This window comes from Shewanella sp. Scap07 (assembly GCF_013394145.1).
GTDB classification, from domain to species: domain Bacteria; phylum Pseudomonadota; class Gammaproteobacteria; order Enterobacterales; family Shewanellaceae; genus Shewanella; species Shewanella waksmanii.
Genome location: NZ_CP041329.1, coordinates 1,626,444 through 1,684,114, shown reverse-complemented (window position 1 = coordinate 1,684,114; position 57,671 = coordinate 1,626,444). Strand labels below are relative to the sequence as shown.

Genomic DNA, 57,671 nt, shown 5'->3' with positions numbered 1-57,671 from the left:
TGTCTGCCAGAACGCTCTAATCCACAGACTATTTAGTGTAAACTAGTCAGCCAACGCCTAACCATGCAGGGTAAAATCGGGAGCGATCGTGTCTGCGCCAACTACACCATTAAAGCTTGAACAACATCTTGATATTAGCCAGCCAGAGACTGACCCAGCCAGCTTATTAGCCGCCCAATGCCCGTTATCCAAACAACAGGTAAAACAAGCCATGGCCAAAGGTGCGGTATGGCTAACACGAGGTAAATATACTGCCAGATTAAGACGCGCGAAAAAGCCGTTAAAGCCCGGTGATACACTGCATATATACTACAATGAGGCGGTATTGGCCCAACAGATCGACGACGCGATATTACTGAGCGATCAACAACAGTTCAGTATCTGGTATAAACCCTATGGCATGCTTTGCCAAGGCTCCAAATGGAGCGACCATACCACCATTAATCGTTTTGCCGAGCTCAACCTCACGCCACAGCGCACGGCAAATATTATTCACCGTTTAGATCGCGCGGCAACGGGCTTGATCGTATTAGGCCATACTAAGTCGGCAACGGCAGCAATAGCCAAACAGTTTGAATTACGCCAAACGGAGAAAGTTTATCAAGTTATTGTTGAAGGACAATTTCCCGACACACCGCTAACCTTAACCACGGATGTCGACGGTAAACCGGCATGTTCCCATGCACGCGCGCTGCACTACGATTCAGAGCAGCAACGCACATTAGTTGAAGTAAAAATAGAAACCGGCCGTAAACACCAGATCCGTATTCATATGGCGAGCAGTGGCTATCCTGTGGTAGGCGACCGCCAACATGGTCATGCCAGCGGTGATGACGCTAACCTGCAACTGACAGCCTGCTTTCTTGCGTTTAATTCACCGACCGACGGTAAACGCATTGAATTTACCTTGCCCGAACAGTATCGACCACAATTGCAGGCCCTTAAAACAGCCTAGGGTTAGCATGACAACTAATTGTCACTCTCCCAAGGGGTTATGGCGCTCATGTCCGCCAAATCGTACGGTGTTAACTGGTAAACATAGTAATTAAGCCAGTTGCTGATCAATAGGCTGCCATGACTGTGCCAACGCGCAATAGGCTCAAGGCCCGGGTCATTATGTTTGAAATAGTTTTGTGGCACCTCAGGCTGTAACCCCTCAGCAAGATCACGATAATACTCATCTTTAAGAGTACTTTTTTGATATTCAGGGTGACCCATTACAAACAGGTTGCGATTGCTATTGCTTAACACCATATAAGCACCAGCCTCTTGGGACTGGGTCAACACATTCAGCTCTGGATGGGCTTCTAGCTCACTGACTTCCATTTCGGCAAAGCGAGAATGCGGCGCGTAGAACTCTTCATCAAAGCCGCGCAGCAACGGGTAATGCTTGCTACTGCGTTGATGACTAAATACCCCTGAGCGCTTAGTGGGCAGTAACTTACGCTCCAATCCATACAGGTGATATAAGGCCGCATGGGCTGCCCAGCAAAGAAACAGTACTGAGGTGACATGTTGCTGTGACCAGTCGATGATTTCGCGAATATGGTCCCAATAACTCACCTCTTCAAAGGCAATTTGCCCCAAAGGTGCGCCAGTAATAATTAAGCCATCATAGTTGTTATGTCTGACCGCCTCGAAATCACGATAAAAGTTATCCATGTGATCGATAGACGTATGTTTAGAGACTTTGTCATGAATGCGCAGTAGATCAACATGCACTTGCAGCGGCGTGTTACCCAATAATCGCAGCAACTGGGTTTCAGTTTCAATTTTGTTGGGCATCAGGTTGAGGATCAGCACCTTCATCGGTCTGATATCCTGATTGGCAGCACGCGTCTCTGACATGACGAAGATGTTTTCTGACTCTAAGATCCCGGCTGCGGGTAAATTGTCTGGAATTCTTACTGGCATTGAGCGCCCTTATACTCTTAGGTTAAAGGAAGCTCTTTCGAACTTCCTACTGTCTGTCGAGTGCGGCGCGATGACTATCGTCCTGCGCCCACCTTTTGTACCAATACTGATAGCGGTTCTTGGCTTGATAAATCAATATTGTAGGCTTGGGTATTAATGAACATAAGCTGGTCATCAAGCATGATCTTCGCCCCTATGGCATAGGTATGCCCAGACTCAAATTGATCCCGATTAATCACAAACTCAAATGGCGCTGGTGTCGTGACGCCACTGCGCTCTATCTCTGCAATCACCACTGCCGGTGCATCCATCAGCGATACATCTTTCACCTGAACAGTTAATACTGCTTGTGGTGGCAGTGCGATTCGTTCCTTGTACCAAACCTCTCCCTGTATCGCCACACTCGCATTTGGCGTTGCACAGCCACTTAATACACTGGCAGCCATCATTAATGGCAATACAGGTGTTAACCACTTTTTCATATTAATGCTCCTAATCATACATCAAGACCTCTAGATGTCCATACGTCTGTTATATAAAAATTTGTCCTAAGACCCAGATATTCATATCATAGGCTACCCATTTGATGTCGAATACCTTCATGACCAAAGCTACAGCTATTATTGTGGGCGCTAGCTCACTACTCAGCCAAGAAATTGCCAAAAAACTTGCCTCTCAAGGGGTAAAACTGGCGCTCTTTGCGCAAGACCCAAACTCTTTGTCAGATCTCGCCACTAGCTTGCCAACTGAAGTAAGCCTGCATCAATTAGATATCGCCGATCCCCAGAGTGTTATCGCCAGTTTAGAACAAGTTTGGCAGTCTTTAGGGGGCGCGCACTTAGTGTTAGTCAACACCGGACTGAACAGTTACGATGCCGCCTTACCTTGGCAGCCAGAACAGGACATTATTACCGTTAATGTGCAGGGCTTCTCCGCCGTATGCAATACCGCCTTTAAACTGTTTGCAGATCAAGGCTATGGCCAACTTGCTGCAATCAACTCAATTGCCGGTCTGCGTGGTGGTCCGAGTGTGGCTTATCATGCATCTAAAGCCTTTGCCAGCAACTACCTTGAAGGGCTGAGCATGCATGCGCAGCGCTTAAAACTGCCTATCACCATTACCGACATTCAGCTTGGTTTACTCGACAAAGCCGCCATGCAAAAAAGTCGCTTATGGCTATCTCCGCCGGCAGAAGTGGCAAATCAGGTGGTTAGCGCAATGGAAAAAGGTAAACGAAAAGTCTACGTCACTAAACGTTGGCGTCTAGTGGCTTGGTTAACTAAATTGCTACCCGAGTTCATTTATAACACTCGCCATTGGCGTACTAAAGCCGAGCGACAAGCCGAAAAAGCAGCCAAGAAACAACAGCAGTAATGGTTTGATTGAGCTTGTAACTGATAACAAAAAAGGCGCCTAAGGCGCCTTTTTCATGTTCAATAAGCTTAGAACTTGTAACCGACACTCACCATGTAAACCCATGGGTCAACATCAGTTTCAATGGTCACAGGATCAGCACCCAGATTGAAGCTAACATCAGTGGAAATTTGTGCGTACCATACAGATGCATTAACTAACCATTTATCATTCACTTGGTAATCAAGACCTACTTGTGCCGCTAGGCCCCAAGAGTTCGATAAGCTTAGGTCAGACAGTGCGCCACCTAGGTCATTGGTAAATTCGTTATCGAAAAAGTTGGTGAAGTTCACACCTGCACCTACGTATGGACGTAGTTTAGAATCTGAAGAACCGAAATAGTACTGGGCCACTAAGGTTGGTGGTAGGTGCTTAGTTTCAGCAATCTTAGTATGACCGTTGCCGTCCCCTAGGTTTAACGACACATCGTGACTGAAAGGCGTTGCTGCTAACAATTCAATACCAAAGTTGTCAGTTACCATATACGCAAAGTTCAAACCGACTTGGGTGTCGTCACTAATACCAAACTCACCAAACCCAGCCACATCTTGGCTAGATTCATTGGGTGATACCATGACAGCACCAGCACGGAAGATAAAATCACCGGCTTGGTGAGCGGCAACAGAAGAGGTAAAACCGGTAGCTAATAGGGCGGTGGCAATCAAACCAGATAGGATATTTTTTCTCATCATACTACTCCATTAATACAACATCATTGGTTGTTATTCTTAGCAAGTTCCTTACATTTGCGCGTATCCTGCCAGATAGCCAAGTGTGACAAATTGATCCAAATCAACAAAACCAAGTAATACCTATAAATAAGTAGCGATAGGCGATCAAAATCACGCTTTTTAAACAAACATTGATAATGCACGTTTAAAAAGGTCGATACAGATCACCATTGAGTGAAGTTTACCCACACAGAGTGCGCACTACCGCTTAAATAACGACCTGCGTAACACAACAATTTGGCAACATGAGAGATGGCGATTTTAGGGCGTGACGAGTTGTAGTTTTGGGTATCGTTGTAACCAATTTTTGCTGGCAAGACGCTGCTGAAAAATACGCTGATCGCGGCGAGAATTTGGCGTCAATAACAGCTGAAATAGAGAGCTTAATCCCCATGGAGTGAATAACTCAATCTTCTGATTATTGATACTGGCCGCCACTGCCGTTTCACGTTCGGGCCAGAAGCTCATGGCATCAACACAGCTTTGATATGGCTCATCACCGTTACGTAGGTGCATTCTTGCCTGATTTTTCACCGACCATGGCAAAGCAGGCTGCCATTGATGTAACTGCGCGCAGTAGGCTTGTTCAGCAGCAATACTGACATCGGATGCATCATAGTAAATGACATCAACGTCATTAAGGGGATAGTGGCATTGATGCAGTTTATCCCAAACTAAATTTCGGATAAAACCGGCGGCAACCATACCTTGTGGAAGATTCAGCTGCGCCACCATTTGCAGTGCTGCAAGCCGAATCTCGTCACTGTTTAACCAATGGGTTAACTGCTCAACATAGGGCTGCTCGCAAGGAGCAGGACTTAATCGATTAGGGGGACTCAAGTCTCTGTACTTTTGGTCTTTTGAACTCAATAGACTCATTGTAGCGGTTTTTGAGGACAACTTTCATGGTTAATGTTGCAGCCCAAATCTAGGGGCGGCTCAGATACTGAATGGGTAAATAGCTACATAGAGCCAAATGGTTACCAGCTAACATCACTGTACTAAACTGCAGACAAACTTAAGGCAGGTAACAAATCTAAGGGATTTAGCCGGGTAACAAAATCGCTGAAGTGATTAACACAAGGCCGACTGCCAATAGTGTTTTGGCCGATGCACTGATCTTGGCGGCTTGTGGCTCACCTTGGTCGGTATGAAATAGCTGATGACTTCCAAAAAATGACATAGATAATTCTCTCAAATACAGATATTTCAGAGTATTGAATTTAAAATTAACATTCAAGCAACATGACGTGAGAAATATTCATCTAGCGCACAAAGTTAACTGGCTTTGGTTGGTACAAAGGTAACTCGCACAAGGATTTAGCCACTCGATCAAAAAAGGAGCCATTGGCTCCTTTTTCTCTTAAATGCTCGCTAGAAAATGTCGACTATCGACCTTTCACGGCTTTCATCAGCACTTCGGTAGTGAATTTATTGTTGCTAATCACAGGAAAGCGATCATAGGTCTGGAAAATTATCTGACCTTGATACTGAATCATCGCCACTACACCATAGTTGATACTCTCATCAATGGTATCAGCCGGAAAAGTAAATTTAAACGGCACCGGTGCGCGGGCTATATCAAAGCTTTTCTGGGCAATGATGACTCCCGGTGTATCTAAATCAATCACCGCAATCGTAATCGCACTTCCCTGAGGTAAGGCAATTTTTTCCAAGTATCCCGCTGCACCATTGACGATCACCGGCGGCTCAGGCTCAACTGTCACACATCCCGCTAGCATTAATACCACTGCACCAACAACCAGCGCTTTTAATTTTGCCATCATAAACATAAACCTTCTATTACATATCAAATGAGGCTAGGACAACCTCATCAATCCTTCCTGGGTTGCAGAGGCCACCAGCTCCCCCTGCTGATTAAAAAATTCACCACGGACAAAGCCTCGGCCACCGCCAGCATTGGGGCTATCGACACTGTAAAGTAACCACTGGCTTAAATCCAATGGTCTATGGAACCACATCGCATGATCAATCGTCGCCATCTTCATACCGGGGGTAAGAAAAGAAACGCCATGGGGCTGAGCGGCCGTCACCAGAAAATTAAAATCTGATGCATAGGCGAGTAAATACTCGTGCACCGCGTGAGATGAAGGGACTTGGCCATTGGCACGTATCCATACATACCTTTTGGGTTCAGTGGCTTTAGGCGCTAGCGGGTTACTAGGATTAACCAGACGCATCTCAATTGGGGCATCAGCCATAAATTTTTCTAGCATTTTTGGCGGCACTTTATCCCGTAGCGTCATCGCCAACTCTTGCTGATTGAGTAGTCCTTCAGGTCCCGGAACATCGGGCATCTGTGCTTGATGACAAAACCCTTGCTCCACTACCTGAAATGAACAAGTCATAGTAAATATTGGTCGGCCTTTTTGAATCGCTTTGACTCGCCGTGCGCTAAAGCTGCCGCCATCGCGCATAATTTCCACGTCATATACGATAGGTAATTTTTCATCACCCGCACGTAAAAAATAAGCGTGAAATGAGTGCACTTGGCGGTCTATCGCCACGGTTTGCTTGGCGGCGCTGAGGGCTTGGCCCATCACCTGTCCACCAAACACATGACCAAAGCCTAAATCTTGGCTTTGACCACGAAAAAGCCCTTCTTCAATTTGTTCAAGTGATAATAGTGAGAGTAAATCATCTAATACTTGGCTCATGATTATATCTATCCGGTTACGTATTGATTAGGCTGTGCTAAACCTTAATCATGTAGCTTACCTTAGATACTCCTACATCGACCAGTACTTGTTTTACGCTTTGTTACTCGATGCGAATTTTTCGCTGTGATGCACCACGTTTGGCCCAAGCTAATACCTGCGCTTCGCCACTTTCGTGAAAGTGAACAGGCAATGCACGGTATAGCTGCGGCCACTGTTGGCTGATCATTTCCGGTTTACATTGTTCAGAGGTAAAATACAGTGGATCATATTCGGTAAATTGACCATGACTGACACTGCCCGCAGCCACCAATAAATGTTGACCCGTTGGCGCGTCATTGTGCGCTAAAAATAGCATTACGGCATTCACTGATGTTTTCGAAAACATGGGTTTTACTGCAGGCGCAAGGTGTTTTGCTGTCATGTTGGTTAACGCATGAGGAACTAATGTGTTGACGTGTACATTCATGTCACGTCCCTCATGACTGAGGCTGTTCACTAAGCCAATCAAGGCCATCTTGCTAGCACCATAAGCCGTTTCATGCATGTTGCCATATAAGCCACTCGACGCAGACACCATGATAATGCGGCCATAGCTTCGCTGTTTCATTAGCGGCCAAACCGCTTTGGTTAAGTAAAAACTACCGTTTACATTGACATCCATATGCTGATGCCACAGCGCACTGTCTAAAAGATCAAATGCACTCGACTGATGATGGCCAGCGTTATTAACGAGTATATCGATGCGCTGCCAAGTGGCATAAATCTGCTCAACCACTTCACTGACGGCATGCTCATCTGTCACATCAATTAAGAACATTGAAGCAGCAGCCCCCAAACGCTCTAGGGTTTGATGGCTTTGTTTCAGGCCCGTTCCACGGGGCTCACCCGACTGGGTATCCCCTTCACCATTATCTATCAATGCAACCCGAGCACCACGCTCCGCCAAAGCAATCGCGTAGGCACGACCCAGCCCACCACCTGCTCCAGTCACGATTGCGACTTGTTCATCAAAGCGCATAGTACCGTCCTACTGTATGTGGTTTACGACCCCAAAAATATTGAGCCAATCCTTAACAACACTGAGTTAAGTTAAACTTATATCATCACACTCTTGGCGGCTTTTCTTTGACTGTGGCTGCATATTCGCTTTTGCACTCAATCAAAAACGTGCGCCAGGTCAAAAATCTCAACGATGAAAACCTGCCAATCAAATATAGTTTTTAAGACCGTATTTACATTAGCTTTCACTTACATCCCCCGTCACCTGTAACAAAGTAGCATTTGACCTAGCTCATGCTTGGTAAATTGTTAAATCGCTAACCCTTCATCCATTAGGCTAATTTTGCTATGCTAGCGAATTAAATGACGATCTCAGCCAGTTTACTTGGCTGTTCACACACTAAAGACAACGAAATCAACCATGAACCCTTGGATCTTGGCCATCAGACCGCGCACTCTGCCCGCGGCAATCGGCCCACTTTTGGTGGGTAACATACTGGCATTACAGCTAGAGTCATTCAGTCTATTGATTGCCTTTGCATCAATGCTGTGCGCCATTTTGCTGCAAATTGCGGTTAATTTAGCCAACGACTACTTTGACTTTAAAAGCGGTGTCGATACTGAAGAGCGCCTTGGCCCCGTGCGAGTCACCCAAAGTGGCTTGTTAGCACCTAGCGCCGTCAAAAATGCCATGATTCTATGCTTAATCGCAGCGCTAGTGGTGGGCTCTATATTGATTTATCACGGTGGCTGGCCGATTGCGTTACTCGCAGTCGCCGCTATTTTAGGCGCGTTAGGATACAGCGGCGGCCCCTACCCGTTAGCTTCACATGGGTTAGGCGAAGTCGCTGCATTTGTATTTTTTGGCTTAGTTGCGGTGGTAGGTAGTTTTTATTTGCAAGCAGGCCACACCACTACTGCGGCATGGATACTTGGCAGTGCTATCGGTTTGTTTAATGCCGCGGTGATGCTAGTCAATAACACCCGAGACATTGATACCGATACCAAAGCGGGCAAAAACACCCTTGCCGTTCGTGTTGGTTTGTCTCAAGCTCGCGTGCTATACCAAGCTTTTATTTACATTCCATTTGCGTTAATTATCGGCGGTTTTCTTTTAGGCGTGTTGCCTGGCTGGCCAACCCTACTATCAGGATTAGCACTCATTCTGGCACGTAAACTTAATGGTGATTTCAGCCAAACATCCGGTGCTGAATTAAACCCTTTACTGGGTAGAACCGCAAAATTAACCATGATTTTCAGTACCCTATTTAGTGTTGGTTTTGTGGTCCAAGTCGCCAGTCACTAAAACGTTATTGTATTAGTTTCGCTATTCGCAATCACAAAAAAGCCGCGTCGACATGGTATGTCGGCGCGGCTTTGAATTTTAGCGATGGCTATTACAAGCTGTAATCACTGCCATCTTTTGCGGTAAACTGCTTATCGCCGCGACCAATCCCACCTTTAACTAGACTCGCCCAACTGTGTTGCCCTTGAGGTTGGTCAGTATTGACTATGGTCATTAGTGCGGCTTCTACTTGTACATCTTCAATGTTAGCGCAATCTCGGCTGCCATATTCACCACGTGGGTCTATCGATATCTCTATATGGAAACCATTGTTCTTCAGTACAATCGAGCTAGGCTCACATTTGTGACCACACAGTGCCACAAACTGCTTTGGTTGCGCTAAGCCACTTTGAGTGCCGTCATTGAAGAAAGCTAATAGCTGGTTGTAGTAAACAACGTAACTACGCACATCTTGATGCGAGCCTTGGCTTAATGGAAAGTAAGTATCTAGCACTTGCTTGGCATAACGCATAGAGGCCATGCGCTGCTGTTCGACGTCTAGCGCTGTATTGCCTAAGGCCTGCTCAGCGGCAGCCACTGGAAGCACTTGCTTAATGAAGTTGTAAATACTCTGATCAATTTGCTGGTGTTGTTCTGTTGACATATTCATAGCTGCTTCCTCTTATAGCGATTCATGGTTGTCAGCATCTTTAACACAGTCACTTGTTGCTTCTAATCTGACATTGTCTGTCACAGTATTCACAATAAAGCCTGTCCCGATTGCTTAATTTGTAGTCTAGCCAATTTTTCATTACAATTTCACAATAAAAATTTCACAGTGTGAATTTTACAAAATGAAAAACAACAGCAGCTTGATGAGAAAGTCACATTTCCTTGGTACAAAAATAAGAAACTTGCGTAAACGCAATAACTTAACCATGGAAGATCTGTCAGCACGGTGTATCAGAGTCGATGCGAACTCAGCACCTTCTGTGTCATACCTATCAATGATTGAGCGCGGTAAGCGTGTGCCAAGTGCTGCGATGCTAGCGGTCATCGCCGCAGTTTTTCAAAAAGAAGTTGACTGGTTTTTAGATGACGCCCCAGAAGAGCAAGCCATCACCCCAGTAAAAGGATCCCGTGGTGGCATTAGCGGTATGGCCTTGGAGCCAAGCTTTTTATTCTCTAACGAGATTTTACAAATCGCCATCCCTGAAATGCTGTCGCAAACCGGGATTACAGGCAGACAATTTGCTCATTTGCTGATCCGAGCCCACCAAGAGCATCACCAAAACCACTTTCCTGATTTAGAACGTGCAGCTGAAGAAGTTGGCCTCAAACGGATGCCACTTAGCCTTGATGATTTGCTGGATATCGTCGCCCAGTTAGGCATGAAAATACATTGGTTTGAGCGCTTGCCACAAGCGGTGATGGATGAACAGGGCATCAGCGAACAGCACATTGTTACCTCCTACTTTGAGCCTAAAAATCATATTTATCTTAATAAGTTACTTAAGTCACATAAGCACCGCCTTAAATACGACTTAGCAGTACATATTGGCCACTGCATTTTGCACAACAAAGATGGTATGCGCAGCGTGATGGTGGCGGGGCGCAGTCATGGCACCAGTTTAGCTGACGACAGTAGTACTCACCCCACCTCATCCACTGTTGATGCTCAAGATATTCTGCACGCCTGGCGCGACTTTGAAAGTAGCTTCTTTGCTGGCGCATTACTTTGCCCTAAAGTGCCCTACCGACAACTGTTAGATCGCCATGGCTACGAGATAGACATTAACCAAAAAGTAGGGGTCTCAGCCTCTGTGGCCATGCGCAGAATGACCGCAGTTTCCCCCTACTCCCATTGGCACTACTTTGATGCATACTCACCCGGCAAGCTTAAAGCGGTATACCGTGGCAATGGCATTCCATTGCCCTGGGGCAATATGCGTCAGGTGGAAGATCCCTGTCAGCATTGGGCAGTATTTAGAAAGCTCAGTGAAACCAATACCGGCAGCTCAGCACAAATATCGATTTTAGATGTCGCAGAGGAGCCAAAAATCTACGCCTGTGAGTCAATACGCGTGGCAGATTTAGCGGGCAACGATCATGTACTTTGCGCCGGAATTGACCTCAATCCCGCCATTGAAGCACAGGGACGCGACGCCAAAGGTATCGCCCAGGCCCTAAAGGCTGCCTGCGTTGATAATGGCGGCTCTTCAGCCATTCCTAAAGCCATTAAATCTGACCTTAAAAGCGTTGCCAAAATTCTGAATATTAATTGGGTAGAACGTGGCATAGAAACCGACGCTAAATTGATTTGTTCACGCGGTTCGGTATGCCCGCGTAAACCTAGCTGCTATGCCAGTGGTAAATGTGGAGGCTAAACAATAGCAGGGCTAATGCTTGATTAGCCCTGCTGTAATGGTGGATACGTCTAAAACATATTATTTAACGCAATACCTACACCAAGGCGAGTTTGGCTATGGTTATAATCAATCAAACTGTCACCATAGCCGTTAAACAACAGCACGTAACCATGTAATTTACCGTATAGCGGTGTGGTAAATTCCACTTCAATTGCGCCTTTGTTAGTGGAGAAATTTTGCCGCCCTCTCACTACCATTTCATAGTCGCCAAAATCATAGCCAAAGCCAAACTCAGCATGGCCCATGTAATCGGCTATATCCGGGTTATCATCGCCTTCAGGCAAGCTGGGATCTAACTTTTCATCTTCTTGAATACGGTACCAAGGTTTGAGGAAATACAACCAATCGCCGTTTTCATATAGCAATTCGGCATAGACTCTATTCCATGAACGCGACAAGGTACCGGAACGACCATTAGATTGATGCTCAACGCCAACAACTAAGCCAGTATTGCCATCAAACGGATGCCAGCCCAATGGCGTTACGTAAAAGAATTCCGGGCGATAATTGGTCTCTCTAAAGGGCGATGAAATATCATCGGCATACACTTGCCACCACGCTTCTAACGTGAAGGCACCATAAATTCGATCGCCTTCAAATAACAATGAACCATAGCTCAATGGAAACTTAAAACTAATTTGGAACTTAGCTTCAATATCTTTAAAGTTATCCGCATAAGCCTGATCTTCACCATAGGCGGTCGGGTTGATCTCACTGGTGGAATAGACCGGTAAAAAGTAGTTGGTGTGATGGGGGGTTAACACAAATTCTGACTGATCTGTTTGACGCTCTGCAATAATACGTTTAGACAGCACGCCACCCTTGATGGTCTTGCCGTCAATGTCAATGGTACCATCACGTTGCAGTTGGGTTTCGGCCTCACATAACTTACGCAGCTCCCCTATCGTCATCTCATCATTGGCCGTCGCCATCTGTTTAGCCATACAAGCTTCAAACTCACTTGCCAAGGCTTGATGTGATAATGCCAAACAAACGCCTGATAATACAAAGCTTCGTATACTTAGTGGCACTGTGGCCTCCTTGTGCATGCTAATGATGACAGGGGCACAATAATTAATTGCATCGCCGAGCCTCATTTTGTCCTACAAACGGCAAATTACTTACACTAGTTTAACGACTAAATGATTATTTTGCCTATTCTTTAATGCAGTTTAATGACGTTGCATTTTCTCAATCAGTTGCTGCCATTGAGGATACTGCTTCAAGCTCTGCTGCAAATCTCCCCAAGGTGCCATGATTTGGGCTTGGTTCACCTGCCGCGGCGTTAACTTGTCTAAGTAAAGATAATAAAAAGCCGAAGCACGATAATTAGCCGCGCAATGCACAAATACCGACTTAGTTTTGTTTTGCTCCATGGCGGCAAAAAACTGTTCTACATCACTCGACTTGGGCTGCTGCCAGTCGACTTCAATATTGATATAAGCCATGCCAGCATCTTGCACTAGTTGCTGCTCATTACCGATGGCATGAGGGTTATTCTTGGGGATCAAGTTAATGACGAGATCAACGCCCGCTTCACTTAGCGCGCTAATCTGTTCAGCCGTTGGCAATCCCGCAGTGATGACGTTGCCGTCATGAAACTGCACCGCTTTGATTTCCGATAAAGTGGATTGACTCGCCGCCAGTGCATCACTATTGCTCCAAGCAGGTGATGCCGCAAGCGCGAGAACGAAAGTGGTGAACATAACCAAGAGGGCTAGCAAATATTTCATCAACGATTCCTTCATTTAATGTAATTAGGGCATCTCTGGCAGTGCAACGTAACCATCCATTGCAAATTTCAACACCTAAAGCTGCAACACGATACGCCAAAGATACGACTGTTTACCAATAATTACACTGCAAAATCCGCTTTATTCCGCGAAGCATTCGGAATCTGCATAGGCGCGAATTTATTAACTGATAACATATTTTACAAATAAACCACAAACCAACCTAGAGGTGCAATCTTTCACTATGTACCTCACCAATGGAGTTCAGCCTGCCTGAATGGATTAAAACACAAGGAAAGCACCGTGAAAAAGTCTCTATTAGCCAGCTCTGTCGTGCTGATGGCTGCCTGCAGTCAGGCACCAAAGGCGACATTACCAACAGCGCAAACCAGTCAATTACCCACCGATGACCGCCCTAATATTCTCATTATTATTGCCGATGATATGGGCTTTAGTGATATTGGTGCCTTTGGCAGCGAAATCGACACCCCCAATATCAACCAACTGGCTCAACAGGGCATGAGCTTTACCAACTTTCATGTGGGAGCAACCTGCTCACCAACGCGTACCATGCTAATCAGTGGCGTAGACAATCATCTTGCAGGATTGGGCAACATGCATGAAATCATGGCCGACAACCAGTTTGGCAAGCCCGGCTATGAAGGCCACCTCAATACCAGTGTGGTTACGCTCGCAACAGTGTTGAGGGATTCGGGCTACCACACCTATATGGCGGGTAAATGGCATTTAGGTGGTACCAAGGATTCCATCCCCTATTATCGTGGGTTTGAGCAATCATTTGCACTGGCGGAAAGCGGCGCTGACAACTGGGTAGAAATGCCCTACGCCCCCATGTATGAACGGGTTCATTACTTTGAGAATGACAAAGAAGTCAAACTGCCAACCGAGAACTATTATTCCTCTGACTTTTACACCCAACGTATCATCGACAATATCGAGAGCAATCGTGAAGACGGTAAACCATTTCTCGCATGGTTAGGTTACCAAGCAGTGCACTACCCTCACCAAGCCCCTAAGGCGTTTATTGATAAATACAATGGTGTCTATGACGCTGGCTGGCACGAGTTGAGACGCCAACGATTGGCTCGTCAAAAGCAGCAAGGACTATTCCCAGATAGCGTCGAGCTAGATCCAAGTTTTGATAAAACCAGTTTTGAAGATTGGCAGCTGCCAGAATGGGATTCGTTATCTGAAGAACAAAAACGTTTCAATGCGCGCCGCATGCAAACTTACGCCGGCATGGTCGATAACATGGACCACAATATAGGTAAAATTTTTGACTACTTAAAATCAACCGGTGAGCTAGACAATACGCTAATCTTATTCTTGTCCGACAACGGCACTGACCCAAACCTGCTATCTAAGAATGAAACCTATCGACCTTGGTACGAGAAAAACTATCAATATACCTATATGGAAGACTACCAAGGCGACTATTCCACTATGGGACAAAAAGGATCTTACGCTGACTATGGACCCGGCTGGGCAGCTGCAGCCAACACACCTAATAGCTACTTTAAGACTTTCTCCACTGAAGGCGGGTTAAGGGTGCCGCTGATTGCCAAATTCCCGAAAGCGATTCCCGCCAATACTAAGGTCAATAGTTTTGCGTTTGTTAAAGATATCTATCCAACCTTGCTAGAGGTTGCACAGGTCAAAGTTCACGATGGTACTTACAACGGTAAAAAAGTGCATATACCCGACGGAACGAGCGCATGGTCAGTGATGACCGGGCAAGCTGAACAGGTCCATTTAGCATCTGAAGCCATTGGTTACGAACTCGCTGGCAGTAGCGCTGTATTCCAAGGTAAGTATAAATTATCGCTTAATCCACCACCAAAAGGCACCGGTGAATGGGAGCTTTATGACATCTCTGTCGACCCCTCAGAGCGAAATAATCTAGCAACATCTCAGCCTGAGCGCGTCAAACAGATGCGAGCGCAATATCAAGCCTATGCCAAAAAGAATGCGCTAGTACCGGTGCCTGAAGGCTACAACCCGTTGGAGCAAGTGATTAAGAACAGCAGTCGAGCTCATTAACTCAGTATGCTTAATCACGACATACGTTTCTGGGCTTGGTTTGTCTGCCAAGCTCAAAAGCAGTTCTCTACGACCCACTTTGCCTTTGTTACCGCGCTAGCCAGTTTTGGCTTAGGCCTTAGCCCCCCAACCTCGGCGCAGCTGTTAGATGCCGCGACGGCGCCAATCTATGTTGGTAGTCAAGCATGTCAACAGTGTCATCGCACAGCATACCTGGCATGGCAAAGCTCTGATCACTACCAATCTATGCAGGTTGCCACTGGCGTAAATGTGCTGGGTAACTTTGATGATCAACATCTAGATTATCAGCAACAGCGCAACCGCTTCTATCGTAAAGGCAAGCAATACTGGGTCAATCTAAAAGATGGCAATGGTGAATTTCGCGATTTTCAAGTGCGTTATACCTTTGGTCATTTCCCACTGCAGCAGTACATAGTGCAATTTGATGATGGCCGCCTGCAGTTAATCCCATTTGCATGGGATGCCAGAAGCAAGCAACAAGGTGGACAGCGCTGGTTTTACCTCTATCCAGAAGTCGATCCTAAAGATGAATTTTATTGGACCAATGTTGGCCAAAACTGGAATTACAATTGCGCAGATTGTCACTCGACCCACGTTGAAAAAAACTACCACAGTGACACCAATCAGTACGCTAGCCAATGGGCGGAAATTAACGTGGGTTGTGAAGCCTGCCACGGTCCAGCCTCTAGGCACATTCAATGGACTCAACAGCGCAACAACATTGACACCAATGCGACCGATGTGGACTACGGCTTTGACAGGCACCTTGGCAAACAGGTATTAAGTTGGCAAGCAAACGCCGGGCAAACCACTTTACAACCAACACAAGTTACCGCCACCGACCAACTAAACACCTGTGCGCAGTGTCATAGTCGCCGCATGCAACTTGCACCGCACTCATCATCGCAGCGAGATTTTGCCGACAGCTATCAATTGAGCCTATTAGACGCAGAGCTATATTATGCTGATGGCCAGGTTTATGATGAAAACTATGTTTATGGATCATTTCTACAATCCAAGATGGCAGCTAAAGGCGTCGTGTGTAGCAACTGCCACGATCCACACTCAGGTAAGTTGCAACTAAGCGGCAATCAAGTATGTTTGCAGTGCCACCAAACGCAACATTACCAAGCCAACAACCATAGTTTTCACCAAGCAGATAGCCCCGGCAATTTGTGTGTGAACTGCCATATGCCGACTACCACTTACATGCAAATCGACGCTCGTCGAGATCATGCTTGGCATATTCCTAACCCCAATCGCAGTGCCCAAAGCAACAGTCCCAATCCGTGCCTGAACTGTCATCAAAATAACAACCATCAATGGGCCCAAAGCCAAATAAGCGCTTGGTTTAGTGGTGATGCAAAAAATGTTACTGCAGATGATTCAGCGTCAAAGCTTGCTGATAAACCCTATTATCGGGCTTTTTTAGCCGATAACACCTCTCACCCGCAAGCAGAAAAAGCACTGGCTTATGTAGCTAGTCAAGCCTCCTATAGTGCCATCGTACGCGCATCAGCATTGCAACGGCTAGGACGCTATCAGGGCAAATATGCCACCTATGCACAGCAAACCAATGCCTACGATAGCAACGATCTAGTCCGCCGCGGCGTGATACTTGCTGCAAGCCATTTTAGCGTTAATGATAAATGGCAACAGATATCGCCTTATTTAACCGATAGCAAACTGGCTGTCAGATACGCAGCAATTGAGTCATTGGTGTTGGACTGGCAACAAATGACACCTAATCAGCAGCAACAACTCAGCCTCGCATTGCCTGAGTATATCGAGTCACAACACTACAATAGTGATCGAGCTTTTGCGTTAAACAACTTAGCAAATATATACCGAGCTCAGGGACAATTAGACACAGCAATACACTATTACGATAAAGCCATAAAAGTAGAGCCATTTTTTGACGCCAGTTATATCAACTTGGCCGATGTATATCGCCAGCGGTCCGAGTCCAAAAAAGTATACTCGACCTTAATTGCTGGTATTGAGCAATCCCCTGATTCCGCTGCACTGCGATTTAGTCTGGCGTTGCACTATATCCGTGAGCAACAGCTACTGCAAAGCATCAAATATCTGCAGCAAGCAGTGAAGCTTGCGCCGAACGAGGCTTACTACCACCAAGTATTACAACAAGTTCAGCGCCAACAACGCGGCGCACCATAGACGATGCAATCACAGAATGACTCAACGGCTATAACGCAGATTAAAACCGCTATAAAAATTGGTAAAATAAATCATCAACAACATAACAAGCCAAATAAAAAGCTGTTAAGTTATAAACATGCTGCATGGAGTAGCAAGAAATGAGCTTTACGCGATAAACAATAGGCAAAGTGAGTTTAAACAAGGATGAGTATGAGCATTAGGCCCAATGGTATACGCCAAATACATACCCAAGATGTTGAGCAGTTAGTTCATTTTAATCAAGATAAGCGTCGCACTTATACCCAACTCAAACCCGGCGAATTTAACGCCAACTATGTTGAGGTTAACCTTGGCGCGCTGATGCTTTTTCGTGAGCAACTCAATATCGCTACCCGTATTGAGGCGGCACCACCAAGCAGCTATGTGCCCTTCGCCTCCATCATTTCACCTGCCACCGAGGGCTACTACTACGGCAAATTGTCATCTAACCCTAAGCTTATTCAAGCCTCAGGCGGCGATTGGGGGATCAATGTGAATAACCACATTGACTATGTCGCCAGTATTTTCAATCGCCAAGCGTTATATCAGCACTTTCTGAGTTTGACTGGCCAAGATATCCCGCAAGCTTGGCTTTCAAATCAAGCGGTAACAACCGATAGCAATGCCTTAAATCGCTATACACTTGGTATACAGCAAGCCATTAAAGTTTTTGACCACCAGCCACAGTTGCTACACTCGCCGCTTATCTTGAAGTTGTATGCTGAATCGCTCACCAATCTGGCAATAGACGCGCTAATGCCCACCGCGCCCATTAAGCAACAGTTAGCAGCACACTCCCAACGCATCAGAGGAGTCCATCGAGTTATCGATTACTTACGTGACCATGTGCAACAACTGCCCACTATGGCAGAGCTTTGTGTCATTGCCGGGCTAAGTGAACGTAGTTTGCAATATGGCTTTAAAGAGTTAGTCGGGATATCCCCGACACGTTACGTCCGTATTCTCAGATTAAACCGGGTCAGATCTGCACTACGGCAAAGTGACCACAGTGACACAAAAGTCAGTGATATCGCCCTTGATTGGGGATTTCTGGAGCTTGGACGCTTTTCAGTAGAGTATCGGCAGTTTTTTAACGAACAGCCATCAATGACACTGCAAGCACAGCGAATCAGCTAAATTAACGTCGCTTATTCTTTACTGCAAAACTGATTAAAAGCTTGTTCAGTATTATCAAACCCTTCGCGATCCGCCACTTCCCATGGGCGCACACAACGCTGTAGTTTATCGCACCAGGCATAACCTGCCGACGCAATGCAGCCCTGCTCAGTGCGATCGGCCCCGACCATTGACTCTTTGGGTGCCGGCTGATCAGCAGTGCTATTGCACCCCATTAGCACGGCCATAGCTGCAACGAATAAGAACATCTTTTGACTTGGTTTATTTAGAGTGATTTGCGGCATAGTAACATCCTTGGTTTAAGCACCTGACCTAACAATATTCCTCAGTCTAGCGTAGTTGCCGTATAACAAGTATTCAACTACTCAGATCACTATTTTGGCCACTAAAAAAGGAGCCATAAGGCTCCTTTTCTCTAACAACGTCTCGTATTACAGCTTATCTAGTGTGCGTGTTTTTGCACTCCAGTTAAGGTGAAATTTTTCACCGTCTGGCGCATCGGTACGTTCAAAAGTATGCGCACCAAAAAAGTCTCGCTGGCCTTGTAATAGGTTGGCTGGCAGAGTTTCGCAGCGATAGCTGTCGTAGTAAGCCAAGGCAGAGCTGATACAAGGAGCAGGAATCCCTTTCAATACCGCTTGTGATACCGCTAAACGCCAATCTTGTTGTTTAGCCGAAAGGTGATTGCTAAAGGTATCGGCCATCAACAAATTGGCTAACTCTTGCTTTTGACGATTAGCTTGCTGATAAGCTTGGGTGATTGACTGCAAAAACGTTGCACGGATGATACAACCTGCACGCCAAATTTTAGCGATTTCAGCAAAATCGAGCTGCCACTGCTTTTCTTTTGCTGTCATGGCCATCAACTGAAAACCCTGGGCATAACTGGCGATCTTTGCGCAGTACAGCGCGTTTTCTAACTGGTCGATAAACTGCTGCTTAGCTTGCTCATCTACCTGTTGTGGCTGTGGGCCACTCAGTAGCTTAGACAGCTGCTTGCGCTGGCCTTTTTGAGTGCTCACAGCCCGAGCATATACGGCTTCGGCAATCGTGGGCGCTGGGCAACCAATCTGCAAACTGCTCACCGCGGTCCAAAGCCCGGTACCTTTTTGGCCGGCTTTATCTAAAATCATTTCCACCAAAGGACGGCCTGTGATCGGATCCGCTTGACGCAATACGTCAGCACTGATCTCCATCAAATAGCTATTAAGTATACCTTTATTCCATTTGGCAAACAGATCGCCAACTTCATATTGGCTCATACCAAAACCATCATGCAGTAATTGATAGGCTTCGCATATCAACTGCATATCAGCATATTCAATGCCGTTATGCACCATTTTGACATAATGCCCGGAACCAGCAGGGCCAATATAAGTGGTACAAGGCTCGCCTTCAGTTACTGGATTACCAGGCTCTTGACGCTCTATTGGCAATCCGGTTTCTGGGTCGACCTTGGCGGCAATGGCCTGCCAAATCGGTGCGATACGTTGCCAGGCCTTCTCGCTGCCACTTGGCATTAATGATGGACCAAACCTCGCCCCCATCTCACCGCCTGATACCGCACAACTGAAGAAAGTAAATTGATCCGCATATTGCTGCTCGCGGGCAACGGTATCTGTCCACAAGCTGTTACCGGTATCGATCACAATATCGTCTTGCTCGATACCGGCTTCGATTAGCGATTGGCACACACCATCTACTGGGGCGCCCGCAGGAACCGATAAGACTAAGATACGCGGCTTGCTGAGGCTGGATAACATTTCTGTAAGATTGCTACAGCCTAATACTCTTGGGCTGAGGCCCGCTTTACGCTCTTTCTGTTCTTGTTCAATAAGGTGCTGAACCTTATTAGCATCAAGGTCAAATGCGGCAACGTGATATTGATTATCAGCAATGTTTAGAGCAAGGTTTTTGCCCATGACACCTAAGCCAATCACGCCTATATCAAGGAGGTCTGTGTGGTTTTGCATTGGGTTTTCCAAGGGGAACAGAGAATACTTTAACCTATCGTTTATAGTTTTCTGCTCAATAGTAATGAAATCATAAACTTGCTAGCAACTGATTTCGACAATGCCATTAAGCATAGTTGATAGGCACGAATTGGTCGCGATTATACAAAAATTGGTAACTTAATTACTAGGAAAATGCCAACATCACTGAACCATATACAAAACAGTGTGTTTCATATGTATAACAAAAGGGTTTTTCTAAGCTAAATGATTGGCGCAATAGGCTTTACCCTACCAACAACAACCTAGCGCTAGCCATTAGCGATTGAGATCTTCAGTCAGCACCAAACATAAGTCCCGTAACTCATCGAGCTTAGCTTCTGATACCGAGACTTTACTTAACAACACCTGCTTAAGCGCCAGTGCTTGCTGTTTAAGTTCTGCTCCCTTGGCGGTTATCACGATGAGTTTTTTGCGCTCATCATGCTCATCAACATGGCGAGCGAGTAGCTGTTTGCTCTCTAAGCGCTTAACAATTGGCGTCAAGGTTCCCAAATCAAGCTTGGTTGCCCGTGACAGATCAGTCAAACTGGCGCCATCTTGCAACCACAATGCCTGCATCACCAAGTATTGTGGGTAGGTCAAATCGCACTGCTGCAGTAGTGGTCGGTACGCACGCACCAAAGCATTGGCTGCGGTATATAACGCAAAACAAACATTGTCAGATAATGACAATGTTTCCGCTGTTGAATCTACATGCTGGTTATCGCTCAAAATCTACCTTTCATCGTTAAAATGTCACCGCGGCTAATTGGCTAACAACAGCTCCCGCAACCATTTGCAGGCACATAGTAGCCATCATTATTCGCTAAGCCAAGTTAAGTTGTTCTACATTGAGTCTAGTGTACGCTATTTTAGTTTGCGCACAAAGCATTTGCTTTGCGCACAAATTAAATGTAGATTAACCAACAATTAGTTTGCACGCAAAGTAAAAAGAGGAATTATGAAAGCTCAGCAAATCGTATTAGCATCACGCCCTGAAGGGTTGCCCACGGCAGCACATTTCAAACAAAATAGTGTCGAACTACCCGCAATTCAAGCAGGTCAATTTTTGGTTAAAAACCTGTGGATGTCGGTTGATCCTTATATGCGCGGCCGCATGATTGATAGAAAAAGCTACATTGCGCCTTTTGTGATTGGCGAAGCCTTGGAAGGTGGGGCGATTGGTGAAGTTATCGAATCTCAGCACCCAGATTTTCCTGTGGGCAGCAAAGTCAGCAGCATGTTAGGTTGGCGCAGTCACTATATTAGTGATGGCAGCGATCACACTGTGCTACCTAATATCCCCCTCAGTGAATCTCACTTCTTGGGTGTGCTCGGTATGCCAGGTATGACAGCCTGGACCGGACTGACTCGCATCGCTGAGTTAAAAGCCGGCGAAACCTTGTTTGTTTCAGCAGCCTCTGGCGCAGTTGGCAGCGTTGCCTGTCAACTAGGTAAATTGATGGGTGCAACGGTTGTGGCCTCTGTCGGCAGTGACGAAAAAGCAGCCCACCTTAATGCACTGGGTATCGATAAGGTGATTAACTACAAAACTTGCGATGATATTAGCGCCGCTCTCGGGCAAGCTGCGCCGCAAGGTATTGATGTATATTTTGAAAATGTCGGTGGTGAGCATTTAACCGCCGCCCTAGATAACATGAATGATCATGGCCGTATTGCTGTGTGTGGCATGATTTCACAATACAACGACACCGCACCGACACCTGGGCCAAGTAACCTCGCCAACATCATTATCAAAAAGTTAAAGATTGAAGGCTTTATCGTATTTGAACACTGGGATCACTACGGTGAGTATGCCCAGCAGATGGGCCAATGGTTGGCGACTGGTCAAGTACAAGCGGAGCAAACCATCTATCAAGGTTTAGATAATGCCCCTAGTGCCTTTATTGGCCTGTTTGAAGGGAAAAACAAAGGCAAAATGGTCGTTAAATTAACGGACTAATATTAAGCCTTGCCATTTTAGTTACAAAAAAAGCTGACTTACGTCAGCTTTTTTTTGGCAATTACTTATCCGTTTCATTTTTATTGATAAGCAATATAATCAGTAACATACCAAAGAAAGTGACAATACTGACTTGCAGTGGACCAGAAATGTTAAAGCCCATTTCACTGCCATTGAGAATATCAAAGATATCCTTCAAAGCACCGATGGATATCAGGGCCATGGAGCCAGATAACACTCGAGTAAAACGTTTACCATTGCGGGTGCGCAGCTTTTCATACAGCTTGGCAGTTTCAGAGATGATCTCTTCTTGGCGGTAGTGAATTTTATCTAGCGTCTTTTGAGTGCGGGTGTGTAATTTATCAAAGTCCATATGGTCAAATACCTTCTGCACCATACGGGTATGATCTGGAAAAGTCATCATACTACCGGCATTAATGAGCTCTAGTAGCCAATGAGCATCCTGGGTAAATTGCTTTAAACACGCGCCTTCGTCAGTTAGCTTTTTCACCTGTGCACGCAACTTTATTGCTGATATTTTCTTGTCTTGCAAGCTAGGAACCGCATGCTCCAAGCTATATTGTAACTGCTTATCAAGCAACTTATTGGTCAGGTGGAATAGGTTATTTACCGCTGCTGCCACCTCCATCATCTCCGCCGATTGCTCTAACACCCAATTAGGTTGCTGCAACAAACCTAAAATACACTCATGATGGTTGGTAAACACAAACTCATCATGGTTATAGCAATCTTTATTAAGATTGAACTCATCAGAAGTCACGGTGCGTAAGCACCAGTCATCAACCGCGCTGCGCAGTTCCCGCTGCGGCAACACAAATACTGGGTAAGCAAAGTGACCCTTTAATGACTTGGCGGTCATGGAGGTATCTTTGCCATCAATGCGCTCTACCACCCTATCTAATAAGGTCGACACAAAGCGGTTCTCTGATGCATTGTAAAACAGCAGATCAGCCACCGGGTTTTGATAGTGATTAAAATACTCGTTGAGTAGGTCAGCCAACTCAGCAAAACGCTGCTCGGCAAATTCTTCTAACAGCCCAACTTGTTGGCCATTCCAGTGCATCTGCTGATCCATCGCAAATGGGGTTCCCAGTGACATGGCATGACGCACACCACTGGCACTGACATACTCTAACGGTGCCCGTAAATTAAGCGCGAAAATGCCCATTGGGTAATAAATAAGCTCAACATCAAACACCAGCTCAGTGTCTCGGCCGCCCTTATTACGAAAAGGCAAACTCAATTGCGGCAGTTGCCATGAGTAAATATCTTCAAAATCTTTGGCAATACCCGCCCATATATCATTGAGCATGTTGCTTTTAGGGGTTTGCGCCCCCCAGTCAGATAAATACAGAGCATGGTTTTGCGGTGCGCTCGCCACTACCTCACTTAAGGTCTGACGCAATTCCCGCGTGACGATGTGATTGACGTTGGCAAAATAGGAGATACTGATTGACCCGCGCTCAACAAACAGTTCACCTGAGCCCGGTTGTCGATTTTCACTGAAAAATGTCAACGGTGGCCACAGTGCTTCCAAATCCGTCGACATAATGTATTTATCGGCGGCGGTTAGCGCCTTTACCGCAGTAATAAACTGCGGGCGCAGCTTCGCCATGGTCGCAGTAAGTTTGACAGGATCATTCCAGCGCATGTCACACAGCTGAGCAATTATCGCTACCCCTTCACTAAAATGGCGATAAGCGCTAAATTCGGGCCGCAGGTACTGGGCATAAAGCTGACTTTCTTTTTCGCTAAACTCGGCGGCAAAACTATTCACACAGGCTAAGTGAGTATCGATATTTTGGGTCGCTTCTGCCATCAGCCACTCTTGACTGGTGTATATGCCCCTGTCGATGTAGCACACATCGATTTGAATCGCCGCAAACTTCTGCAGTACTTTAACCAAAGGTGATGACGGTAAGGCATCCAATGCGGTAATACTTGAACGCACTAGCGTTTCCGCGTGCAAATACCAATTACTTTCCTCTACCTCATGCCTAGCATAGCCGTAGCAAGCACAGAAAAGCAGTAGTGCATCGCGCTTAGGCAAATCAGCGAGCTCGGCTAACTCAACCTTAGGTTGCTGTTCAAATTGCTCTGCTAATTGATAGGCTGGCGACCCCACCAGCTGCAACTCTGATTTGGCCCAATGAAAGCACTGCTCAAAATCCTCTTCACCAATAAAGTCAAAAAAACGGCCTAAAATTGTCTGTAATTCGACATCACTGTCAAGCGTCATAAACTGTCCTTAGAAAGTATACGTTGGCGTTGTTCAACAAAGCGGGCATCAGTGCTATCTAGATAGTAACTGCTGGTAAAAATGTGCGCGACTACCTGCCATAACTGTTGCAAAGTGGGTAGTGCTTGCTGCGATTTACAATGATACATTAACGCCATTGGCGTTGACGCTTGATCATCATAATGGGGCGATAGGTAATCGATATTAAAAGTGCTAAAACCTAGCTTCTGATAAAACTTTTCAGGCCCAGCTTCGGCCTCGACCAACAGCCAGCTAAACTCGGTGCTTGGATCGAAAAATTCAAACAATTCATCGCAAAGCTGTTTTCCCAGCCCTTGCCCCTGCATCGCTGGCGCAATGAATAGATAGCCCAACATGGCAAACCTGTGTTGCGGATACAGCTCAGTGAGTGACATACCTAATGCTTGCTCACCAGCATGAATGACTATACAACGGGATTTACCAGTATCGACCGCTTGTTTTAGTTCTTCTATGGGCTCACGCTCCCACTGAGGAAAAACCTCACAATAGATCGACATGGCACTGTCCCATAACGGGCCTGCAGCGTGATGTAATTGTTTTATCTGCATGATTTGCTGTCTTTTAATGTTTGCGAAATCATAACAAAATAGCTATTAAGCTGGCTAGAAAAAGCCATCGTTGGACTGTATCAATTTTTATTACGTCAGCTAGCAAGTCGCTGAACTAGGTCACATAGCCGATTTAAATTTAGGGTAAATACCTATCGCCCAGCTGGGCTTGATACAGCCAACTGAGAAAATCAATCGATTGACTCTCGCCTTCTGCAGGTGCCCATGAAGCAAACTCTGCCGCATCAATGCTTGAATAAGGGCCTGGCTTTACCTCCATAATCACTGCGTGCTCAGACGGGACATATAAGCAATGCCAGCTATTTTCCGGTAACTCAATTGCCGAGACTGCCGTCCCCGGCGTTAAGCGGGTTTTATCGGTAATCGCACCTGTACTGTCAAATTGCACTAAAACGACCTCACCACGTAAAGCCATTATTAGCTCCCATTTATTGGCTAACACATGCCGATGGGGGCGCACATAACTGCCATGTTGCAGTGCGATACACAGCCGCTGCACCGGTTCATCATAACTCTGATGCAAATTTAGGTGTGCTCGCAGGCGCGCACTGGCGCCAGCGGTGGCTAATAACTGGCTAAACAACTCATCGTCTAACTTCATTCCTATCCCTTAAACTTAACCGCAATACTCACTCTCCGGTTAATTCGCGCTTGGCTTGGGCTAATCGCTGCTCATATTGCGCCGTTGTCAACTGCCCCTGTTCGAGCAATGCTTGCGCTTGTTGGCGTTGCATCCAAAAATGGTACTCAATCGCAGCCAACACATAACCCAGTTGCTGTTCAGTGATCTGTTTATCGGCAAAGGCTTGATGTGCCAGACTTTGATTCCACTGACGGTTTTTAGGTGGCGTGGGTAAGCTAAAGTCTTGCTCAATATACCGTTGATCGGCAATCAAACGCCCCTGCTCGACATGCTCTTGAGCACATAAATGTAGGATGTAATCAACCGAAGCTTGCGCGCCGTAGCGATGAAAGTTGAATTCGGCGCTACATTGACCCATCACCCTACCCTCGGCATCAAGCACATCAACTTCGCCACTGGCACAGCCAACAAGTTGAATGCTCAATAACATCAGAACATAGGCAGTAAGCCAAGCGCGACCAAATCTCATCATTGAGCGCCGAAATAAAGATTATCTGCTTGCCAAACTTTAGTCAGCCTAAAAATGATGACACTCAAAGGAGTATAGAGAGAAAACGGCATACAAATCCTTTTACATCGATGAAGAGCTAAGTGTTTGCTGCGACTTGGCATAGATCAGTGTATTGCTGAGTGCACCGCTGGGCAGTCGGCATTCATTTACCAACATACCCTCGAGTAAATACTGACAACGTTCGGCAACCGCTTGACTCTTCAAGTTAGTTTCAGCGACACGAATTTCTATTCTATTGGCGTTAAGCTCAGTAAATGCATAATGCTCAAGCCGAGTCACCGCCTCGGTAATATAGCCTTTTCCCGCACAACTGCTACGCAGCCAATAACCTATCTCAAAAAATGGCACCGATTTGTCTCGTATCACTAAACCAATCACCCCAACAAGCTGACCCGAAGTTTTTTCTATCAGGCCAAAGCGCAACTCATTTTCGAAGCGTTCGAAATTATCTATCGCCTTCTGCATGTCATTAATTGATTCTTGCTCAGTCAAGGCGTTCGGCACCCAAGGTAAAAATTGCCGCAATGTATTTTGACTCTCAACAACTGCCTGCAACATCGCGTTTTGCCAATCCATCGAAGGCGGTGTTAACGTTAACCTGTCTGATACTAGTTTATCTAACACTGCAATCCTTAAACAATTGAGTCGCCCACACCAGTTACTGGCCCGCTAGTCGGGTTGTTTATTTTGATGAATGGTGACTCCATTCAACTACGAATTCCTAAAAGTAAGTTTAGCTATAATGTTGAATCTGTTTAATAAGATCAATCTTGATTCAGATGTTCAATCACCACTGTTTCAATTTTATCGAGTACTTGCTTTGCTTTTGATGAATCAAGATCGAGCTCTACCCAACCGTCAGTGCTCATAAATTTGGCACCTTGATAGTGAATTACCGTTTGGCAGCCAACAATGGCGCGGCGACCCGTTAGCTTAAAAATTCCCTGTGGCGTATTTATGCGGCTAATACAAAAATCCATGGTTTACTCCTTTTGTTAAATCTTGGGCTAAACCGGCGGTTCACCACTTTCATCTTCAGCCTTTATCTCTTGCTGCTTGATACGCTCAATTTTTTTAATTTCTTGATGGGGAATGGGAAACAGTGAAATAAGAGGAAACACTGCGAGCATAATAAAAGCGCCTTTCGGCATGTTTTTCGCCCACAGCACAATGCGATACATCAGCCAAAATAATAGCAGCAACACTACAATCGCTGCGCAGTAGGCTACTAAGGTTAACCCATCAATATTCAATCCGGCTACGGTATCCAGGATTTGCATTTATCGCTCCATCGCTCCATTGCTCCATTGCTCCATTGCTCCCTCAAATAAAAGATGGGGATAAAACAGCGCGATTCAAGTCACTTAGTTAGCAGCGCCAGTTTTAGTCACTTTTGATTACCAGCGAGGCGGTTAAAGAGTCTCTTAACTGGCTGTGATTCACCAGGATGCTCTCACCCGTGATAAAAGAAACGGCGCAGTGTCGCAATATTTGACTGGAGTAGGTCATACAGCGCAACATCACTGCGAGCAGCATAATCTATTGTTAAATATATTACTTTCAATTGCAGGCCAATCACTATAACCTGTAGTTCTTCGTTTTGTCATTTATCACTGATACCTGGCTGAGCGCTCAATGATTGAGGCGGCCAAATGACAGATCTGCGTTTACGTTACCAAACCATCGAGTTTGGAAAAACCGATATTCACCTGTGCACACTGCGAAATAAACAGGAATTCCACGACCCCGATGGCATTGCCGAAGAGCTAGGCATCTCGTCTGCTACTTGGCCGATTTTTGGTGTAGTTTGGCCATCAAGTTTAGTGTTGGCTCACCATATTGCTGACTATGATGTTGGGGTGAAACGGGTGTTAGAAATTGGCTGTGGCACAGCGCTTAGCAGTTTGTTGCTCAATAAACGCCAAGTGGATATTACCGCAACGGATTACCACCCCGAGGTGGAGACCTTTCTTGCCAGAAACTCTGAGTTAAATGGTGACGATCTTATTCCCTTTGAGCGCACGGGCTGGGGCGATAGTGATGATAGCTTGGGTCGCTTCGACTTAATTATTGGTAGCGATCTATTATATGAAGATGAACATATCGACTTACTGTCAAATTTCATCCACGAACACTCAAAGCCACAATGTGAAGTGATCATCGTCGACCCAGGACGGGGAAGAAAAACCAAACTAGCCAAAAGCCTGCTTAAAATGGGCTATTTATCCACCTTTTCTAAGCCAGAACATACCGATTACCTAGACAGTGACTTTAAAGGTCACATTCTAAACTTTGTCCGTAATAAGTAGCTTTTTACTGTCTTAATATCAACAACGCCTGTCATCACGCCATAGCATCATGCGACTGAGGCGCTGATGCACTGATGCACTGATGCACTGATGCACTGACGCACTGACGCACTGACGCACTGATGACCTTAGCCAACGTCACGCAATAACAACAAGCAAAACCCAGGTAAATACATGGTGCTAACAACTTGTACAACAAGCTGTACCGCAGCTAAACCAAGCCTAGGTTTGCTCAGCAGCAAGTATGCGACTATGAAATAATACCTGCTCGTTTCATTAATCGTTTAGACCATGCGAAAATCATTATTGACTGGCTTTTTCTACTTCACCTCAACTATCGTAGCGGCCAACGAGCTACCGCTCACGCCTACCGCCACAGGTGAATCTTTTATGGTGAGTGCCACCAACCCTTACGTGGCTAAAACTGGTTATGATGTATTGAACAAGCAAGGCAACGCCATCGATGCCATGGTTGCGATGCAAATGGTCATGACTGTGGTTGAACCGGATATGACCGGTATTGGTGGCGGCACTTTCGCCCTGTTTTATCACCACCAAGCTAAACAGTTTCACGCATTTGACGGCAGAGATGCCGCACCGGCAAGTGCCCACGCCAATATGTTTATGCACCAAGGCAAAGCGGTCGATAACAGTGAGGTATTGGGTCCGCGCTCGGTGGCCATTCCCGGTACGTTGAAATTGCTATATCAGACCCATCAACAATACGGCAAGCTCGATTGGGCAGAATTAGTACAGCCGGCAATAGATTTAGCGAACCAAGGTTATGCATTAAACAGCTACACCCACGATATTGTTGTTAGGGAACAAGCTCGCCTGCAACACGACCCTGAAATCAAGGCGCTTTATTGGCAAGATGAGCAGATAAAACCCACCGGCAGCTTAATGACCAATCCCGCTTTAGCTAAAACTTTGGCCAACATAGCCAAACAGGGCGGTGACTATTTGTATCAAGGGGCTTTAGGTCAGCAGATAGTGCAGACCGTCAACCAGCGACTGGAAGCCAATCAACCTCAATTGACGATGGATGATTTCAATCACTATCAGCTCAAGCACCGCGACATCGTTAAAACTAACTACCGTGGGCATCAAGTTATCTCTTTTGGTTATCCGTCATCGGGTGGCACTATGGTCGCGCAAACACTGGCATTACTTGAGCCTTACCAACTTAACGATATGCAGCCAACAGATGCGCAGGCGTGGCGATTGATGACCGAAGCCATGCGGATCACTCAGGCCGATCGTATTGCCTATGCGGGCGACCCAGATTATGTCGAAGTTCCCAGCCAAGCGTTATTAGATAAAGCCTATTTAGCTCAGCGCAGAGCTTTGCTACCTAAAACCGGCGTGATGCCAGAACCACCCACCGCCGGAGCACTATTAGCGCAAATGCCTGGCAGCGACAGTAAGCTAGAAGGTCGCGATACTGGCCACATTTCGATTGTCGATGCCCAAGGCAATGCCATTGCCATGACCAGTACCGTCGGCACCGGGATGGGTTCAGGCGTGATGGTCGATGGTTTAATATTGAATGCACAGATGGACAATTTTACTCACAACCCCGTAGTTGATGGTAAACCGGCTCAAAATGCGATAGCAGCTGGAAAAAGACCTCGTTCAGCCACGACACCGTTAATGGTTTTAGACAATCAAAACAGGCTGAGGTTGGTTATTGGGTCGCCCGGCAGCGGGCAAATCCCGGGGTATGTGCTCAAAACGCTAGTCGGGGTGATTGACTGGCAACTGACAGCGCAAGAAGCCATTGATCTGCCCAATATCCAATATGGCACCAAAGTCGATCGCACTAAGTCACAATACACCACAGGGTTACTGGTTGAAAAAACCACTTTCGCCGAAATGCTGGTGCCGGAATTTATCGACTATGGTTATCCGGTGTATGTGCTACCTATGGTCAGTGGACTAAACGCTGTCGAAATCAACAATGGCAAGATTACTGGCGCGAGCGATAGACGCCGAGCATCAACAGCCATGGGTCGTTAATAGCGCAGTCTATTGCTGTTAAAATTACCGATATTCAACATCAATGTTGAATATCGGTAATTCACCAACAATATTAACCGAGTTTAATTCAGCGACTTTTCATTGCCTGCAGCCAACTCCTGCCTAGCGATCGGCTTACCATTCAATATAACGGTTTCAATACTATCCCATGCCTCAACAGACGCTAGCGGGTTGCGCTCAAGGACTAACAGGTTAGCCTTTTTACCCACTTGCACCGTGCCATAGTCAGCATCCACCTTAAACTGCTTGGCATTATTTATCGTGGCGGCCGCCAGTACTTGTGCAGGAGATAACCCCGCATTTGCCATCGCTTTCATCTCTTGGAAGGTGGTTAATCCTGGTTGATTGGCATAGCTCGGGCTACCAGGAAAATCAGAGGCTAATAATATTGGGTGGTTAGCATGATTAAGATACTGGATCACTTTGTTGCCCTTGCCGATGCGCCCATATAAAAATATCACAGCAATCGCGTTGTCGGCCATGCCGTCGAACCCTATGCGTAACTCTTTTTTGAACCACCGCGCCTGTGGAGTCTGGTACCAGTCTATAAGAGGCGCTGGAGTCACAGCTAAAAACTGCGGTGAACTTGCCGTTGTGGGGAGCATCACCTCTCCTAGTCCAGCAATCACTCTTTGGGTTGGCATGTAACCTACTTGCTCATCAATGATAACATCGAGCGTGGCAGCTATCTCTGCAGGCACATCTAGGTGGCGACGAAGTTGACCCCAGTTCCACATGCCGTGGGCAATCACATCTACGCCAGCAGCAAGGGCCAACTGCTGCATATCAAATGCATTGGCATGGGCCACTATCAAAAGATTATGTTTATCAGCCTCCACTTTAATGCGCTTTAGCGTAGCTGAAGGTAGCAGCTGCCATTGATTGGCATCACCGTAGCCGTCTTCAAAGTAGAGTTTGATACACGAAGCCCCCGAACTCGCTATTTGTTGCACTAAACTCTCTGCGGAATCAGGCTTATTAGCTGCCGCCGCCTCATCGACTAAATAGCGATACATAGACTGAGAAAGCGAGTCTGTTTTTTCTACATAAGGAAAAGTGTCTTTTGACGTGATCACCTCACAGCGAAAATAATCAGGATGGTTAGCCGCATTGGTAAAATGCTTGGAGTTTAAGCCTGGGTTAGGATCCAGTACTTGGGTCACACCGTAATATAAAAAGCTTTTTGGTTGCTGCTCATAGTACGCCGCAACAATTTGCGGGTGCTTGACCGCCAGGGGTTCTACACCAAACCCCATACCTGGCACAGAGGAAACATGCACGTGGCTGTCCATCAACCCTGGAGCCAGAAATTTATCAACGCCGTCTATTTTAGCATCGTAATCAGTGATTTTTTGCGAGGTGATTTGCTCAATTCGACCATTGTTAAGCAGCACATTCATATTCGTGTTTGGCGCGCTTAAATGCGATGACACTATGGTAATATTTTCTATTAGCAGCTTGTCACTTGCCGCCAAAGCAGCAGAAAAAATACGCCTATGAGTATTACAAATCTATTCATTAATCGTCCCTGATAGCCCAATTGGGCACTTTAAAAAGCCATTTCACTCCATGAAGTATTTGCCTGCAACGGTTTGCTTCAGTCGCTAAATAGCTATCGCATAGTCAATTTAGATCTGGACTGGCTTTATTCGCACAAACTCACCGCCTTATGCATCTGCTCAATTTGTTGTTCGAACCCAACAACAGACTCTTGATGATCTAAAGTAAAAGACTCGCCCATAAAATGGGGAAAGCCCTCAGCTTTATCAACCAATAAAGCGTAACGACTTACCGAGTGCTCAACATAAGGTGAGAAATTACTGTGCTTTACCGTGGCACAATTGTCGCTGTATTCTTGCAGCAATCTTGCTGCGATGAGGATCTCCCTTTGATAGTCACTGATCTCCTCGTTAAGCTCTGCACGGCTAGACTGAAAACTGGCAACCGAGTAGCCGAGCAGAACACACAGAGTTATTGCTAATAATTTTGACCACAACTGATTTCAATCCTTTTTTAAGAGCTTATTGCAAAGCCGCCTTTAAGCGCCTAATTAGCTTGCGATTCTGCCACTTTGGACAAAATAAAACTATCAAGCTCATTGGTAATCTGGCCTATACTACTGTTGGTTAGAATCACATAACCGATGTTTTGTGCCGTCATCGAACAACTCAACGACACCCAGCCACGATTAAATCCAGCAAACCCTAAACTGGTATTACTTTGGTCAACCACGTAACTCATACTCCAGCGTCCGCCAGCATTAGCAGCAGGGGTAGTCATATCTGCAATCAATGCTTTAGGTAGCAGCTGAGCACCATTGTATTCACCTAGCTCGTTTTTAAGAATGGCCAAATTGAAACGAGCTAAATCCATCGCCGTTGTATGCAGACCTGCAGCGGCATGCTTTTGCAAAATTTTAGGGGCTTGGTTATCTAACTGAGTTTTCAGTGCTGAGAAATTTAAGCCAGGCTGTGCAGCCGCGTAGCTTACATTGAGTGAAGCAATAAAAATTAGATATCTGATCATCATCCCTGCTGGTGTCCCGTCCTAAAACACAACAATTGTTTGCCTAATTTGCGCAACCAAGCACAACATAGCAAAAACTCGTTACTACGCTCCGTGCTATTTTCATATCGTGGTTGCTTGAAAATTTCCGCCCGTTAAAGGGAAGTTCACAGCCAACGAAGAATACCTGAAACAAATATACCGACTAAGCCAATCGCACTTACCACAAATGAGACACTACGCATCAATTGAAAATTTGCGTAATAACACATCATATGACCAATGCGACCAAGCATATACACTAGCGACAAATTGTTTACCCAAGTCGGGTTGGCTGAGGAGAAAATCGAGAACAGAATAAATAAAACCAATATGCCAACTGTTTCGTTACTATTGGCGAATGCTCGGCTAGAACGAAACAAAAAACTATCATGGCCGCCTGTAATAGCTGTACCTGGGATCTGTTTCTGTTTTATGCCGGTAATGTCCGCAACTAACAATTGGATAAAAAACAACATCCCTGATAAACCTAGCACCAACACACTTGTGCCATATTGAGAAACCAACTCCATTCGATAAACTCCAATATTCATTACTGTCTACATACGTTACCAATGTATTACCGCCGGCTCCTTACGACATCCGAGCAAGTAATCATCATAAATCGATAATCACGCTAACTTTAACGCAATAATATTAGCAACTTAACAGAGCACGAATACTACTGCAATCGCCGTTTCGTCTATAGTTTTTGAGACTTGTTACTCGCGCATTTGCCCTTCTGCTAAGTTATACCGCAACAGCAAGTCGAAGAAAAAACTGCAATAATGTCAATGAGCATTGACTCTCGGCGACAGGATATCGCCGGTAAGCCAATTTGGGAGTATCTATGGTGTTGTGTTACAAGTGATTTGTATATTACTCACCGCAAGCGATAAACCTAGCTGATCCTATATCAGCTAGGTATAGCCAGGCTAATTCAGGTATATAGACCTGCTAGCTGCGGCCCTGTTATCACGCTTGCAGGTGCAAGGCATCACACATGGGCATCGGCATAACCCATGCGGGTCAACGCATTACGCACTAAATCTAAAGTTTGTGGATCTTCAATGGTCGCTGGCATATTAAAGGCTTGATTGTCAGCAATCTTACGCATGGTGCCGCGTAGGATTTTACCTGAGCGGGTCTTAGGTAACTTTTGTACGGCACTGACTAAACGAAATGCCGCTACGGGACCAATTTGCTCACGCACTAACGCGATAAGCTCTTTGTAAAGCTGTTCATCGGTTAAATGAACGCCTTTTTTAAGTACTACCAATCCCAATGGCACCTGTCCTTTTAGCTTGTCATCGACACCAATAACCGCTGCTTCCGCTACGGCGTCGTGCTGGCAAAGTACTTCTTCAAAACGGCCGGTGGATAAACGGTGTCCGGCAACGTTAATGATGTCATCAATGCGGCTCATAATATACAGATAACCGTCCTCATCCATATAACCGGCATCTCCGGTAAGATAAAAGCCGGGGTACATACTCAAATAGCTGTCTTTATAACGTGCTTCGTTACCCCATAACGTGGCTAATGTGCCAGGCGGCAGTGGCAGCTTAATCACCACATTGCCAGATTCATTGGCTGCAACTTGCTCGCCCATTTCATCAACCACTTGCACATCGTAACCAGGTACCGGCAACGCAGGCGATCCCGCTTTTATCTCTACGGGTGCCGTACCCATCATATTTGCGGCCACTGGCCAACCCGTTTCGGTTTGCCACCAGTGATCTATCACCGGTTTTTGCAGTTGCTCTTGCGCCCAATACAAGGTGTCTGGGTCACATCGTTCACCAGCCAAAAATAGATTTTTAAGGCAGCTTAAATCGACTGTTTTGATGTATTCACCGCTGGGGTCATCACGCTTTATCGCACGTATTGCTGTTGGCGCCGTAAAGAAGCTTTTGACATTATACTTGGCAATAGTGCGCCAAAATGCCCCAGGATCTGGCGTGCCAACCGGTTTACCTTCATATAAAAGTGTGGTCGCGCCCACCAGCAAAGGGCCGTAAACAATATAAGAGTGGCCCACTACCCAGCCCACATCGGATGCGGCCCAAAAAGTATCGCCAGCTTCAATATCGTAAATGTGTTTCATCGACCAACTTAGGGCGACCGCGTGGCCTCCATTGTCACGCACCACCCCTTTGGGCTGGCCTGTGGTACCTGAGGTATACAACACATATAGCGGGTCAGTTGCGCTCACGCTGACACAATCGATATGGCTAGCCGCAGCCACACAGCTCTGCCAATCCCAGTCTCTGCCGGGTAGCAACTCAGCGGTATATTGGGGGCGATTGAGCACCACGCAACTACTCACTTGATGTTGCGCCTGCTGCAAAGCTTCATCCAATAACGGCTTATATGCCACCACGCCAGAGGGCTCAATACCGCAAGAGGCAGATAAAATCATAGTCGGCTTAGCATCATCTATTCGGGTCGCTAGCTCATTCGCAGCAAAGCCACCAAAAACCACTGAATGGATAGCCCCTAAGCGCGCACAGGCAAGCATGGCGTATGCCGTTTCGGGGATCATCGGCATATATATCACCACCCGGTCGCCTTTTTTCACCCCGCGCTGTGCCATAAAGCCCGCCAAACGGCTGACCTGGGCTTGCAGTTCTTCATAGGTGATGCCGTATTCGGTATCCGTGACAGGACTGACATACTGGATCGCGACTTGATTGCCACGCCCCTGGGCAACATGGCGATCGACCGCGTTGTAACAGGTGTTCAGTTCGGCGCCACTGAACCATTGGTACATCGGGGCGTTGTCGCTATCGAGCACTTTATCCCAAGTTTTTTGCCAGGCAATGCTTTGCGCAGCTTGTGCCCAAAACTCATCGGGATGTTGGTTTGCTTGTTGATGCAGCTGCTGATGTAAATCCTTCATAGTTAGTCTCCTTGGCAAGTCAACTTGCATTAATTTGGCCACCACCTTGTGGTGAAGGTCGCGCCATGCAAAACCAACTTGTCCTTCCCCTTGCTTGTATGATTGAAGGTATAAACATCTACGTGTTATTCCCTCAGTGACAGCGCCCTGCCAAGTGGCAAATATTGTTTATATAATGGGCAATACTGATAGCTCAATTATCGCGCGCTAAGTAAAATTGCCCATTAGACCTTAGAATAACTAGGGCTATCGTCGACGTTAAGTGGTAAAACCATCAGCTAACCCCATTTAAACACCCGTTTAAAAATTTAATTATTTTAATAAGTTAGTCATTTTAATCAGTAAAACGTCAGTTTTTCCTGACACCTTTTTGAGTCAAATTCAAGTTCTGCGCCACCCACAAGCTTTACCTTTACGTAAACTTCATATATTGTGCTGGAAACGTTAAATTTTATGGTGTTATTAATGAGCGAAAACCACGCCCCACAGACGACTTACTCCATTAGTGAGCTATCAAAAGAGTTCGATATTACTACCCGTAGTATTCGTTTTTACGAAGACCAAGGCTTACTCAAACCTAAGCGCCGTGGGCAAACACGTATTTACGGCTTAAAAGATCGAGTACGCCTGAAACTGATTTTGCGCGGTAAGCGCTTAGGGTTTTCATTGGCAGAAACCCGTCGACTATTCGAACTGTACGATGCCGATAAAAACAGCTCTTCACAGCTGCAAACCATGCTCGATTTAGTCGAAGAGAAAAAATCAGCACTGCAGCAGCAAATGGATGACATCAAAGTGGTACTGATGGAGCTTAACAGTGCTGAGCAGCAGTGCCGCGCTGCCCTAGAAGAACAACAAAAAGTTTAAGTCATTAGCCATACTGCAAGACCTTAAAAATTTAACACAAGCAAATAGATAGCAAAAATAACAATACTAATAAAAGAACATGACAGGACATCAACCATGACTCAACTCTACTCATCTCTCAATTTCGGCCTCGGTGAAGATGTCGATATGCTCCGCGATGCGGTACAGAGCTTTGCCGCCAATGAAATTGCGCCAATTGCCGCGCAAGTCGATGAACAGAACGCCTTTCCAAATGAACTTTGGCCGGTACTCGGTGAGATGGGTTTGTTAGGTGTTACCGTACCAGAACAGTACGGCGGCGCAGATATGGGCTATTTGGCCCATGTGGTTGCCATGGAAGAAATTTCTCGAGCTTCGGCGTCAATTGGTCTGAGTTATGGTGCCCACTCTAACCTGTGTGTTAACCAAATCAACCGCAATGGTAACGACGTTCAAAAAGCCAAGTACTTGCCAAAATTGGTCAGCGGAGAGCATATTGGTGCGCTCGCCATGAGCGAGCCCAACGCGGGCTCAGATGTAGTATCGATGAAGCTGCACGCCCGCAAAGAAGGCGACCGTTACATCTTAAACGGCAATAAAATGTGGATCACCAATGGTCCCGATGCCGATACCTACGTTATCTACGCCAAAACAGATTTAGATAAAGGTGCCCACGGTATTACTGCCTTTATTGTTGAACGTGGCTACAAAGGCTTTACCCAAGCGCAAAAGCTCGACAAGTTAGGCATGCGAGGCTCCAACACCTGTGAGCTGGTATTCGATAATGTGGAAGTACCAGAAGAGAATATTCTTGGTGGCTTAAATAATGGCGTAAAAGTATTAATGAGCGGCCTAGACTACGAACGTGTTGTGTTATCTGGCGGCCCTCTAGGCATCATGACCGCCTGTATGGACATTGTTGTTCCTTACATTCATGAACGTGAGCAGTTTGGTAAGTCCATCGGTCAATTCCAGCTGGTTCAAGGCAAACTTGCCGACATGTACACCGGAATGAATGCCGCTAAATCTTACATCTACAATGTGGCTAAATCTTGCGATCGTGGTGAAACCACCCGTAAGGATGCCGCTGGCGCCATTTTATATAGTGCTGAGTTAGCCACCAAAATGGCCTTAGATGCCATTCAATTATTAGGCGGTAATGGTTACGTTAATGAATACGCCACAGGGCGACTGTTACGTGACGCTAAGCTGTATGAAATTGGTGCGGGCACCTCAGAAATACGCCGCATGCTGATCGGACGTGAACTATTTAACGAATCTAAATAGTTCATTGAGGCGCAGCAGACTCCCCGCTGCTGCGTCTTTGCCGACCTCTCCTCATTTTGTGCTAAGAAGGACATTGCCGTGACGCAATTAAGCAGCCGAATCAACGCTCGTAGCGATGAGTTTAAAACCAAACACCAAGAGATGGCCGCCGTTGTGGCCGACCTTAAACAGCAACTGCATACTATTGAACAAGGTGGCGGTGCCGTCGCCCGTGAGCGTCATTTGTCACGGGGCAAGCTGCTACCGAGACAACGAGTCGAAAAACTGCTCGATGCTGGCTCTCCTTTTTTAGAACTATCTCAGTTTGCCGCATATGATGTGTATGATGACGTAGTACCTGCCGCTGGCATTATCGCCGGTATTGGCCGAGTGAGCGGTGTTGAATGCATGATCATCGCCAACGATGCAACCGTTAAAGGCGGCACCTATTACCCCATCACGGTAAAAAAACACCTTCGCGCTCAAGAAATTGCTCAGCGCTGTCACCTACCGTGTATCTATCTTGTCGATTCTGGCGGCGCTAATCTGCCTCGCCAAGATGAAGTTTTTCCAGACCGTGACCACTTTGGCCGTATCTTTTATAACCAGGCGCAAATGTCTGCCAAAGGTATCCCTCAGGTCGCCGTAGTGATGGGACTTTGTACCGCTGGCGGCGCCTATGTGCCAGCCATGGCGGATGAGTCAATTATCGTTAAAGAGCAAGGCACCATTTTCTTAGCCGGTCCACCACTGGTAAAAGCAGCAACTGGCGAGGAGGTCTCGGCCGAGGAACTTGGTGGCGCTGAAGTGCACACCAAAATATCGGGTGTGGCTGATCACATGGCGCAAAATGATGACCATGCGCTTGAACTGGCCCGTAAGTCCGTTGCTAGACTCAACCATAACAAGCAAATCGAAGCGCAATTGAGTGCGGTTAAACCGCCACAATTTGATATCAACGAGCTCTACGGTATCGTTGGCACCGATCTGAAAAAACCTTTCGATGTTAAAGAAGTCATCGCCCGTATTGTTGATGACTCAGACTTTGATGAATTTAAAGCCAATTACGGTAATACCTTAGTGTGTGGTTTTGCACGTATTCATGGCTACCCCGTAGGGATAGTGGCCAACAATGGGATTTTATTTTCAGAGTCGGCACAAAAAGGCGCGCACTTTATTGAACTGTGTTGCCAACGCAAAATTCCGCTGCTGTTTTTACAAAATATTACCGGCTTCATGGTCGGCAAAAAATATGAGCATGAAGGCATTGCGAAACACGGCGCCAAAATGGTCACCGCAGTGTCATGCGCCACCGTACCTAAATTTACCGTCATCATAGGTGGCAGTTACGGCGCCGGCAACTACGGTATGTGTGGCCGCGCCTTCGAACCCACTATGATGTGGATGTGGCCCAATGCGCGTATCTCGGTAATGGGCGGAGAGCAAGCTGCTGGCGTTTTGGCAACAGTGCGCCGTGATGGCTTGGCCCGTAAAGGTGTTGAATGGTCAGCAGAAGAAGAAGCCAAGTTCAGGCAACCGATTGTCGAGCAGTATGATAAAGAGGGCCACCCTTATCATGCCAGTGCCAGATTATGGGATGACGGCATTATTGACCCAGCACAAACACGTGACGTGGTGGGTTTGGCCCTATCTGCAGCACTCAATGCGCCAATCGCTGACACCAAGTTTGGTGTTTTCAGAATGTAATGGCACTAGCCAATCAACACAATAAGGGCTTAACCATGCTACCTGAAACCCAACATTTTAATTTTGTCCGCTGCCATATTGAAGATGGCATCGGCCATATTGAACTTGACCGAGCAGACAAACACAACGCCTTTGATGAGGTGATGATTAATGAAATTATCACCAGTCTACGAGTATTGGCTAAACGCGACGAATGCCAGTTGTTAGTGCTCAGCGCTGCGGGAAAAAACTTCAGCGCAGGCGCCGATCTTAATTGGATGCGTAAGCAAGCCAAGATGGACTTTCAACAAAACCTAGCCGATGCCAATGAGCTCGCCACCTTAATGCATGAACTGGATAAGTTTGCTAAACCTAGCATTGCGTTAGTGCAAGGTGCCGCTTTCGGTGGCGCACTCGGCTTGATCTGCTGCTGCGATATTGCAATTGCTAATTCGCGCGCCAGTTTTTGTCTAAGCGAAGTTAAACTCGGTTTAATTCCAGCAGTCATTAGTCCCTACGTTACTCGTGCCATGGGCCAACGCGCAGCGCGGCGCTATATGATGACCGCCGAGCGATTCGATGTGACTACCGCACAACGCCTTCAAGTCATTCACGAAATTAACGATGAATTACTCGCCGCAGCACAACCTTTTATCGATGCGTTTAAAGCCAATAGCCCACAAGGTATGTCATGGACTAAGGCACTGTTAAGCCACTTAGAAAATGGCGAGATTGATGACGATACCCGTGCCCACACCAGTGAGCGTATCGCCCGCATTCGAGTCTCCGATGAAGGTCAAGAAGGGCTCAATGCCTTTTTCGATAAGCGCGCCCCCCAATGGCAAACTGAGGCATAACAACAATGAATAATATCCTCACTGGCCCTTTTGTAAACACAACACAGAGAGTGTCCTGATATGTTTACCAAATTACTGATTGCAAACCGCGGTGAGATTGCTTGCCGTATCATCAAAACCGCTAAAGCCATGGGCGTTAGCACCGTTGCCCTCTACTCCGATGCGGATAAAGAGGCCCGCCATGTTGCCATGGCCGATGAGTCATTTTATCTTGGCGGCAGCGCACCAGCAGATTCTTATCTGAAGGGCGAATTAATCATAGAGATCGCTAAACGAGCAGGCGCACAGGCGATTCACCCAGGCTATGGTTTCTTATCAGAAAACGCCGATTTTGCTCGCCTATGTGAACAAAACGATATTGCCTTCGTTGGCCCTGGCGCGGCAGCAATTGACGCCATGGGCAGCAAAAGTGCCGCTAAAGAGATCATGGGCAAAGCTAACGTCCCGCTAGTGCCGGGCTACCATGGTGATGAACAATCTGATCAAGTACTGCTAAAAGCATCAACCGAGATTGGCTTCCCGCAACTCATAAAAGCAGCCTACGGCGGTGGCGGTAAAGGGATGCGTATTGTTGAATCCCAAGCTGAGGCGTTAGAGGCCATCAACTCTGCACGACGTGAAGCAGCATCTTCTTTTGGCAATGATAAGCTCCTGATTGAACGTTATTTGCGTCAACCCCGCCACGTAGAAGTACAAGTATTTGCCGATAACTTTGGCGACTGCATTTACCTCTCCGATCGCGACTGTTCGATTCAACGTCGCCACCAAAAAGTGGTAGAAGAAGCACCAGCACCGGGTTTGAGCGATGCCCTGCGTAAACAAATGGGTGAAGCGGCTGTTGCTGCTGCCAAGGCCATTGACTATGTAGGCGCCGGTACCGTGGAGTTTCTACTGGATACTGACGACAGTTTTTATTTCATGGAAATGAATACCCGCTTGCAGGTTGAACATCCGGTCACTGAACTGGTCACCGGCCAAGATTTGGTAAAATGGCAGTTAATGGTCGCCAGTAACTCGCCACTACCATTGAAACAAAATGAAGTGCGCATTCACGGCCATTCGTTCGAAGTGCGTATCTATGCGGAAGACCCACACAATGACTTTCTGCCTGCCAGCGGTAAGCTCAATTTCTTGCGTGAACCACAACAGAATAAGTTTGTGCGCATCGACTCTGGGATCCGCGAAAACGATGTCATCAGTAATTTCTATGACCCAATGATCGCCAAGTTGATAGTTTGGGATGAATCACGCCCTCGGGCATTACAACGCCTAGTGCACGCGTTAGGCTCATATCAAATTACTGGGCTAAAACACAATATCGAATTTTTAGCCAACATCGCAGAGCATCAAGCCTTTGCCGATGCCGATTTTTGTACCGACTTTATTGAGCGTTATGGAGACAGTCTGATTGGCCCGAGACTCGACGACAATGAAGACCAACACAATCAAGCGCTAGCCATGGCCGCTTTGTACACCGTATGCGCGCAGCAGCAACAAGCTAAAGCCGACGCCGTAAACAGCCAAGATCCCTACTCTCCTTGGGGACTCGCCAATGGCTTTAGGCTTAACAGTGCCAGTATTCACCCTATTGCACTGTTAGATGATACTAACCAGCTACAACAATTACAGCTGACTCAAGTGGGTAATGAATTTAGCGTCACAATTAATGAGCAGCAACTGTTGTTATCGGCATCACTTAAAGACGATGTGCTGCATGGTGAAATAAATGGCCACAAGAGCAAAGTGCCCGTTAGCCAAGATGCTGAAGGCTTTACCTTATTTTTACCCCAAGGCAGTTACCACTTTAAACCCGTGCAAACTGAAATAGCGGAAGAGCAAGCAAGCCACGAAGACAAACTCAAAGCGCCAATGAATGGCACGGTTGTCACCCACTTGGCTCAAGTTGGCGACGCAGTGACCCAAGGCCAAGGCTTGTTAGTGATGGAAGCGATGAAAATGGAGTACACCATAGAAGCGCCATTTGATGGGGTTGTCAGTGCATTTTTCTTTGATGCAGGTGAGCTTGTCGAAGATGGTGCGCAGCTTTTAGAAGTTACACCCAACGAGCAAGAGGCCTAATATGTTTGCCGATAAGGTGTCGATTTTTGAAGTGGGTCCCCGAGACGGTTTACAAAATGAAGTGGCCGTCACCACTGCAGACAAACTGCGTCTCATTGAGCAATTGGCGCAAGCTGGCGTTAAGCGCATTGAAGCTGGCAGTTTTGTCTCACCCAAATGGGTGCCACAGATGGCCGATTCTGGAGATATTTTTCGCCAGCTGCAGCGTGTTGATGGCATAACGTACAGCGCCTTGACCCCTAATTTAAAGGGCTTGGAACTTGCGCTTGACGCTGGTGCGGATGAAGTTGCCATTTTTGGCGCAGCTTCACAGAGCTTTAGTCAAAAGAACATTAACTGTTCCATTGAAGAGTCAATTGAACGCTTCGCCCCCGTCATGCAAGCCGCTCAAGCAAACAATGTGCGAGTGAGAGGTTATGTCTCATGCGTATTAGGTTGCCCTTATGAAGGCGATATCGCGGTTGCTGAAGTCGCACGTGTGGCAGAGATTCTTTACAAAATGGGCTGTTATGAGATTTCGCTTGGCGACACGATAGGCGTTGGCACACCACACAATGCCCGTAGAATGGTTGAAGCTGTGGCTGAAGTCGTACCGGTTGATAAATTGGCGCTGCATTTCCATGACACCTATGGTCAAGCGTTGGCCAACATTCTTGCCTGTTTAGCAACCGGCGTGAGTGTCATTGATAGTTCAGTTGCGGGACTCGGTGGTTGCCCCTATGCCAAGGGGGCGTCAGGTAATCTTGCCACCGAAGATCTGGTTTATATGCTTCACGGTATGGGCATAGACACTGGTATTGACCTAGCGTTACTTGCACAAGCGGGTGATCAGATCAGCCAAGCCTTAGGCAGAAACAATGGTTCGAAAGTGGCTCAGGCGATCAAGAATTAATCTGGCTGCAGCGCAATAGCTGCAACCTTTTGAGGGAGATAATTATAATGGCAGGATTAAATAAACTGGTCGGCAGCTATGAAGCTGCCCTTGAAGGCCTTAGCAATGATATGACCGTGATGGTTGGCGGCTTTGGCTTATGCGGCATTCCAGAGGGGCTGATTGCTCAAATGGTAAAAACGGGTGTCACAGGTTTAACCGCTATCTCTAACAATGCCGGTGTCGATGACTTTGGCTTAGGCTTACTGCTAAAGAGTCGCCAGATTGATACCATGATTGCCTCCTATGTTGGCGAGAACGCCACCTTTGAGCAGCAAATGCTATCAGGAGAGCTCAACGTTATCTTGACACCACAAGGTACCTTAGCAGAGAAAATCCGTGCCGGTGGCGCAGGTATTCCGGCATTTTTCACTGCAACCGGTTACGGCACCCCAGTCGCTGAAGGCAAAGAAACCCGTGAAATTGATGGCCGACACTATGTTCTAGAGCCTGCACTCACTGCTGATTTTGCCCTAGTTAGAGCATGGAAAGCCGATACCATGGGTAACTTGGTATTTCGCAAAACCGCAGCCAACTTCAACCCAATGATGGCAACGGCCGGAAAAATTACTGTCGTTGAAGCTGAGCATATTGTCGCACCTGGTGAGCTTGACCCTGACCACATCCACACACCGGGGATCTACGTCGATAGATTGATTCAAGGTACCTTCGAGAAACGTATTGAACAACGCACAGTCAAAGCATAAAAGGGAGCAGCGATAATGGCACTATCAAGAGAACAATTAGCACAGCGTGTTTCCCAAGAGCTACAAGACGGCTTCTACGTTAACCTTGGCATAGGCATACCAACCTTGGTTGCTAACTATATTCCACAGGGCATGGAAGTCATGTTGCAGTCTGAAAATGGCCTACTGGGCATGGGGGAGTTTCCCACAGAAGAGACCATCGATGCCGATTTAATCAATGCCGGTAAACAAACCGTTACCGCAATCGACGGCGCATCGTTCTTCTCATCGGCAGAAAGCTTTGCCATGATCCGTGGCAGACACGTAGATTTGACTGTGTTAGGCGCCTTCGAGGTCGATGTCAATGGCTCAATTGCCTCGTGGATGATCCCAGGCAAGCTCATTAAAGGCATGGGCGGCGCAATGGATTTGGTTGCCGGTGCAGACAACATCATTGTCACTATGATGCACGCCGATAAAAAAGGTAACTCTAAGCTGCTGCCAGTATGCGAACTGCCACTCACAGGATATGGCTGCATAAAGCGGGTGTTAACCGATTTGGCCTTTATTGAAATCAAGGACGGTGCATTCCATTTATTAGAGCGCGCCCCTGGCGTGTCGGTAGAAGAAATTGTGGCCAAAACTGCCGGTAAAATAGTGGTGCCTGAAAACGTACCTGAAATGCAGTTATAACAAGCCAAATAAGCGCCAACAAAAAGCCACTCATATGAGTGGCTTTTTTTATCGGTATACCTTTATTAATCGTCAACGGACGCTTAATGCCGCAACGACAATAGTTAATTACGCTTGAGCCGTTGCACCGAATGTTGCCAAAACTGCTGCGCAAGCTGTCGTGACATTGATGACTTATCAGCGGTGTTTTCACCCAAATGTTTATCTTGCTGCGCTTGGCTGTAACCTTCGTTTGCCAGTTCACTTATCGCTTGCAATGAATCACTGATTTCGGTGGCCGCCTCTCCCTGCTCGCCCATGGCATTAGCGCTGTGGTCGGTCATTTGATTTATGCTGTCTATCGTCGCCACTAACCCAGCAAATACGCTCTCGGCATCTTTAACCAATGCCACTGCTTGACTTGCCTGTGCCTGACCCGCCGCTAATGTGGTTGCGGCGTTGGCGGTGCTAGATTGAAACTTGGCAATGATTTGATCTATCTGCCGAGTCGACTCTGCCGTTCTTGCTGATAGTTGCCGCACTTCATCGGCAACAACGGCAAAACCGCGACCCGACTCACCAGCCCTCGCCGCTTCAATGGCGGCATTTAACGCCAATAGATTGGTTTGCTCAGCAATGGCGCTGATAACCTCTAGCACCTGATTAATGGCAACACTGTCTTGTTCAATCTCAGCGACCACAGTGGCAAAATTACCGACTTCACTGTTCAATGCATCTATGGTTGCGACCACGGCGTCAAGCTGCTGATAGCCATTGGCAACGGCGGCTTGGCTGTGCTCAACTTCGGTGGCGACTTGCTTGATCTGACCGCTTAGTTCGCTAAAACTGGCTGTTAGCTCCTCAACCGCAGCAGCCGCTTGAGCGGTTTGCTGGCTTTGACCATCCGCTCTGCCTGCAGCCTCGGTGATTGAGCCCAGTAATTGTTGGTTATCATTGGCGATTGATGCTGCACTGTCAGCCATGCGCCCCACTACGCCCGATATTTCTGCGTTTACAAACTCCATGGCGCAGGCGATATTACCAATCTCATCATTACGTCCGGTATAAATATGTCGCGCCACCGGATCATCAATTACCGCTTGTGCCTGCTGGTTGAGCTGCTTAAGCGGCTTTAGAATAAAGTTAAGGCCAACATACATCGGCAACAACATCGCCAGTGCCAGCCAAGGTGATACCAAAGCGCAGCCTAAGCTTAGTATGAGCATCGCCAATGCATGCAGCTTGATTTGCCCTGTGAAACTCAATAACGGCTTATCGAGTTCTGCCGGAGACTGACCACTTTGTATGTTGGCATAGGCACTACTAGCACGCTCAATCTGTGACTCACTGGCGCGGCGGCGCACCGATTGGTATTCCTCTACCTTGCCATCTTTAACCACTGGTGCCACATAGGCATTAACCCAATAATAGCCGCCATCTTTACAGCGGTTTTTAACCACCCCCATCCAAGACTGGTTTTGCTTCAAGCTTTGCCATAGCATTTTATAGGCCTGCTCGGGCATATCTGGGTGACGCACAATATTATGAGGTTGGCCGACAAGCTCTTGCTGCTCAAACCCACAAATGCGGCAAAAATCATCATTGGCATAGCGAATGTTACCTTTGAGATCTGTGGTGGATAGTAAGATATCTTCATCCGCCAAACTCACTTGTTGGTTTGTCACAGGCTGGTTATTACGCATTGTGATTCAATTAGTTATATAGAGTAAGGTGGCGGGATTTTGCCTTGTTAGCCGCAGAGAGTTTGTGACCCAGTGCAAGATTAAATGTATCAGCGGCGTTTACATTTGTTGAATTTTGAAGCAGATCGCAAATACCACAAATGCTAAATTAGATTAAGCAGGCAAGCGTTTGAAAAGCTGATTAAAAAGCCTGACTTTCGCGACGCTAAACGCGCCTAATTTTGTGACAAGCCATTGAATTAGGCACTACACTTGTTCACAAGCACATTTATAGAGGCACGATGGCAGCCATAACAAAAGGATGACTACAGACATGTTGATATCTCGTCGTCAGTTATTTCAATTCACTGCATTGTTTAGCATGCTGTTTGCGTTGGTGGGTTTTAGCTATAACGTTTGGCGGATGGAGATCAGTGAGCATAACAATACCATGCGTGCGGCCAGCTTTGAGTTATTACTGCAGCTGTCCGAGTTAGAAGCGATTGTCTATGCCGCTCACTATGACAAGGATCCTATTGGTGGCAATCCGCGCAAAGGCTGGATTAAAGTAAACTTGGTTTTTGACCTATCGATGATCACTACAGTGCCACTGCAACAACAATCACAGCAGCTAAAAAATGTATGGCAACAACATTGGTCATCCATGGCACAAGATCAACAAAGCGCCAGCGCAATTATTACCGAAATAGACAACAGTCGCGCCAGTGTGCGTCAGCTACTGGCGTCACTGCAATAGTGCGTTAGCGCGAGATTATTGATCCCAAAGAAACTCACGAAAATGTTTTCGGCACACTGACTCATAACTCTCATTGCCACCAATGGCCACTTGCTCACCCTCACGCATTGGCTTGCCGTCGCCATCTAGGCGCAACACCATGTTCGCTTTGCGGCCGCAATGACAAATGGTCTTTAACTCAATCAGCTTGTCTGCCCAAGCGAGTAAATACTGGCTACCGCTAAACAGTTCGCCCTGAAAGTCAGTTTTTAGGCCATAACACAGCACCGGAATATCGAGCACGTCCACCACATAGGTCAGTTGTTTAACCTGCTGCTTACTTAAGAACTGCGACTCGTCAATCAAAATACAATGCAGCGGTTTTTGTTGATGTGCTTGCTCAATGACCTTAGCGATATCATCTTGGCTACCAAAGACTTGCGCATCAGTTTCGATGCCGATACGAGAAGCCACTTTACCCACGCCATAACGATCATCTATCGATGCGGTCATCACTAAGGTATTCATGCCGCGCTCACGATAGTTATATGAGGATTGTAATAGCGATGTCGACTTGCCGGCGTTCATTGCCGAGTAGTAAAAATAAAGCTGAGCCAAAACTGCTTCCTTAGCGGGGAAAAAGGTTGATAAGTTTACCGCGTCGCCGTATCCCAATCCAGATGTAATACCAATCAGCTAACGGGAAATTTGATCCTTAGCAAACATATAGGATACTTGAGTAACCATGATGAAGTTTGGCCCGGCTTATTGGCTATCGCTCGATGCCAAAATACCGATAATAACCTGACGACTAACTAGCCGCTAATTATCGCTACGATGGAACCATCGCTGATACAGCTGGGGAATTTCACCAGAGTCCAGCAATTGCTGAACGGCCTGATTAACCTCTTGATGCAGACTGGCATTGCCCTTTTTTACCGCCACAGCAACCGGCGTCCCCGATGCAGGTTGCGCTAAAATACTCACTTTAACGCCACGCTGTTTTGCTAAAAATAATCCCACTGCCTCAGGCATGATGGCCGCATCAACAAGGCCTGAATCAAGACGCTGCATCGACACTGCTTTACTGGCAGTATTTTGCAATCGATATTGGTATAAGCTCTGCTGTTGCTGCCACTGGCTTTGTAAGGTTGAATGCCGATCGCCCGCAACCAATCGCCCTTCGAGATCGGCCAACTGTTTAATCGACTGATTGCCACTCAATACAAATACCGCATCTCGGCGTTCATAATAAGGTACTGAAAAATCAAATACACGCGCACGAATAGAGTTAATTTCCATGCCAACAATCAGGTCTATTTCACCAAACCTTAGTTGATTGAGCACGGTATCCCATTGCCCCTGAACAAACTCAAAATCTCGCTCTAAGCTGTTTGCAATAAGCTTGGCTACATCGACATCGAAACCAGCGGGATAATCATCTACTTGGTACTGATAAGGTGGAAAACCAATGGATATGCCGAACTTTAGCGGTGTGTTATCGGCACTCAAACTTGGCGCACAAAACAGCGCCGTGAACAGCAAAGCTAAATAAAATAAGACGGGATTGGCTAAATGGTTAAGCCTGTACATTACGTCCAGTTAACCCTTTTTGAGTACTAATGCATTTATTATAGCAGTATAAAAAGACCATTATTAGTGATAGAGCCCAATTTCAAGAAGTTGTTAGTGGCTTATACCACCCCCAATAAAGACAGCGGCAATCTTAAAATAAAAAAGCACTTTATCAATCGATAAAGTGCTTAGTATTTAACCCTGCTTAAGTTGTTACAAATAACGACTCAATACTATGCAGGTTGCTTTGACTTCACTCTAAGAATCAACACACTAATAATGAACAATACTGTACACGTCAGTAATCCAGCAGTTAATGACTCAGTAAAACCAAGTACGGTGTAACCACCCAAACTGATTATTGCCACAATCACTGCATAAGGAAGTTGCGTCAATACGTGGTCGATGTGATGACAGTTTGCCCCAGTTGAAGACAAAATCGTTGTATCAGAGATTGGCGAGCAATGATCTCCAAATACCGCACCGGCAAGCACAGCGGCCAACATAGGTAACATCATATTAGTGTGCGTACCCATCGCCATATCCGCGGCAATCGGCAGCATGATACCAAAGGTGCCCCAGCTAGTTCCGGTTGAAAATGCCGTTAGGCCAGCTAGCACAAACAGTACCGCAGGTAACAAGGCGAACGGAATATTGCCAGAAGCCAAGCTCGCCATATATTTACCGGTCTCAAGTTGGCCAATTACACCGGCAATAGTCCACGCAAACAGTAAGATGTATATCGCTGGCAACATAGAGCGCGCACCGGCAACTAAACCTTTAACCAGTAACCCTTTCTCAAGCCCTTGACTGACAACCAACGCAACTGTTGCCGCTAAACCAATCAAAGCGCCATAGAACAATGACCAGGCAACATCAGTCTTCTCAAAGGCACCAATAACCGAGAATTCAATCGAGTCAGCTGCCAATGCATCTGCACCGCTGCTGATCATGAAATAAATAGTCGCGGCAACGAGTACGGTGATCGGTAAGAAAAGACCAATAATTTTACCTGAATCAGACTCAGGTAAATCGCTGTTAGCCCCAGGGGGTAAGCCTTTTGATTCATCGTAAAGATTGCCTTTTTGTGCATTTAACTCATGCTGACGCATCGGGCCAACATCTAGCCCCATAAAGGCCACACACAGCAGCAATAATAGTGCAAAAATGGCATAGAAATTCATGGGAATCATTTGCACAAACACGCTTAAATGGCCAGTATCGGTAAAGCCATGTGCAGTTAAAATACCGCCGATTAATGCAATAATATATGCGCCCCAACTCGACACTGGTGATATAACGCAGATAGGTGCTGCGGTGCTATCGAGTAGATAAGCTAATTTACTACGAGAGATGTAATAACGATCGGTGAGCGGTCTCGCAACGCTACCCACAACTAAGCTATTGAAGTAATCATCAATAAAAACCACACACCCCAAGAACATGGTCAGCAACTTGGCGTCACGCTTATTGCGAATACGAGTTCTTGCCCATTCTGCAAACGCTTTTGCTGCTCCGCTCACAGTAATTAACGCTGTGATCATTCCTAGTAGGATTAAGAAGCCCAGCAAATAAACATTCCAGCTGTTCATGGCACCGTCTTCCCAAAACAGGCCTACGGCTTGGTTAGCCAAGTACTGACCTGAATCGACTACGGCAAAATCGGTAATGAGCAAGATACCCAATAAGATACCCACACCGAGAGATAGCAGCACTTTACGAGTAAATATGGCCATGAGAATTGCAACCACAGGTGGTAGCAACGAGAGCGCTGAATCAGCGTAACTTAGAGTCGTCATTTATTATTTTCTTCGTTTTGAGTACGAATGGAGGCGACTGAACTGGTGGGATATGGATGAAGATATCAAAAACACCTGTCCTTTCAGTAGCGCTCCATAGTAATACCCAGCATTATATAGGTATAACATTTTCTTATCATCCGGATAAGAAGTCTATGGCAGTGCTGTCTCTATTCGAGGACAGCCCCAGCAGTTAACTTTGATGAGTGTAACAACTTCGGCATTCAATCCTTTCCTTGCAGGTCTTAGGCATCACCCTCGCTGCAGGTACTTATATCTCATGCACCTCTACTTTTCAGGACGTTCTCAACCTAGGCTGAAAACGTGAGGCTCATCAAAACATAAGCGGCTTTGAGGATGCCACCTCAAAACCGCTTGATGTGATCGATGTCACACTAATAATAATGCTGACACCAAGGCTATAACCTTACAATTACAACCTATTGATATTTAGCTTAGACCAACTTAGTTAATGCTGGAATGGCATCAAACAAATCCGCTTCTAATCCATAATCAGCCACCTGAAAAATAGGCGCTTCTGGGTCTTTGTTAATCGCCACAATCACTTTTGAATCTTTCATGCCAGCCAAGTGTTGAATGGCACCGGAGATCCCCACAGCAATATACAAATCAGGCGCGACAATTTTACCCGTTTGACCCACTTGCAGATCGTTAGGAACAAACCCTGCGTCAACCGCCGCTCGAGACGCGCCCAATGCACCACCCAACTTATCAGCCAAGGCCTCTAAAATGGCAAAGTTTTCACTGCTTGCTAACGCACGTCCACCAGAAACAATCACTGCAGCGTTGCCAAGCTCAGGACGCTCAGACTCAGTCAAGCTTTGTGATTCAAAACTCACTTGGCTTTCAATCACAGTATCAAGCGTAACCAGTTCTGCATTGCCGTCACTGGCCACAGCATCAAACGCGCTAGAGCGCACTGTCATGACTTTCTTTGCATCAAGACTTTGTACTGTTTCCATCGCATTACCAGCGTAAACAGGACGTACAAAGGTATCGTCACTCTTTACTTCAACCACTTCAGACAACTGCGCTACATCAAGCAGTGCTGCTACGCGGGGTAATACATCTTTACCTAAGCTCGATGCACTCGCCAAAATGTGAGAGTAATCAGCTCCAATCCCGCTGATAAGCTCGCCCAAATTGTCGGCCAAGCCATGGGCATAAGCGTCAGCGTCTGCAACCAATACTTTAGATACGCCATTAAGTTTAGCCGCTTCACTTGCTGCCGCTGCACAATTAGCACCAACCACAAGTACATCCACATCAGCGCCGATTGCCTGAGCACAGGCTACAACTTTGGCAGTATCTGCTTTCAAGCTTTGGTTATCGTGTTCTGCAATTACTAAAGTTGTCATTAGATCACCTTCGCTTCGTTCTTTAACTTATCAGCCAGCTCTTCAACTGAACCCACCATAACACCCGCTTGACGCTCAGCAGGTGGCGTAACACTGATCACCTTTTGATGCTCCCCTAAGGTTACCCCTAAGCTGTCTACAGACACGGTATCAAGTGGTTTACGCTTCGCCTTCATAATGTTGGGTAATTTGGCATAACGAGGTTCATTTAAGCGCAGATCAGCGGTGATCACCGCAGGAAGTGGCATCTTAATGGTTTGTAAACCACCATCAATCTCACGAGTAACGCTAACCGCACCGTCGGCAACACTGACTTCTGAAGCAAATGTCGCTTGTGGTAACTTAGCTAATGCCGCCAGCATTTGTCCGGTTTGATTATTATCACCATCAATAGACTGCTTGCCGAGAATAATCAGCTCTGCTTGTTCGTTGGTTTGAATGGCATTGAGGATTTTTGCAATTGATAGTGCACAATAGCTGTCATCTGTTTCAACATGGATGCCTCTGTCTGCACCTAATGCCATTGCCGTACGAAGTTGTTCTTGCGCAGCTTTAGGGCCTACTGTCGCAACGACAATTTCACTGACAACGCCTGCTTCTTTTAAACGTACTGCTTCTTCAACAGCAATTTCACAAAATGGATTAATAGCCATTTTTAGATTAGCCGTGTCGACAGCAGTATTATCAGCATTCACTCTGACTTTTACATTTGCATCTACGACACGTTTTACTGGCACCAAAACTTTCATAAGGCTTCCTTTTATACGTCTCTCGGTCTCATACAATGGTACAGCTTAGGCTATACAGAATAGCAGTCACTTTACGTGCTGTTGACGTTAACGTCAATAGAGATTCAAACGCACGTTTGTATTGAGAACTTGCCGACTTGATTATTACCACCCGAATAAGTCGTTATTTATATAAAAAGACTATTTCCTGATTATTTTTTGTTTATATACGTACATATTTTAAACTTTTATTTGATTGTGAGTTAAATCCTTTCTATTATTAGCGGTGATACAAATAAACAAAGTTACATAAATAGGACCACTATTATTATGAGCGATTTTTTAGATATATTAACTCACGGCCGTCGCTTTAAAGCGGCAGTCAAAGAGTTATCAATTGATGAATTAAAAGAGCTATCGGGTAAGCTTGAAAAAATCATCACAGATAGAGAGGCAAAAATTGCCGCTGAATCTGAAGCATTAGCGGAGCGTAATGCCAAGATTGATGAAATTCGTAAACAAATGGAAGCAGTTGGTTTATCAGTAGATGACCTAGGCGCAGCAGCATTAAAAGCCGCACCTAAAAAACGTGCTCCACGTCCAGCGAAATATAAGATTGAAGTAAATGGTGAAACCATTACATGGACTGGCCAAGGCCGTACACCAACAGTATTCAAAAATGAATTAGATAAAGGTCGTAGTATGGATGACTTCCTAATCTAACGACGATTGTTTTATCGAATTTAAAAAGCCGAATTGAATCAATTCGGCTTTTTTTGTTTAAGCACAGCCGTTGACACTATCCGTAACAAATCCACTTTGGTGTTTCAGCACTAATTACGATATTCTTTGACAACCTAGGCCATACTTATCAACTCATTTTATATATGCATAACAATAATAAAACTGCGCTAACTTGCGCTTTGCTAGGTATTACACTTAGTCCTAGCCTACACGCCAACTCGCAACTCACTGATAACACACCAAAACTCACTGCACTAACCCATGCGAGGTTAATGCTCGAGCCAGGTAAGCAACTTGATAATGCCACGCTTATTATTGAGAACAACAAAATCAAAGCAGTGGTAAAAGACAATGAGGTGCCTCAAGGGGCGTACGTGGTGGATATGCGCGGATATACTATTTATCCCGGCTTTATCGATCCCTTTACTGAGTACGGCGTTGACTATCAGTATCCCGAACAATCAAGCTCTGGTCCGGTGACGGATATCAAACGTATTGGCGGCAATGCCGCAAACGGTGCTATCCACTCACAGCAAAACTGGGTCGACTATATATACCCAGATAAAGACAGCGCTAAAGCGTGGATCAATAACGGCTTCACGTCGGTGCAAGCTGGTATTCATGATGGTATTTTTCGTGGCCGCGGCGCGACCATATCCTTGGCGGATAAAAAAGCAAATGAGGTGATTTATAACGCATCAGCGAGCCATTTAATGGCCTTTGATAAAGGCAGCTCAATTCAAGACTACCCCAACTCATTGATGGGCAGTATTGCGCTTATAAGACAGACATTTTCAGATGTGCAGTGGTATAAAGCTAATATCGATAAAGCCCATTCCAAACAAGCAAAAAACAATATTGAATATAATGCTGCATTAGCCAACCTAACCAATATTGACAAAGAACATGTTCTATTTGAAACCCGCAATCTCAATAATCTATTGCGCGCAAGTACCTTATTAAAAGAAGCAAAGATTAACGGCACCTTGGTGGGTAATGGTCGAGAATATGCCCGAGTCGATGAGATAAAAGCCAACCAATATAGCCTAGTATTACCGCTCAACTTCCCGGCTGCCCCGCATATTACTGATAGCGACAGCGAACGTGATATTCCATTATCACTATTGAGGCATTGGGAACGTGCTCCTGCTAACCCAGCAGTCATAGCCGGTGCGGGGATCCCCTTTGCCTTAACACAACACGGTATTGAAGCCGAAGAGTTTTGGCCACGCATTCGCCGCGCTATCGAAGCGGGCTTATCTGAAGAGCAAGCACTATCAGCATTGACCACAGATGCTGCGGAAATGGTGGGCACAGCAGAGTTTAGTGGCAAGCTAAAAGCTGGTTATACGGCCGATTTTGTTATTACTAAAGGTAACCTATTTACTGACGGAACCATCCACACGGTTTGGCTGCAAGGCCAACCACAACAGCTCATTGATAGCCGTAATGCTCATTTAGAGCAGCAATACCTATTACAGTTGGGTGATATCAATCTAAGTTTAGATCTTAAGCAAGGTGACAAACTCAGCGGCACTCTCAGTAGCGGCGAACAAAGTATTGAGCTAAAAGCGCTTGCCTATCAAGCTGGTCGATTAACATTTACGGGTGATCTCAGTGAAGCAGGCTACCCAGGAGTCAGCCGTTTTACCTTGTGGTTTGACGATAAAGGCGCCCGTGGCAGAATGTTAGATTCAAGTAATCAACAGTGGCCAGTAGCGGGTATTGCCTCGCCTAAAGCGCCGCAACCTGCGGTAGTAAAAGCTGCGGAAAAAGCGCACTACGTATCAAGCGTCACCAAGCCCAATGTCGCTTACGGCTTAACCCAAGCTCCAGAACTTGAAAAAGTTCATATCAAGAATGCCACCGTGTGGACCTCGACCTCTGATGGCGTGTTAGCCAATCATGACGTCATTATCACCCGCGGAAAGATAGATGAGGTTGGCGAAAATCTTTCCACGCCTTCTGGATATCAAGTCATTGATGCAAAGGGTAAACACCTTACAGCGGGTATCATTGATGAGCATTCGCATATCGCCATTAACGGCGGCACCAATGAAGCTACCGATGCCATTACCTCAGAAGTCCGTATTGGCGATATTCTCGACCCCGATGCCATTGCACTTTATCGTGCCTTAGCTGGCGGCGTCACCACGGCGCAATTACTACATGGCAGTGCTAATCCGATTGGTGGACAGGCTCAGGTGATTAAAACTCGCTGGGGCGTGAGTGCCAACGAGCTGAAAATGACTCAAGCACCAAAGAGTATTAAATTTGCACTGGGTGAAAACGTTAAGCAAAGCAACTGGGGCGATGACTACGATGAACGTTTCCCACAAACGCGCATGGGGGTGAAATCATTATTTGAAGAAGCATTTAATGAAGCCAAAGCTTACCGTCAATCTAAGCAAGACTGGTCAAAAATGCGTTCAAGTGAAAAACGCCGACAAATTGCACCTCAACCTAATTATCGCCTAGAAGCGATTGCTGAAGTGTTAGCAGACGAGCGCGATGTACATATTCATTCCTATGTGCAGTCTGAAATCCTGATGTTTCTGCGTTTAGCCGAAGCATACGGTTTTAAGGCAAATACCTTCACTCACATCCTTGAAGGGTACAAGGTAGCGGATGAAATGGCGCAACATGGCGCACATGCATCAACCTTCTCTGACTGGTGGGCTTATAAATTCGAAGTGTACGATGCCATCCCACAAAACACCTGCTTAATGCAAAACAAAGGGGTATTGACCAGTATCAACTCTGATGACTATGAGATGCAGCGCCGCTTAAACCAAGAAGCAGCCAAATCAATGATGTATTGCGGCATGAGTGCAACGGATGCCTGGAACATGGTTACCATTAATCCTGCAATCCAACTCGGTATTGATGACTATGTCGGTTCTATTGAGGAAGGCAAACATGCGGATGTCGTATTATGGAGCGACAACCCACTGTCGATTTATGCCACAGTTGAATCCACTTGGGTAGACGGTAAACGCTACTATGACAAACAGCAAAACCGACAAGCTCAGCAAGCCATGGATATAGAGCGTGCCGCGCTCATTCAAAAAATTCTTAACCGAGATGCAACCACAGAAATGGGTAAACCTGAAGTGTTGGTACAAGAACCCGAATGGCATTGTGATACCCATTACAATGCTTGGGACCAACAGCACGCAGGGAGTGTAAAATAATGAAAACAATGATCTCTTTAGCCGCAGCCGTATTCAGTCTAAGTTCACTCAGCGTCGCTGCCCATGATATGGTGCCTGCGCCTGCGCAGACACAAGACATATTAATTAAAAACGCCACGGTCCACTCACCTTCTAAGGGTGTGTTAACTAATACAGATGTGTTGATTCAACAAGGTAAAATTACCGCTGTTGGCCCGACCCTTAGCGCCGCAGATGCCACTGTCATCGACGCCACTAATAAGCAGGTTTATCCAGGGGTTATTGCACTCGATACCAGCCTAGGTTTAGTTGAAGTTGAAATGATGCGTCCCAGCAATGATGTCTACGAGGTTGGTCAAAGTAATCCGCAGATCATCGCCGTCAGCGCCTACAACCCTGATTCTGAAATTATCCCTACCGTGCGGGTTAATGGTATCACCCATGCACAAGT

Annotated in this window: 54 protein-coding genes and 1 riboswitch (1 of these 55 only partly in view); of the genes, 22 read left to right on the top strand and 32 right to left on the bottom strand. The window is 46.3% G+C overall.

All coding sequences use genetic code 11. The features are described 5' to 3' along the window. The first annotated feature begins 88 nt into the window (after nucleotides 1-88). The gene (locus FLM48_RS07430) at nucleotides 89-955 is read left to right on the top strand and encodes an RluA family pseudouridine synthase (RefSeq protein WP_179024213.1); all 867 of its coding nucleotides are present in this window, start codon (nucleotides 89-91) and stop codon (nucleotides 953-955) included. Nucleotides 956-969: 14 nt separating this feature from the next. Here the strand turns inward: FLM48_RS07430 and metA are convergent, their stop codons facing one another. Together metA and FLM48_RS07420 are read right to left on the bottom strand one after the other, a co-directional pair. Further along, nucleotides 970-1,914 (bottom strand): homoserine O-succinyltransferase, encoded by a 945-nt coding sequence (gene metA, locus FLM48_RS07425; protein WP_028772317.1) that lies wholly within the window; start codon nucleotides 1,912-1,914, stop codon nucleotides 970-972. A gap of 74 nt (nucleotides 1,915-1,988) precedes the next feature. Further along, the gene (locus tag FLM48_RS07420) at nucleotides 1,989-2,396 is read right to left on the bottom strand and encodes a YbaY family lipoprotein (protein WP_028772316.1); all 408 of its coding nucleotides are present in this window, start codon (nucleotides 2,394-2,396) and stop codon (nucleotides 1,989-1,991) included. A 119-nt stretch (nucleotides 2,397-2,515) separates the two neighbouring features. On the opposite strand from FLM48_RS07420, the gene FLM48_RS07415 reads away from it, so the two are divergent. Continuing rightward, on the top strand, nucleotides 2,516-3,289 hold the full coding sequence (locus tag FLM48_RS07415; protein ID WP_028772315.1) for an SDR family oxidoreductase: 774 nt from the start codon (nucleotides 2,516-2,518) through the stop codon (nucleotides 3,287-3,289). Between the two features lie 68 nt (nucleotides 3,290-3,357). On the opposite strand, the gene ompW is transcribed toward FLM48_RS07415, so the two are convergent. The 6 genes from ompW to FLM48_RS07385 form a co-directional block, all read right to left on the bottom strand. Beyond that, entirely contained in the window at nucleotides 3,358-4,020 is a 663-nt protein-coding gene (gene ompW, locus FLM48_RS07410; protein WP_179024212.1) for an outer membrane protein OmpW, read from the bottom strand. A gap of 300 nt (nucleotides 4,021-4,320) precedes the next feature. Next, on the bottom strand, nucleotides 4,321-4,929 hold the full coding sequence (locus FLM48_RS07405) for a nucleotidyltransferase family protein (RefSeq protein ID WP_256871084.1): 609 nt from the start codon (nucleotides 4,927-4,929) through the stop codon (nucleotides 4,321-4,323). Between the two features lie 175 nt (nucleotides 4,930-5,104). Beyond that, nucleotides 5,105-5,242 carry a hypothetical protein gene (locus FLM48_RS07400; protein WP_179024210.1) on the bottom strand — a complete coding sequence of 46 codons (138 nt, stop codon included), beginning with the start codon at nucleotides 5,240-5,242 and terminating at the stop codon, nucleotides 5,105-5,107. A 205-nt stretch (nucleotides 5,243-5,447) separates the two neighbouring features. Continuing rightward, nucleotides 5,448-5,846 (bottom strand): YbaY family lipoprotein, encoded by a 399-nt coding sequence (locus FLM48_RS07395; protein WP_028772313.1) that lies wholly within the window; start codon nucleotides 5,844-5,846, stop codon nucleotides 5,448-5,450. Nucleotides 5,847-5,879: 33 nt separating this feature from the next. Then, on the bottom strand, nucleotides 5,880-6,737 hold the full coding sequence (gene tesB, locus FLM48_RS07390; RefSeq protein WP_179024209.1) for an acyl-CoA thioesterase II: 858 nt from the start codon (nucleotides 6,735-6,737) through the stop codon (nucleotides 5,880-5,882). 103 nt (nucleotides 6,738-6,840) lie between these two features. Continuing rightward, nucleotides 6,841-7,758 (bottom strand): SDR family NAD(P)-dependent oxidoreductase, encoded by a 918-nt coding sequence (locus tag FLM48_RS07385; protein ID WP_179024208.1) that lies wholly within the window; start codon nucleotides 7,756-7,758, stop codon nucleotides 6,841-6,843. A gap of 366 nt (nucleotides 7,759-8,124) precedes the next feature. Here FLM48_RS07385 and FLM48_RS07380 point away from each other — a divergent pair, with 366 nt between their 5' ends. Beyond that, nucleotides 8,125-9,045, top strand: coding sequence for a 1,4-dihydroxy-2-naphthoate polyprenyltransferase (locus FLM48_RS07380; RefSeq protein WP_256871083.1), 921 nt, complete (start codon nucleotides 8,125-8,127; stop codon nucleotides 9,043-9,045). A 91-nt stretch (nucleotides 9,046-9,136) separates the two neighbouring features. On the opposite strand, the gene FLM48_RS07375 is transcribed toward FLM48_RS07380, so the two are convergent. After that, nucleotides 9,137-9,694 (bottom strand): malate synthase, encoded by a 558-nt coding sequence (locus FLM48_RS07375; protein WP_179024207.1) that lies wholly within the window; start codon nucleotides 9,692-9,694, stop codon nucleotides 9,137-9,139. Nucleotides 9,695-9,878: 184 nt separating this feature from the next. Between FLM48_RS07375 and FLM48_RS07370 the strand changes: the two genes are divergently transcribed. Further along, nucleotides 9,879-11,411, top strand: a complete 1,533-nt coding sequence (locus FLM48_RS07370; RefSeq protein WP_179024206.1) for a DUF3612 domain-containing protein — start codon at nucleotides 9,879-9,881, stop codon at nucleotides 11,409-11,411. Between the two features lie 50 nt (nucleotides 11,412-11,461). On the opposite strand, the gene FLM48_RS07365 is transcribed toward FLM48_RS07370, so the two are convergent. Continuing rightward, nucleotides 11,462-12,442 (bottom strand): phospholipase A, encoded by a 981-nt coding sequence (locus FLM48_RS07365; protein WP_306294441.1) that lies wholly within the window; start codon nucleotides 12,440-12,442, stop codon nucleotides 11,462-11,464. A 183-nt stretch (nucleotides 12,443-12,625) separates the two neighbouring features. Further along, nucleotides 12,626-13,186, bottom strand: coding sequence for a protein tyrosine phosphatase family protein (locus FLM48_RS07360; RefSeq protein ID WP_179024205.1), 561 nt, complete (start codon nucleotides 13,184-13,186; stop codon nucleotides 12,626-12,628). A gap of 303 nt (nucleotides 13,187-13,489) precedes the next feature. On the opposite strand from FLM48_RS07360, the gene FLM48_RS07355 reads away from it, so the two are divergent. The 3 genes from FLM48_RS07355 to FLM48_RS07345 all read left to right on the top strand — a co-directional run bounded on the left by FLM48_RS07355 (nucleotide 13,490) and on the right by FLM48_RS07345 (nucleotide 18,604). After that, nucleotides 13,490-15,247 (top strand): sulfatase-like hydrolase/transferase, encoded by a 1,758-nt coding sequence (locus FLM48_RS07355; protein ID WP_179024204.1) that lies wholly within the window; start codon nucleotides 13,490-13,492, stop codon nucleotides 15,245-15,247. A 6-nt stretch (nucleotides 15,248-15,253) separates the two neighbouring features. Beyond that, entirely contained in the window at nucleotides 15,254-17,446 is a 2,193-nt protein-coding gene (locus FLM48_RS07350) for a tetratricopeptide repeat protein (protein ID WP_179024203.1), read from the top strand. A gap of 192 nt (nucleotides 17,447-17,638) precedes the next feature. Then, a complete protein-coding gene (locus FLM48_RS07345) occupies nucleotides 17,639-18,604 on the top strand; it encodes a helix-turn-helix domain-containing protein (protein ID WP_179024202.1) in 966 nt (321 codons plus the stop codon). Nucleotides 18,605-18,615: 11 nt separating this feature from the next. Here the strand turns inward: FLM48_RS07345 and FLM48_RS07340 are convergent, their stop codons facing one another. From FLM48_RS07340 to FLM48_RS07330, 3 genes are all read right to left on the bottom strand, one after another. Beyond that, complete coding sequence (locus FLM48_RS07340; protein ID WP_179024201.1) at nucleotides 18,616-18,888, bottom strand: hypothetical protein; 273 nt, start codon at nucleotides 18,886-18,888, stop codon at nucleotides 18,616-18,618. 147 nt (nucleotides 18,889-19,035) lie between these two features. Next, nucleotides 19,036-20,577, bottom strand: coding sequence for an NADP-dependent phosphogluconate dehydrogenase (gene gndA / locus FLM48_RS07335; protein ID WP_179024200.1), 1,542 nt, complete (start codon nucleotides 20,575-20,577; stop codon nucleotides 19,036-19,038). A 297-nt stretch (nucleotides 20,578-20,874) separates the two neighbouring features. Then, nucleotides 20,875-21,330 carry a MarR family winged helix-turn-helix transcriptional regulator gene (locus FLM48_RS07330; RefSeq protein ID WP_256871082.1) on the bottom strand — a complete coding sequence of 152 codons (456 nt, stop codon included), beginning with the start codon at nucleotides 21,328-21,330 and terminating at the stop codon, nucleotides 20,875-20,877. A gap of 229 nt (nucleotides 21,331-21,559) precedes the next feature. Between FLM48_RS07330 and FLM48_RS07325 the strand changes: the two genes are divergently transcribed. After that, nucleotides 21,560-22,561, top strand: coding sequence for an NADP-dependent oxidoreductase (locus tag FLM48_RS07325; protein ID WP_179024199.1), 1,002 nt, complete (start codon nucleotides 21,560-21,562; stop codon nucleotides 22,559-22,561). Between the two features lie 61 nt (nucleotides 22,562-22,622). On the opposite strand, the gene FLM48_RS07320 is transcribed toward FLM48_RS07325, so the two are convergent. The 7 genes from FLM48_RS07320 to FLM48_RS07290 form a co-directional block, all read right to left on the bottom strand. Continuing rightward, nucleotides 22,623-24,821, bottom strand: coding sequence for a hypothetical protein (locus FLM48_RS07320; RefSeq protein ID WP_179024198.1), 2,199 nt, complete (start codon nucleotides 24,819-24,821; stop codon nucleotides 22,623-22,625). Continuing rightward, a complete protein-coding gene (locus FLM48_RS07315) occupies nucleotides 24,818-25,411 on the bottom strand; it encodes a GNAT family N-acetyltransferase (RefSeq protein ID WP_179024197.1) in 594 nt (197 codons plus the stop codon). Before FLM48_RS07315 ends, FLM48_RS07320 begins: the two co-directional genes overlap by 4 nt. Nucleotides 25,412-25,550: 139 nt before the next feature. After that, nucleotides 25,551-26,033 (bottom strand): WbuC family cupin fold metalloprotein, encoded by a 483-nt coding sequence (locus tag FLM48_RS07310; RefSeq protein WP_179024196.1) that lies wholly within the window; start codon nucleotides 26,031-26,033, stop codon nucleotides 25,551-25,553. A gap of 28 nt (nucleotides 26,034-26,061) precedes the next feature. Beyond that, nucleotides 26,062-26,547 (bottom strand): hypothetical protein, encoded by a 486-nt coding sequence (locus FLM48_RS07305; RefSeq protein ID WP_179024195.1) that lies wholly within the window; start codon nucleotides 26,545-26,547, stop codon nucleotides 26,062-26,064. A 99-nt stretch (nucleotides 26,548-26,646) separates the two neighbouring features. Next, nucleotides 26,647-27,210 (bottom strand): GNAT family N-acetyltransferase, encoded by a 564-nt coding sequence (locus FLM48_RS07300; protein ID WP_256871081.1) that lies wholly within the window; start codon nucleotides 27,208-27,210, stop codon nucleotides 26,647-26,649. 140 nt (nucleotides 27,211-27,350) lie between these two features. Further along, nucleotides 27,351-27,566: a hypothetical protein gene (locus tag FLM48_RS07295; RefSeq protein ID WP_179022698.1), complete on the bottom strand. Its 216-nt coding sequence runs from the start codon at nucleotides 27,564-27,566 to the stop codon at nucleotides 27,351-27,353. A 27-nt stretch (nucleotides 27,567-27,593) separates the two neighbouring features. Beyond that, the gene (locus FLM48_RS07290; protein ID WP_256871080.1) at nucleotides 27,594-27,866 is read right to left on the bottom strand and encodes a hypothetical protein; all 273 of its coding nucleotides are present in this window, start codon (nucleotides 27,864-27,866) and stop codon (nucleotides 27,594-27,596) included. Between the two features lie 372 nt (nucleotides 27,867-28,238). Between FLM48_RS07290 and FLM48_RS07285 the strand changes: the two genes are divergently transcribed. Together FLM48_RS07285 and ggt are read left to right on the top strand one after the other, a co-directional pair. Next, a complete protein-coding gene (locus FLM48_RS07285) occupies nucleotides 28,239-28,895 on the top strand; it encodes a methyltransferase (RefSeq protein ID WP_028772295.1) in 657 nt (218 codons plus the stop codon). 291 nt (nucleotides 28,896-29,186) lie between these two features. Then, nucleotides 29,187-30,914, top strand: coding sequence for a gamma-glutamyltransferase (ggt, locus tag FLM48_RS07280; RefSeq protein WP_179024194.1), 1,728 nt, complete (start codon nucleotides 29,187-29,189; stop codon nucleotides 30,912-30,914). An 83-nt stretch (nucleotides 30,915-30,997) separates the two neighbouring features. Here the strand turns inward: ggt and FLM48_RS07275 are convergent, their stop codons facing one another. From FLM48_RS07275 to FLM48_RS07255, 5 genes are all read right to left on the bottom strand, one after another. Then, complete coding sequence (locus tag FLM48_RS07275; RefSeq protein ID WP_256871079.1) at nucleotides 30,998-32,368, bottom strand: amidohydrolase family protein; 1,371 nt, start codon at nucleotides 32,366-32,368, stop codon at nucleotides 30,998-31,000. A 212-nt stretch (nucleotides 32,369-32,580) separates the two neighbouring features. After that, nucleotides 32,581-32,931: a hypothetical protein gene (locus FLM48_RS07270; protein WP_179024192.1), complete on the bottom strand. Its 351-nt coding sequence runs from the start codon at nucleotides 32,929-32,931 to the stop codon at nucleotides 32,581-32,583. Nucleotides 32,932-32,981: 50 nt separating this feature from the next. Next, complete coding sequence (locus FLM48_RS07265) at nucleotides 32,982-33,464, bottom strand: serine hydrolase (RefSeq protein WP_179024191.1); 483 nt, start codon at nucleotides 33,462-33,464, stop codon at nucleotides 32,982-32,984. Between the two features lie 143 nt (nucleotides 33,465-33,607). Further along, entirely contained in the window at nucleotides 33,608-34,033 is a 426-nt protein-coding gene (locus FLM48_RS07260) for an MAPEG family protein (protein ID WP_256871078.1), read from the bottom strand. 443 nt (nucleotides 34,034-34,476) lie between these two features. Next, entirely contained in the window at nucleotides 34,477-36,381 is a 1,905-nt protein-coding gene (locus FLM48_RS07255) for a propionyl-CoA synthetase (RefSeq protein ID WP_179024190.1), read from the bottom strand. A gap of 465 nt (nucleotides 36,382-36,846) precedes the next feature. Here FLM48_RS07255 and FLM48_RS07250 point away from each other — a divergent pair, with 465 nt between their 5' ends. The 8 genes from FLM48_RS07250 to FLM48_RS07215 all read left to right on the top strand — a co-directional run bounded on the left by FLM48_RS07250 (nucleotide 36,847) and on the right by FLM48_RS07215 (nucleotide 45,425). Next, the gene (locus tag FLM48_RS07250) at nucleotides 36,847-37,248 is read left to right on the top strand and encodes a MerR family DNA-binding transcriptional regulator (protein ID WP_028772288.1); all 402 of its coding nucleotides are present in this window, start codon (nucleotides 36,847-36,849) and stop codon (nucleotides 37,246-37,248) included. Between the two features lie 96 nt (nucleotides 37,249-37,344). After that, nucleotides 37,345-38,514, top strand: coding sequence for an isovaleryl-CoA dehydrogenase (locus FLM48_RS07245; protein ID WP_179024189.1), 1,170 nt, complete (start codon nucleotides 37,345-37,347; stop codon nucleotides 38,512-38,514). A gap of 78 nt (nucleotides 38,515-38,592) precedes the next feature. Continuing rightward, a complete protein-coding gene (locus FLM48_RS07240; RefSeq protein WP_179024188.1) occupies nucleotides 38,593-40,200 on the top strand; it encodes a carboxyl transferase domain-containing protein in 1,608 nt (535 codons plus the stop codon). Next, complete coding sequence (locus FLM48_RS07235) at nucleotides 40,200-41,036, top strand: enoyl-CoA hydratase-related protein (RefSeq protein WP_372847457.1); 837 nt, start codon at nucleotides 40,200-40,202, stop codon at nucleotides 41,034-41,036. The genes FLM48_RS07240 and FLM48_RS07235 overlap by 1 nt, the downstream gene beginning before the upstream one ends. A 60-nt stretch (nucleotides 41,037-41,096) precedes the next feature. Further along, entirely contained in the window at nucleotides 41,097-43,115 is a 2,019-nt protein-coding gene (locus FLM48_RS07230; RefSeq protein ID WP_028772284.1) for a biotin carboxylase N-terminal domain-containing protein, read from the top strand. 1 nt (nucleotide 43,116) lies between these two features. Then, nucleotides 43,117-44,007: a hydroxymethylglutaryl-CoA lyase gene (locus tag FLM48_RS07225; RefSeq protein ID WP_179024187.1), complete on the top strand. Its 891-nt coding sequence runs from the start codon at nucleotides 43,117-43,119 to the stop codon at nucleotides 44,005-44,007. A gap of 47 nt (nucleotides 44,008-44,054) precedes the next feature. After that, nucleotides 44,055-44,753, top strand: a complete 699-nt coding sequence (locus FLM48_RS07220; protein ID WP_028772282.1) for a CoA transferase subunit A — start codon at nucleotides 44,055-44,057, stop codon at nucleotides 44,751-44,753. 15 nt (nucleotides 44,754-44,768) lie between these two features. Then, nucleotides 44,769-45,425 carry a 3-oxoacid CoA-transferase subunit B gene (locus FLM48_RS07215; RefSeq protein WP_179024186.1) on the top strand — a complete coding sequence of 219 codons (657 nt, stop codon included), beginning with the start codon at nucleotides 44,769-44,771 and terminating at the stop codon, nucleotides 45,423-45,425. A 104-nt stretch (nucleotides 45,426-45,529) separates the two neighbouring features. Here the strand turns inward: FLM48_RS07215 and FLM48_RS07210 are convergent, their stop codons facing one another. Then, nucleotides 45,530-47,107 carry a PAS domain-containing methyl-accepting chemotaxis protein gene (locus FLM48_RS07210; RefSeq protein WP_179024185.1) on the bottom strand — a complete coding sequence of 526 codons (1,578 nt, stop codon included), beginning with the start codon at nucleotides 47,105-47,107 and terminating at the stop codon, nucleotides 45,530-45,532. Nucleotides 47,108-47,420: 313 nt separating this feature from the next. Here FLM48_RS07210 and FLM48_RS07205 point away from each other — a divergent pair, with 313 nt between their 5' ends. Next, on the top strand, nucleotides 47,421-47,843 hold the full coding sequence (locus tag FLM48_RS07205) for a hypothetical protein (RefSeq protein WP_028772279.1): 423 nt from the start codon (nucleotides 47,421-47,423) through the stop codon (nucleotides 47,841-47,843). 15 nt (nucleotides 47,844-47,858) lie between these two features. Here FLM48_RS07205 and FLM48_RS07200 read toward each other — a convergent pair whose 3' ends face one another. The 5 genes from FLM48_RS07200 to FLM48_RS07180 form a co-directional block, all read right to left on the bottom strand. Next, nucleotides 47,859-48,440, bottom strand: a complete 582-nt coding sequence (locus FLM48_RS07200) for a thymidine kinase (RefSeq protein WP_028772278.1) — start codon at nucleotides 48,438-48,440, stop codon at nucleotides 47,859-47,861. 204 nt (nucleotides 48,441-48,644) lie between these two features. Next, on the bottom strand, nucleotides 48,645-49,415 hold the full coding sequence (locus tag FLM48_RS07195) for a transporter substrate-binding domain-containing protein (protein ID WP_179024184.1): 771 nt from the start codon (nucleotides 49,413-49,415) through the stop codon (nucleotides 48,645-48,647). A 215-nt stretch (nucleotides 49,416-49,630) separates the two neighbouring features. Continuing rightward, complete coding sequence (locus tag FLM48_RS07190; protein ID WP_179024183.1) at nucleotides 49,631-51,196, bottom strand: Na+/H+ antiporter NhaC family protein; 1,566 nt, start codon at nucleotides 51,194-51,196, stop codon at nucleotides 49,631-49,633. A 79-nt stretch (nucleotides 51,197-51,275) separates the two neighbouring features. Beyond that, nucleotides 51,276-51,495: riboswitch (Lysine riboswitch) on the bottom strand. 156 nt (nucleotides 51,496-51,651) lie between these two features. Then, nucleotides 51,652-52,575: an FAD-binding protein gene (locus tag FLM48_RS07185; RefSeq protein WP_179024182.1), complete on the bottom strand. Its 924-nt coding sequence runs from the start codon at nucleotides 52,573-52,575 to the stop codon at nucleotides 51,652-51,654. Continuing rightward, on the bottom strand, nucleotides 52,575-53,324 hold the full coding sequence (locus FLM48_RS07180; RefSeq protein ID WP_028772275.1) for an electron transfer flavoprotein subunit beta/FixA family protein: 750 nt from the start codon (nucleotides 53,322-53,324) through the stop codon (nucleotides 52,575-52,577). Before FLM48_RS07180 ends, FLM48_RS07185 begins: the two co-directional genes overlap by 1 nt. A 309-nt stretch (nucleotides 53,325-53,633) precedes the next feature. Here FLM48_RS07180 and FLM48_RS07175 point away from each other — a divergent pair, with 309 nt between their 5' ends. From FLM48_RS07175 to FLM48_RS07165, 3 genes are all read left to right on the top strand, one after another. Next, a complete protein-coding gene (locus tag FLM48_RS07175; RefSeq protein WP_028772274.1) occupies nucleotides 53,634-54,026 on the top strand; it encodes an H-NS family nucleoid-associated regulatory protein in 393 nt (130 codons plus the stop codon). Nucleotides 54,027-54,190: 164 nt separating this feature from the next. Then, the gene (locus FLM48_RS22850) at nucleotides 54,191-57,241 is read left to right on the top strand and encodes an amidohydrolase family protein (RefSeq protein ID WP_179024181.1); all 3,051 of its coding nucleotides are present in this window, start codon (nucleotides 54,191-54,193) and stop codon (nucleotides 57,239-57,241) included. Next, a protein-coding gene (locus FLM48_RS07165) for an amidohydrolase (protein WP_179024180.1) crosses the window boundary here: on the top strand, nucleotides 57,241-57,671 show its start. The gene runs 844 nt beyond the window's last position; the window shows 431 of its 1,275 coding nt (coding positions 1-431); its start codon is at nucleotides 57,241-57,243; its stop codon lies beyond the right edge, outside the window. The genes FLM48_RS22850 and FLM48_RS07165 overlap by 1 nt, the downstream gene beginning before the upstream one ends.

Coding starts and splice junctions, on each gene's coding strand:
- FLM48_RS07245 (WP_179024189.1), top strand. CDS start 37,345: ATGACTCAACTCTACTCATCTCTCAATTTCGGCCTCGGTGAAGATGTC.
- FLM48_RS07360 (WP_179024205.1), bottom strand. CDS start 13,186: ATGAAATATTTGCTAGCCCTCTTGGTTATGTTCACCACTTTCGTTCTC.
- FLM48_RS07385 (WP_179024208.1), bottom strand. CDS start 7,758: ATGCGCTTTGATGAACAAGTCGCAATCGTGACTGGAGCAGGTGGTGGG.
- FLM48_RS07295 (WP_179022698.1), bottom strand. CDS start 27,566: ATGGATTTTTGTATTAGCCGCATAAATACGCCACAGGGAATTTTTAAG.
- FLM48_RS07250 (WP_028772288.1), top strand. CDS start 36,847: ATGAGCGAAAACCACGCCCCACAGACGACTTACTCCATTAGTGAGCTA.
- FLM48_RS07285 (WP_028772295.1), top strand. CDS start 28,239: ATGACAGATCTGCGTTTACGTTACCAAACCATCGAGTTTGGAAAAACC.
- FLM48_RS07265 (WP_179024191.1), bottom strand. CDS start 33,464: ATGATGATCAGATATCTAATTTTTATTGCTTCACTCAATGTAAGCTAC.
- FLM48_RS07190 (WP_179024183.1), bottom strand. CDS start 51,196: ATGACGACTCTAAGTTACGCTGATTCAGCGCTCTCGTTGCTACCACCT.
- FLM48_RS07175 (WP_028772274.1), top strand. CDS start 53,634: ATGAGCGATTTTTTAGATATATTAACTCACGGCCGTCGCTTTAAAGCG.
- FLM48_RS07220 (WP_028772282.1), top strand. CDS start 44,055: ATGGCAGGATTAAATAAACTGGTCGGCAGCTATGAAGCTGCCCTTGAA.
- FLM48_RS07420 (WP_028772316.1), bottom strand. CDS start 2,396: ATGAAAAAGTGGTTAACACCTGTATTGCCATTAATGATGGCTGCCAGT.
- FLM48_RS07225 (WP_179024187.1), top strand. CDS start 43,117: ATGTTTGCCGATAAGGTGTCGATTTTTGAAGTGGGTCCCCGAGACGGT.
- tesB (WP_179024209.1), bottom strand. CDS start 6,737: ATGAGCCAAGTATTAGATGATTTACTCTCACTATTATCACTTGAACAA.
- FLM48_RS22850 (WP_179024181.1), top strand. CDS start 54,191: ATGCATAACAATAATAAAACTGCGCTAACTTGCGCTTTGCTAGGTATT.
- FLM48_RS07305 (WP_179024195.1), bottom strand. CDS start 26,547: ATGATGAGATTTGGTCGCGCTTGGCTTACTGCCTATGTTCTGATGTTA.
- ggt (WP_179024194.1), top strand. CDS start 29,187: ATGCGAAAATCATTATTGACTGGCTTTTTCTACTTCACCTCAACTATC.
- FLM48_RS07340 (WP_179024201.1), bottom strand. CDS start 18,888: ATGCCGCAAATCACTCTAAATAAACCAAGTCAAAAGATGTTCTTATTC.
- FLM48_RS07320 (WP_179024198.1), bottom strand. CDS start 24,821: ATGACGCTTGACAGTGATGTCGAATTACAGACAATTTTAGGCCGTTTT.
- FLM48_RS07315 (WP_179024197.1), bottom strand. CDS start 25,411: ATGCAGATAAAACAATTACATCACGCTGCAGGCCCGTTATGGGACAGT.
- FLM48_RS07345 (WP_179024202.1), top strand. CDS start 17,639: ATGAGCATTAGGCCCAATGGTATACGCCAAATACATACCCAAGATGTT.
- FLM48_RS07375 (WP_179024207.1), bottom strand. CDS start 9,694: ATGAATATGTCAACAGAACAACACCAGCAAATTGATCAGAGTATTTAC.
- FLM48_RS07350 (WP_179024203.1), top strand. CDS start 15,254: ATGCTTAATCACGACATACGTTTCTGGGCTTGGTTTGTCTGCCAAGCT.
- FLM48_RS07310 (WP_179024196.1), bottom strand. CDS start 26,033: ATGAAGTTAGACGATGAGTTGTTTAGCCAGTTATTAGCCACCGCTGGC.
- ompW (WP_179024212.1), bottom strand. CDS start 4,020: ATGATGAGAAAAAATATCCTATCTGGTTTGATTGCCACCGCCCTATTA.
- FLM48_RS07370 (WP_179024206.1), top strand. CDS start 9,879: ATGAAAAACAACAGCAGCTTGATGAGAAAGTCACATTTCCTTGGTACA.
- FLM48_RS07205 (WP_028772279.1), top strand. CDS start 47,421: ATGTTGATATCTCGTCGTCAGTTATTTCAATTCACTGCATTGTTTAGC.
- FLM48_RS07400 (WP_179024210.1), bottom strand. CDS start 5,242: ATGTCATTTTTTGGAAGTCATCAGCTATTTCATACCGACCAAGGTGAG.
- FLM48_RS07395 (WP_028772313.1), bottom strand. CDS start 5,846: ATGATGGCAAAATTAAAAGCGCTGGTTGTTGGTGCAGTGGTATTAATG.
- FLM48_RS07235 (WP_372847457.1), top strand. CDS start 40,200: ATGGCACTAGCCAATCAACACAATAAGGGCTTAACCATGCTACCTGAA.
- FLM48_RS07210 (WP_179024185.1), bottom strand. CDS start 47,107: ATGCGTAATAACCAGCCTGTGACAAACCAACAAGTGAGTTTGGCGGAT.
- gndA (WP_179024200.1), bottom strand. CDS start 20,577: ATGCAAAACCACACAGACCTCCTTGATATAGGCGTGATTGGCTTAGGT.
- metA (WP_028772317.1), bottom strand. CDS start 1,914: ATGCCAGTAAGAATTCCAGACAATTTACCCGCAGCCGGGATCTTAGAG.
- FLM48_RS07290 (WP_256871080.1), bottom strand. CDS start 27,866: ATGCAAATCCTGGATACCGTAGCCGGATTGAATATTGATGGGTTAACC.
- FLM48_RS07195 (WP_179024184.1), bottom strand. CDS start 49,415: ATGTACAGGCTTAACCATTTAGCCAATCCCGTCTTATTTTATTTAGCT.
- FLM48_RS07180 (WP_028772275.1), bottom strand. CDS start 53,324: ATGAAAGTTTTGGTGCCAGTAAAACGTGTCGTAGATGCAAATGTAAAA.
- FLM48_RS07325 (WP_179024199.1), top strand. CDS start 21,560: ATGAAAGCTCAGCAAATCGTATTAGCATCACGCCCTGAAGGGTTGCCC.
- FLM48_RS07415 (WP_028772315.1), top strand. CDS start 2,516: ATGACCAAAGCTACAGCTATTATTGTGGGCGCTAGCTCACTACTCAGC.
- FLM48_RS07230 (WP_028772284.1), top strand. CDS start 41,097: ATGTTTACCAAATTACTGATTGCAAACCGCGGTGAGATTGCTTGCCGT.
- FLM48_RS07255 (WP_179024190.1), bottom strand. CDS start 36,381: ATGAAGGATTTACATCAGCAGCTGCATCAACAAGCAAACCAACATCCC.
- FLM48_RS07185 (WP_179024182.1), bottom strand. CDS start 52,575: ATGACAACTTTAGTAATTGCAGAACACGATAACCAAAGCTTGAAAGCA.
- FLM48_RS07215 (WP_179024186.1), top strand. CDS start 44,769: ATGGCACTATCAAGAGAACAATTAGCACAGCGTGTTTCCCAAGAGCTA.
- FLM48_RS07260 (WP_256871078.1), bottom strand. CDS start 34,033: ATGAATATTGGAGTTTATCGAATGGAGTTGGTTTCTCAATATGGCACA.